This is a genomic window from Muriicola sp. Z0-33, assembly GCF_026126425.1.
GTDB lineage: Bacteria > Bacteroidota > Bacteroidia > Flavobacteriales > Flavobacteriaceae > JAFMPW01.
In genome coordinates this window covers 1-57,671 of sequence record NZ_JAFMPW010000016.1, presented here as the reverse complement: position 1 = coordinate 57,671, position 57,671 = coordinate 1, and the positions used below count along the sequence as shown (strand labels likewise).

The window sequence follows — 57,671 nt, the reverse complement described above, 5'->3', positions numbered from 1 at the left end:
TCCTTAAATCGCAAATGGCATTTTAAATTAGCAACGCCTAAAATATTATTCGCCACACTAAGCCTATCTCTAAGTCGGTTAAAGAACCACCACCAAATTGCATTTATCTCTTCGATTAGCTACTAATTTAAGTGTTTTTAAGTATTAATTGTTAGATGTATAGGTTATATCAGGATTAGCCATATTTTAGCCCAAACATAGCTCTTGGTTTATATGATAACTCGTTGAAATTTTAATTTCAAAATACTCTAATGATTTTATAACCAATAATAGTAGGGTAAGGTACCTTTGAATTGTTATAGAGTAAAACACTGAAAATTGAAAATAAATATCAGAATTACCCTATTGCTGGTAGGGATTTCTTCATTATTAATGGCCGTTTTGTGTGAGAAACAAGAACTGGGGCCAGTTTTAGAGCGAAACTCATTTAAAGTAACACTTTCAGAAGGGCCAGTTTTCTTACAGACCGACACCCTCTGGATTAATGGAAAAGTTTCTTCAATGCTGGCTAATAAAACTACCGGAGATTCTATCATGAATTCTAACGACTTCGTCAGAGACATTATTAGCGTGCTGAGATTAAAAACAGCCGATGGAAACAGTAATACCGTTGAAGCCACCAATGAATTTATATTCGTGACACGTCTGGGAAATACCGATTTTCTAGGGGTGTGCCCGGATTCAGAATTAATTGCACAAGCACCGCTTGCCCAAAACGGACAACAATACGAATATCAGATTGGACTTGTTGGAGAAAATTCGGGAGATTTTGTACTCAGTTGGTTAGAACCAGTTACCCTGCAAAACGGTAATCTCAATATCCAAATCCTGGATAAATACCCTGTTAATAATAAAAATAACTACCTGCAGCTAACAAAATGCGGAATAGGATATTCAATTGAGGATGTACGGCAAAGAAAGAGAGAGTTCTTTTTTTCGGTAGAGTAATTTTAACTGGGAAGATGGGCTTTTAATTGTCCGCACAATTTTAACAGGAGAAAATCCTGCAAACAATTATCTTTAATGCCGGGCAGAATATTTCCTCCCAGAAATCCGCACTGATTAACATAGGCAGGTATTAGTGTCTAATTGAGATCAACACATGGCATTTACGATTTTATCCATTTTATTAAGCTTGGTGTTAGTTGGACTGGGAATGATTCATTTTAATTGGGTAGTTGGAGGAAAATTTGGATTTGCAGCAGCGTTACCGACTAACGAAAATGGGGAACGTGTATTGAATCCGAGAAAAATTGATAGTGCTTTAGTTGGAATTGTTTTAACGGCATTCGGAATTTTTTATGTCATAAAATCCGGACTTTTTGAATACCATCTACCTGAATGGATAATGAAATATGGAAGTTGGATAATTCCGATTCTATTCTTATTGAGAGCGGTGGGTGATTTTAAATACATCGGTTTTTCTAAAAGCGTTAAAAAGACGAGATTCGGAATTCTCGACACAAAACTGTTTTCACCTTTGTGTTTAACTATTGGAATATTAGGGATAGTAATTGAAATAATGAAATAGAAGCTGCTTTCTCAATGGCTAAATAAATAAGCCATGGTGGGTCTAAAATCATAAGCCGAACCTTAAATACTACCTGAATGAAAATTGAGCATATTGCCATCTGGACAATGGATTTAGAAAAAATGAAGGCATTTTATCTGAAATTCTTCGAATTAAAATCCAATGAAAAATATTTTAATCCCGATAAAAAATTCAGTTCCTATTTTTTGTCATTTAAAAGTGGTGCCCGTATAGAATTAATGCATAAACCTGATCTTTCTAAATTCATGGAGCAGCCGGACGCTATACTGGGGCTGAGTCATTTTGCAATTTCAGTCGGGTCTAAGGAAAAGGTAGATGCCCTGACCAAAGAGATAGGAGAAAATGGGTATGAAGTTATTGGGGAACCAAGAACCACCGGAGACGGATATTATGAAAGTGTAATCACTGACCCGGAAGGCAACCGCATTGAAATTACAGAGTAAAAACAGTATGCCGTAAAGAATAATTGGGACCTGCAACGTTTGGCTCCATTAAACTAGTTGTAAAAAATATATTTGAAATCGAAAACTTAATACATCATATTAACACCTTTATTCCCGTTTCAAGCGAATTAAAAAACAGACTTAAAAGTATTTGTAAAATTGAGACGTTTCCAAAAGGTCATTTTCTTCACAAACCTGAAAGTACTTGCCTAAATACCTATTTTATCAACAAAGGACTTGTTAGGATTTATTACCTGAAAGACGATAAAGAAATCACCGATAATTTTGCCGCGGAGAATGAATGGATCACCTCAATATACAGCTTCCTTAAAAACATTCCCGACCACTTTCACATTCAGACTTTGGAAACAACAGAACTGGCAGGTATATCCCTAAATGATCTTGAAGAATGCTTTAAAGATTATCCGGAAATGGAACGATTTGGACGAATGTTGATTTCAGCATATTTTCTGGAACAATCTGAACGTATTATTTCTCTTCAGTTCAATTCGGCCAGGGAGCGTTATCAATTCTTTGAACGCACCTCTAAAAACAAGCTTCAAAGAGTTCTTCCTCTTGGCATGTTGGCTTCGCACCTGGGAATGACTCAGGAAACCCTAAGCAGGGTTAGGGCATCCTGATATATTTTTTGATTTATATCAATTTAATTCACGGCTACCTTTTCTACCTTTGACGAAAATCCTGATGAGCAATAAAACATATGGAACAATAGGAATAGCCATCCCAATAATCTTTGGTATTGTCTATTTTATGGTTTCCTCATTACATCCGAATTATTCTATGTTTACCAAAGCTATAAGCGAGCTTGGTGCTGTTGGCGCACCTAATAAATGGATATGGAACAGTTTTGGATACATATTACCCGGAATTTTAATTTCGATATTTGCTTTGGGGCTATATAAAAGTGTAGCTATTGGGAAATCTTACCGACTCCCCTTTTATGGCATTTTTTTCAGCGGAATCTTTATGGTGATGTCCGGGGTATTCCCCGGAGATTTTGACAACCAACAATCATCAACCATGCTCTTACATTCTATCGGGAGTTTTGGTAGTTATTTGTTCTTTTTAATTGGGGCTTTTACCTTTCCAAAACTCATGGATAAAACAAACTATTGGAAAAGCGCAAAACAACCGACACTGATCCTCACATATTTAACCATTCTATTTGGTGGCTGGGTTTTTGTTTTTCCAAATATGCCGGCATTGGGACAAAGATTTGTTTTCTTATTCTACTTCCTATGGATTGGATATACCGCATTTCGGCTTTTTAAAGCCCCGACAGAAAAACCAATAATTACGGGAATTTCAAAAAATAACGATAAATAACTATGAGGATGAAAGCCCCTGCTTTATATTTATTAAGAAATACAAAAGCGCTTCGTTCCTTACTAAATTGAACATCCAGAAATCTCAATCTAATTATGACAAAACAAAAATCCACTTTGATTATAGTAACTGCCGGAGTAATACTCACAACATACTTGATATTTTGCGGTATGATATCGCCCGAAGTTGCATCCAGGGATTTATATGAAAGCCTTAATACGACCGACTTTAAAACATTAGTATGGTCGGATGAATTTAATGGTGAAGGAACTATTGATAAGGAGAAATGGTTTCAACAAACCAAACTTCCCCCCGGTGGCAGTTGGTGGGGTGGCCTGGTACAGCACTATACCAATAGAGAAGGGAATGCTCATTTAAAGGATGGACACCTGAAGCTGGTTGCAAAAAAAGAAGAATTAAATGATCAGGGAGAAACAAAGCAATATACCTCGGCAAGGTTAAATTCTAAATTTGCTTTTACCTACGGACGAGTAGAAGTTAGGGCAAAATTACCGGCAGGGGTTGGCACCTGGCCGGCTATTTGGATGTTGAATAAAAATATTAATGAGGATGGTGCTTACTGGGAGAAGAAGGGATTTGGAGAGGTGAATTGGCCCAATTGCGGAGAGATGGATATCATGGAACATTGGGGGAAAAATCCAAATTATATTTCAAGTGCCGTGCATAACGGTTCAAGTTATGGATATAAGGTGAAAAATCTCGGAGGTCAGAATGTAGACAGTGTTTCTAGTAAGTTCCACGTATACAGCATTGATTGGTCGGCAGAGCAATTAATCTTTAGTGTGGATGGCGTACCTCACTTTAAGTATCAACCGTCTGATAAAAATAGAGATACCTGGCCGTACGACTCGGACTATTATATCCTCCTGAACATAGCTATTGAGTCTGATATTGACCCTGCTTTTGTTGAAAGCGCAATGGAAGTAGATTACATAAGGATTTATCAATAAACTGGCCTGATCGTCAATTATTTTAATAGCGTAGCTGCTAAATAGAATAAATAACCAAAATTAGATCACTTTCTCATGAAGAAGATGTTAATGATATGCTGTTTGCTAATAACAGTGTCATCTGCCGATAAGGTTAAATTAAAAGATGCATTAAATAACAGCGATATAACTTAAGATTAAATGTCCGAAATTCTTCAAACCCAAAGACTGTTGCTGCGACAATTTAACCTTCAGGATGCTGACTTTATACTTCAATTGCTCAACACCCCAAATTGGCTCAAATTCATTGGTGATAAAGGGGTAAGAACCCGGGAAGATGCCATTGAATATTTGGAAAACGGACCCATAAAAAGTTATAATGAAAATGGCTTTGGCCTTTGGATGGTGGCGCTAAAAGAGACAGATACTCCTATTGGTATGTGTGGTTTAGTAAATAGAGAATCATTGCAGGATATCGACATAGGATTTGCATTCCTGCCAGAGTTCATGCAACTGGGATATGGTTATGAAATTGCCTCAGCCACTTTGAAATATGGCAAGGAGGTCCTGGATCTCGGTAAAATTGTAGCAATAACCGATCCTAAAAATATCGCCTCCATAAAACTTTTAACCAAAATTGGCCTGTCATTTGAAAAGACTTTAGCGCTATCTGATACAGATAGTGTTCTTGTATTTACTCCTTAATACTCAGCTATAAGTATTCTAAGAAATAAAAAAGCCTGCATTGCCGCAGGCTTTCATCCTACTATTAAGGAACATCCGGGGGTTTAGCTTAGCTGTTTGAAGGTTTATTCCCTTAAATTTTTATCCTTTCTCCCATCATTATAAAGGCCCTGAAGAGCCACCACTTTCCCTGCCTCTTTAAGTAGCTGAATTCTGAAATAGGGAATCTCCTTAATCATAAATTTGTCTTTCGTCATAGGTACTAAGAGATATTCATTACCGCCATCACGCTGATAATATAGCCTTCCATCCTTAAGTTCTATTTTTCGCGGGCCATAATTTCCAACATAAGATGCTAATACCTCTTCATCCAGGTTAAACTTTGCCTTATTGGCTTTAAATCCTTCCAGGGCCCATTCTATATGAAAGTTATCCTGCCCTTTCCTTTTTTTCAGAATAGATTCCAATGCGGTCATCTTGGCCACATCAAGTGCTTTATTAGCAGCAACCTTGATATGGGGCTCCACTCCTACACCTTCCCAGTTGGTATTACTTATAGGATTAATGGCCCTTCCAGTAGGCACCCAAATGGTAAACCTATCTGTTGCTAGTCGCGTGCCTCCGGGGTGAGCTCCTCCGCCAGTAGTTTCTCCAATCAGAGTGGCTCTCTCGAGATTTCTGAGGTTATAACTGAACTCCTCAGCTGCTGAAAAAGTACTCTTACTGGTCAACACATATACATCAATATCAGGTCTTCTTTTCCCTGGAACGTAAGGTAATGTCCAGGTTTGTGTATGGGAATCACTTGGCCTGTAATAGAAATTATTTAAGTGCACCCTGTTGGGGCCATAGAGATAACTTGTAATCAGTTGTATCATTGAAGGGCTTCCTCCTCCGTTCTGGCGCAGATCAATGATGAGGGCATCCGCATTAGACAACAAGTTCATGGCTGCATGTGCAGTGGCACCTGCTTCCTCATCTACATTAAAAAACCCTGTCAGATTCAGATAACCCACGTTACCTTCCAGAATTCGCACTTCTTTAAATCCGTAATTATTGGCCCTGTTGTTGGCCAGTTGCCTTTCTGCAAAGGCTATACTGTCCTGGGCAGATTGGGAGGCATCTCTTCTGCGGGCAATTCCCACCGGATCAAAACCTACCCTTAAATGAAGGTCTTTGCTGACAGATTGAACATCTCGGGTAAGTACTTCGGCAAATTGCTGAGGACTTTTTATCTTTTTATATTCTCCTTTCTCCAATTTGGACCTTAACAGATTGTTCATTTTTGTAGCTACCTCAGGAAAAATATAATTGGCGTTTAGTATGGAAGTAACAGAATCTATTACCAGTTCTTTCTCATCACCATTAATTTTATCCGGATCAGATTGTGCACGGGATGAGATGAGTATCCCGCACAACAATACAACCAATCCTAATTGCAATCTTTTCATGTTTTATTCGCTTTTTGATGTTATACTTTAGTACAGTTTTTAGTGATTTTCTGCAATGTTTTTCTGAGGGTGCTAATTTCTTCCTTGCTTAAACCCTCCAGGGCAATTTCCCTATTTTGCCATATAACCGGCATTAATTCTTCTTTCGTCTTTTTCCCCAGCGGTGTTAATTCTAAACCAAATCTCCTACGATCCTGAGAATGTACAGACCTTTCCAAAAAACCTTTTTTTACCAGGAGGTTAATCATCCTGGTTATGGAAGCATGATCTTTAAAAACATATTCCGCAATTTCCCTTTGCGTAATGTTGGGGTTATCGTGAATTGTTTTAAGTATCAGCCACTGATCTATAGTAATGTTATTATTTACCTTATTAATATTGTGCTGTGCAAATTGCCGGTACGATTTTATAGACTTTTCTACCACATAGAAAAGCACATGCTCTAATCTTGATACCGTATTAGTCTCATTCATTGATGCAAATATAGTTGATATATCAATTATCTAAAAAAAGAGGCACCTAAAAACAGCATGTTTATCAAAACATTAACACAAATCGCGACAGACACTGTGGTAATAAGGACGCTATTAAGGAAGAGAAAACGAGGATGCTGCTTTTAAGATCTGTTAGCGTCAGGTAGAAGTACCTCAGACAATATGCTTAGTGATCTTTGAACTCATCGGTGTGGTTAAAGAATAATAGACATCTATCAATCTGCCATCCGGGCCTACCAAATATTTTTGAAAGTTCCACTTCACAGAACTTGTAAACTTTCCATTTTCATTCTTATTTGTAAGCCACGTATACAAGGGATGCTGATTTTCTCCTTTTACCTTTAACTTCTCTGTCATTAAAAAGCTTACGCCGTAGTTACGCTCACAAAAAGCACCTATTTGCTCTTGGGACCCAGGTTCCTGGCCCCCAAACTGGTTAGACGGCACTCCAATAACCATGAGCTGCTGTTTGAATTTCTGGAAAAGTTTTTCCAGATCCCTATACTGATTAGTAAAACCGCATTTGGAAGCGACATTTACAATCAGGAGATATTTGCCTTTGAAGTCCGATAAATCTATAGGAGAATTATCAAGGGCGTTGATCTTGATATTATATATTTGGGATTTTGACATTAATTCACCTGCCAGATTTGGCAATATTTCTTTTTCCCCCTTTTTGCTTAATGACTTCAGAAATTTCAAAACTGCTGTTTTAATTACTTATATAGTTATATAATTCCTGAATTTTTTCCGGATTATTAAAGGCGCCCCCATAGAACGAAGTCACTGTTGCAGAGGTGTTATCCTTAACCCCTCTGGAAGAAACACATAAATGCTTGGCATCAATTATAACGGCCACGTCCTCTGTCCCCAATATAGATTGCAACTCTAGCGCTATCTGGTTGGTTAATCTTTCTTGTACTTGTGGTCTCTTGGCAAAATACTGAACAATTCTATTAAGTTTAGAAAGTCCGATAACTTTCCCCGAAGAGATATAGGCAACATGGGCCTTGCCAATTATAGGAACAAAATGGTGCTCGCAATTAGAATAAAAGGTGATGTCTTTCTCTACCAACATTTGGTTGTACCGATACTTGTTATCAAAAAGAGCAATTTTGGGTTTATTTTTTGGGTTTAAGCCCGAAAAGATTTCGTCTATATACATTTTAGCCACTCGATTAGGGGTGCCTCTCAGAGAGTCGTCGTTTAAATCCAGCCCCATTACATCCATTATTTGAGCAAACAACAGGGAGATGCTCTCCTTTTTCTCTTCATCAGACAATTCGAAGGCATTATCCTTCATAGGGGTCTCAACTCCAGTAAAAAGGTGATCATCACCAATCTCCTCATGTGTAAAACCGTTTAATAGTTCCTTTGAATCAATAAAATTATCCAATAATATATCCTGGTCTTGCATAAAGTGTATTTTAAAGTTCTGATCTCCCTTTTTATAAAGTTGTACCACAATAGCGTATTTGCACACTGTCCGAACTCTAATGTGAGATCGTATAAAACTACTAATTTGTTTAAACTATTTTGTTAATATTTAAACAAAATTTACTTTAGGCGACATTATTTCATCTTTTTATAGCTTAGAACCAGCTTGCAAACCAATTGTATAATAAGCACTAAACCATGTTGGCACCGCTTATAATAGCACCTGACCTCTGTATGTCTCCCAAAACCAATAATCATTTATTGATATTAATTATACTAAAACTGTTTTGAGAACTGCCCCCCTCTTACTAAATAATGCTTTCAATTGTTCTCCAAATTCACTATCATTGGTAAAAAAAGTGCTGAGCATGAAATCTTTACAAAAATTTTCACTTTCCCTAATTACGCTGGTCTTATTCTTGTCCTGCTCTTCAGATGACACTCCCGCTGGAAGTAATGATAAAGATGCCATTATAGGTACGTGGAACCTTGTAGAATTAAATATATCGCCAGATCAGGATATTGATAATGATGGCACGGCCAATAGTAATATATTAACAGAATTAAACTGTGTTTCCGGGACTTTGACCTTCAGAGAAGACAATACCTGGAGTTTAGCTTTTAATGGTGTTAACATTACCGCTATTACCGGAGGTTTATTTGATATTAGATGCGCCAATTTTACGAGTACCGGAAACGGAACCTGGCAACTGCAAAACAATCAATTAACTTTATTTCAGGGCTTTACTACAATTTTTTATACCCTGAACGACAACAGATTAACGAACATCATAGGCGAAGACCTGCCCGATTTTAGCAGCGAAGTTTATGAAAAGCAATAAATACGTTTTTTGCATCTAAAATTCCTTTAATTTTGAATTAGTTCCCCTGTTTATCTAATTAAAACTAAATAAATGGATATTCTACTCCAACCCTGGCCCTGGTATGTCTCCGGACCCTTGTTTTCGGTAGTCATGCTTTTATTGGTTTATTTTGGCAAGACCTTTGGAATGTCTTCTAATCTTCGTACCCTGTGCAGTATTGCCGGCGGTGCCAAATATGCTGATTTCTTTAAATTTGATTGGAAAGCACAACGATGGAATCTCACCGTGGTACTTGGTGCAATTATAGGAGGATATATTGCTGTTACATTTTTATCCGATGGCAGCACAATGAATTTAAACGAACAAACAATTACCGATCTGGAAGCCTTTGGGTTTAGTGGCATCGGAGATAACTTACTCCCCGACGAAATTTATAGCTGGGAAGCTGTATTATCTGCTAAAGGAATGGTAATTATAATTATTGCAGGATTTCTAGTTGGCTTTGGTACGCGTTACGCCGGAGGTTGCACCTCAGGGCACGCAATTACCGGGCTTAGTAATCTGCAACTACCTTCATTACTTGCCGTATTTGGCTTTTTTATTGGAGGATTGGTTATGACCCATTTACTACTACCCTTAATATTCAGATGATGAAGTTTATTAAATTCTTATTGGTAGGGATCTTCTTCGGAATAGTTTTGGTTAAATCCGAAGCGGTTTCCTGGTATCGCATTTTTGAAATGTTTAAGTTTCAGGCCTTTCACATGTACGGTATTATCGGGTCTGCCGTATTGTTGGGAATTGGTTTTATTTGGACCCTTAAAAGGGCTAATATAAAAAGTATTGAAGGGGAACCCATTCACCTTCCACCCAAACAAAAAAGTTTCGCAAGATATATTCTGGGAGGCAGTATATTTGGGCTGGGTTGGGCCCTGGCAGGTGCATGCCCCGGACCCATGTATGTGTTACTAGGCACAGGGGTTTTCAGCATGATCATTGTAATCGCAGCCGCCGTTTTGGGGACATTCGTTTACGGACTCGTTAAAAACCGTTTACCTCATTAGGAGCTACCAAAAAGTAGTACGCATCTACTAGAACTTCAGCTTTTCATCCTTGTCCCAAAGGCCCCAATAGGCCCCCACATCTCCTTCGGCACCAACTTTCCAGGATTCATCAAACGATGAAAAGTAAAAGATGTCAATATCTTCTTCCGCAGACCATTTTTGTGTGTTGATGAAATATTTTAGTGCATTTTCGTAAGACGGGAAGGCACCGTCCAAACTTGTACCCTGACTTGGCCATCCGGTTTCTGAAATAAGTACCTTCTTGCCATTTCCTGCACGCAATGCCTTATGGTACATATCTTTCATGTACAACAGGGAATAATCCAAATCGCAGCCCTCCCAAAATGGATAGCAATTAGCCGATATAATATCGCAAGCCTCTGTAATTCTGGGCCGTTCTGTAAACTCGTAATAGGCATCTACGTAACTAACAGGAACATCCGGAATTGCCTCTTTTACCTGATAAATAAAATCTAAGAGTTCGTCTTCGGTCAAATCGCCCCTGTACATCACTTCATTACCAACAGCAGCAATATCTACAACCCCCTCTTTTGCAAGTTCTATTAGATTGGCAATTTCTCTTTTATTGATCTCTGGATCGTCTCCCAACCAGGCGCCTACCAGGGTTTTGATACCGTATTCTTTGGCAATCCTTGGGATGGCCTCATTACCATCTGTACATGAAAACGATCTGATCCACTTGGTATAAGGTTTAATGATTTCCATTCTCCTGCGAATCTGCGCTTCAGAAATCTGGCCACCTGGTTCTTGTCCTTCTTCATACGGACTAAAACACAAGCCATGCATTCCATCTTCCAGCACTTCACGGCAAAGTGCTTGCAATTCCTTTTTGGTCTTCCCTGCATAGTCCAGGGCAGAAAGTGCCAGATGTTTTTCCCTTCTATATGACATTATAAGTTCTTATTTTATTAATTTATAATTCTCCTCTTCGTTTTACCAATTCCTCTTTTATTTCCTTAGCTCGTTTTTCCGATAATGAGTACTTCCACATCACCCAAATAGCCAGGGAAGCCGTAGCAGACGGAATAATAATATCTGCTATTCTAAGCCTGTTCATGGTTTCCAAAGTTTGCTCGGTAACGTTTGGATCAAACCCGACGATCTTTAGAATTAATCCTCCTAAAACCAGTGCGATTGCCTGACCTAATTTAACCATCCACCAATATATAGCGCCAAAAGTACCTTCTTTTCTTGGCATTCCATTCTCTAATTCATCTAAATCACATACATCGGCAGTCATAGACATCATCAAAGTAAATAATCCTCCCATTCCAAAGGCAAATAGTGGAATTGGTAGAAAAATCAGCCATGGTATTTCACTTCCCGGATCTATAGAAAACCAGGACATACCAATATTGTCAAGAACAGGGTTTAAAGATTCGAAGAGCGACCCAATAGCTGAGTTCATTCCTTTACCCATACTTGTTTGGTTAAACTGGCTATTGAGTTCTTTATCAAAGCCCCACCATTTTAAAAGATATCCTATTACCGATAATGCTGTAGAAATAATAAAGGCTTTTCTTTTTCCCCATTTATCTGCCATCTTGGAAATTATCGGAATCACTAAAAATGCGGTAAGCATTGCATTGATAGTATTGAACCATGCGGGCCAGGTACCTGCCATCTCATAGCTCCCATTGTACATATAGAATACTATAATGAATACACCAAAAGCTGCTACAAGCTGAAACCCGTTAAAAACTAAAAACGTTGCCCCACATAATTTCATAAAGGGCTTGTTTTTAGATACCTGAACAATTCCCTTAAACAGTTCTTTCATATTAGAAGCAAGGGTTTTGAAATTGATTTCTTTACGGCCCTCCATAAGGGTAGCATCTATACCCTTACAAAATAATGCGGGTAGAATTCCGAACACCACACACATTGCTCCAACAATTAGTGCCATGGTACGCACCCCTTCTGTTTGTGTATTAAAGGTATTGGAGTCTGGAATAATAACGTATAACCAAGGCACAATCATCCAGGCAATTTGTCCCATACTATTTGCAAAGCTCATCAACCTTGTTCTTTCATTATAATCTGAGGTCATCTCATAACCAAGCCCAACCAATGGAGTAGCGAACATGGTATTACCTACCAGGAACAGGATTTGGATAATCATTACGTGCCATATAATATAAGTCTGTGAGGCATTGTCATCTAACTGCCACATTAGGAAAAATAGAATACCACTTATAACCGCTCCCAAGAAAATGTAGGGCCTTCTTCGACCGTATTTAGATTTTGTGTTGTCTGAAATGAAACCCATTATCGGGTCTGTAACAGCGTCAAATATTCTGGGTAAGCCTCCCAGAAGCCCTGCCCATAAAGGATCTACCCCCCAAGCGGTCAGTAAAAAGAACTGAATAAAAACACCAAGAGTTCCCGGCAAAATGTTCAGAATAAAATGGCCCGCGCCAAAGGCGGCTTTTTGCCCAATAGGGACTTTGTCTTTCGAAAGTGTTTTTACTTGACTCATAATTATTTGTTTAGTTGATCATAATAGTTTGAATGGCTTGTGCGCTTATTAGAATATTGGAACTTCTTTCGCCCAATGAGAGCTGTATGGTCTTTTCGTCTTCGTTTTGATTTAGTATAACAACGGCAATAGATCCATCGGGATTTTTGGCAGCTGTAACCCTAAGGGAATCATCGGAAAGTTCAAAACCAATCCGAACAGCACCAGGTCGAATGTATTTACTGAAATGGGCAAGTGTATGGTAAAGTGGTGTAAAATAAACCTCATCCTGATCAGGGTCCACAATTACCGGTGCCACACACCAGTTCTTAAACCAGTTAGGGCCTCCCTGGCGGTCTAAAACCATGTTCCAATCTACCCAACCATCGACATAGTTATTCAGGCAGCCTATAATATCCCTGGCATAGCGATATACCGGAACGTATTTTGGATGCAGGGGTTTATCTTTTTCAGGTGCCCAGTCCCAGCCCCAATCAGTAGCTTCCTTAGACCAGTACCACTTATCGTCTTGCCATTTTGGGATCTCTGCATCAACACAAGCCTCTGTCTGAATAAGGTGCTTACCAGGTGCTTTTTGGTGCGCGTATTGCAAGGCTTTAGGAAATACTTCAAATGTACTGGCATACCAATGAATTGCGGTGCCATCATAATATGCCGAACTGGCTTCATCTTTATACATTTGATCTACCCAATGCTCCAGGTGTTCCCTGTTCTGGTCGTATCCCAGGATTTTAATATCTCCTTTACCGTCGGCTTCCAGTCTGGGCCCTAAATGGTTTTGAACAAATTGGGTCATTTCCTCGGCAGTGAAATGCATACTTTCCCAGTTATTATCATTACCCAGCGGTTCATTTTCCACTGTAAACCCCCAAATATCAATTCCTTCCGCCTTGTACGCATCTACATACTTAGAGAAAAACAGCGCCCATGTGTCATTATACTCCGGTAATAATTTCCCTCCTCGCCAATCATTATTGTCCTTCATCCACGGAGGAGCCGTCCAAGGGGAAGCAATGATTTTAAACCCATCTTCAGATACAGCCATTGCTTCTTTAATCATTGGGATGATATCATCTCGATCTTCATCAATAGTAAAACTTGTCAGCTCCATATCTCCTGCTTCCGAAGCATAAGAATAATTGCTCAATGAAAAATCGCAAGAGTTCATATGTGTACGTGTCAGAGAATATCTTGCTCCCGCAGAACCAAAATAGGCTTCAATTACCTTTTTTCGATTTTCCTGACTCAATTGGTTCAACAAATAAGCCGAGGCTTCTGTAAACGATCCGCCAAAACCAGTAATGGTCTGAAACTGCTGCCCGGGCAATAATTTTATTTTAGCATCACCTGTTTCTGTTGGCAACTCCTCAATACTTTTTAACTTTTTACCACTAGCCGAAGTTTCAAAAACTGCTATTTCTAAAGATTTTTGCTTTTCGTTACAATTTAACATGACCAGACTTAAAATGGATAATAAGCAATACTTAATTGTTTTCATAATTCGGAATTTTTGAAACATCTTATCATTCAATAACAGCAATTTCCATTGCTGTTGGCGGTGATAAAACATCGTTCATCATTGCTTCCTGATCTCCATCATATGTTTTTATTATTGGATTTCCATTTCTGCTAAGTCCTTCAAAAATTCCCTGCTCAACCATGCGCCATAAGGCATACTTGGCCTTCCCATCTACGGTAAACAATCCGAAATGATTTTCAGAACCTTTCTGGTTATGAGCATCTTTCCACGGTTCATCAAAGGCTTCAAAATAAAAACAGGAAATACCTTCTTTGTTGGTCCATTCTCGCATTAAATCGTGATACATGGCTTCCTTATATTCATCTGTTGCTCTTGAACCATTAGGGCCATAATGCCCGTTAGATATCGTCGCCCAGCCGGTTTCACCAATATGAACAGGTTTATTTACACCAAGGCTTTTCATATAATTGGTAACACTGTCGTATTGCGCTTTTGCAAAAGCTATGGCCCTATGCATCGCAGCATCAATTTTCTCTTTCTTGGATAGCTCCTCTTCTTCCCCTGGAACGCCCCAGAACTGCGGATTATAATGAGAGTTATGGTAGGGATAGGTATGCATAGAGATATAATCAACTGCCTTAATGATACTTTCTAGTTCCTGGTTGTGATAGTCACCATCTCCCCCACCCCAGGAGGCATAATCATCTGAGCAGGTAATCCATACTTCCTTGTTGAGCTTTCCGGACTTTTTTAATTCCTGTAGATGGTTCACCCATTTTAAGATCACTTCTGGCTGCACGAAATAACTGGTGGCCCATTTTATCATGGCCTCATTACCCACTGCAATAATTTTTACAATATCCGGATACTGATTGGCCAGGGCAACTGCACGAGCTATTTCGCTTTCATTATGCTCACTTTCCACATTGTGATCGGGCTCCAGGTCTGTCCAGGCATTTTTACAATCTATCCATGCCCCCAGCATAACATACATTTCAAAATTCGGATCTTCCTCTTTTAAGTGTCTAATAGCATTTAAAATGTTGAACGCTTGTGGTAATTGTACATTATAGGTTCGTATAACTTTAATACCCATGGCAGACAGGATCTTTAAATCGTCCTTGATCTCCGCAAGGGTTGGTTGATCTTTGATTTCTCGAGTGGTTTTCCTATACCCTCCATAAGAAATCGCCAAATAGTTGGGGTTACCTAAAATTTCTTTAGCAGTCATATTTATATCTTCTTTCTCAGAATTTTCGTTACTCTCTTTTTTATTTTCGGTTGTGCACGAGAACACCAAACCTACCAAAAAGAAGTAAACAATTAGTTTTATAGGTTGGTTCATTTCTTTCATAGTTATTTTTCAATTGAAATTATGATTCGGTTAATTTCACCACTTCTTGCAAACACCTTTTTACTGGTATTTACATCAAGAATCGGATGTTCAAATTCTAATATTTCGCCTTTGTTGTAAACAACCTTCATCATTTCCGTTTCCGATTTTGAATAAACAACAGGCACCTGACAGTATGTAAAACAAAGAGAGCCAGCGTTTAGTTCCAGTTTTTGCTCAACTCCGTTCACATCTCGGTAAATAAAGGATTTGTCTGCCGTCAGCAATTCTTCGCTGCGCAACAGATCGGGCTGAAAACAGAGTCTGCCCTCTTTTACAAAAACACCCAATTCTCCAAATCTGCTAAGGATATCCTCTTTTACCTGCCCGGTCATTCCCGGTTGTTGTGCTCCTTTACCTTGTGGGGTATGAGAATAAGGATCGGTAGGAAAGGCACCGTAAAGCTCCGGAGATTTATGCACCCCAATGCCCTCATTAATTTCATAATAATGTTCCAGCAGTCTCCCAATGGTTTCTTTCTCCTCCCCATCTTCAATAGCCTTTAAACAACATTCCTGCACTGCAAGTTGTAGTTTGGATACCATATGCCAATAAATAGATCCCAGACCCTCGTACCCAAAAAATGTTCCGGACCTACCAGTAAAAGCCTTGTGATTAAAAACCGTTTCAAACAGTTGTAAGATCGATTCCTTTTCCTTTTCGGTCAGGTGCGTAAAATCATCAGGGTTAAGACCATTAAGTGCGTTTTGCAAATCGCCGGCATTTTTAAAATTTCCGTTGAAATGAAAATTTCCATTAATATCTTTCTCAATTATTCGTGTGTCAGATGTATCCGAAAATTCCTGTAATAAGTCAGATTGGCTGATACGCTCCTTGGGAATGTTATTTTTTACAGCAAATCTTGGCAGGTCTTTGTTAGGATATAAAAGATAGCTATACTGATCTTCCCTGAACAAGGCACTACTTTTAAGTGCGTCTAAAACTGTAAGGCTTTCTACCCCATTTAAGTATCCGGAACTCAGCACAGCCACTTGTCCTTCCAGCATTTCGCTTAGATAAGCAATAGAAATTTCCTCAGAATTATCAACGGTCATAAGATTATACGCATGATACAGATCATCTGCTCTCTTATTTGCACGAATAGAATGCTCGCAATATTGTATACTTAATTCAACGAACTCTGACAAATCTTCAATACTGACCGTACCTTTATCTCCGGAAAACGTATTTCCGTAAATCTTTAATCTATAATCACTTCCAGCCTGCCCTATTCCGTCCAGAATTGATTTTCTTTCCTTATCATCTATATCTCCGGCTAGGCTAGATTGATGTGCCTTGAAAGTAGATGACAGACCTTCCAAAAAGACTAATAATTCCTTAGATATTGCCACCTCTTTTAATTCAGTTGAGGAGAGCATATTCCTGAAGAAATTTAAAAACCTTCGCAGGTAGTAAAGGGTTACCATAGAAACGCCATTACCTACCAAAGCATTATTAGCGTCGTTCCACTCTGGCCGTTGTGTGTTCATCCAAATACCTCCTTCAGGTATAAAATTGGAAAGTTTAGCCAGTACTGTCGCCAGAATTTTTTCTATAAAATTAACCTGGTAGATTTCATTACCATCAAGAGAAAGCAAGGCCCCGTCGGCTCCAAATTCGGTTCTTCTTTGACGGATATCAGCATCTAATTCATCATCAAAATCAATAGTATCCTTCGGATGCTTTAACAACTGCGAATACGCTTTAATTTTATAGGGGACATTGGCATATACAAAAATGTCCTCGTTAAATAAATTTTCCAATCTACCCGGGGAATGGTTTTCTGCAATTTCCAGGAACTTTAAAAGATAGATAATCTGGTGATCTCCCCAATACCCAATATAGGACCACGGGTCATCGGGTTCAATGGTTTCCCAATCAAAGCCGCCTTTTGTTACCCTATATGGGTTATATCCATCAAAAGTGGTTGCATTCAAAAATTTATGGATCATACATTCAATAAACTCCGGATAGGAAAGGGCCAGAGCCTCCCAGTTTTGGAAGATATCGCGCCAATTTCCCTCATAATCCAGAATTTTTGATCCATCCAGTTCACTATGGGTATTAATGGAAAAAACATTCCAGGGTCTGCTGGGATCCCCATGCCTTCTACTAAATTTTAGAGGCAAATACTCCAGACATAGGCGTCTGAAATTATTATCCCCACCCTTATTGGCAGTCTCTTTCAATTTTGAAAGAGAAAAAACATCCGGAAGTTCACTAATGGTACTTTCAAAAGACTTATAGACTTGCTTATTGGCACCTCTCAGGTAGTTCTTAAAATCCCATTTTTCAATTTGGTAGTTGTTATCAAATATCCCTCCACGCATAATATTGAAAAGGGTATTGGAAAAATGTCGGGTATCTCGGAGTTGATCTTCCGTGAGTTGAAGGCCATCGGATGCGGCATTCAATTGGATTAGTTTTTCAGTTCCCAAAGCAATGTCCTGATTTACTTTTCTGGCCAAATCATTATCATACTGTATCGCTTTTGATATCTCGGCAATCGCGGTGTGATTTTGATTCACATTGGCAATGGTCATCCATTCTTTTTCAGAAGAAGCCGCCAGGGACAAATCTGTCTTGTTGAAATAGGCTCCTTTTTCTGCCTTAACATCAGTTTCTTCCTGGACCGAAATTCCGCGTCTGAAATTTTTAAGCTGCAGGGAAGACAACAAATGAGTAGTGTTATCCAGACCCAAAGACCAGGCAATATTAGCTTTCAGGGCCTCACTGGGTTCTGCCTTGTCTACAATAATGGCACTTAGTGCATAGATCCCAAGACCAGATTCTTTTAGCAGTTCGCTTCTTTTATATGCATCCACAAGATTACTCTGTGCATTCTGCAAATCGCTGCCTACCCCATAAGGCAGAATATTCTGAATACCATCCAATACAGTTAAATTAACTTCATCACTGCTATCATTAACCAATTTGGATTTCTTCACAAAGCCGTATACATTACTGGAGTTCCATTGATAGCTATAAGTAAGTTCTAAATCGTGATTAATTTCTTCAAAGAGGATCTTGTTTCCGTAAATATTCTTGTACAGGTTCCTGGTAACTTTGTACGTACCCTCCATACGATCGGAAAAGGGTTCCCACAGGTATTCTTTACCCCCCTTTTTGACGCGAAACACCGACTTACTACCAGTAATATCAGCAGATTCAGTAATCTTGTCGTCTGTATAATATGGGAAAAGAGAGTATTGCGAATTCTTGCGTCCGGCGGTAAGGCCGCCATTACTTGAAATGAACATCCAGTGATTAGAATTGCTCACAATACTCATAAAAAATGGTCGCAAGGAATCGCTATTCGAAATCTTGAAAAAGCTTTCCTGTTCAATTTGCACTTGCTCCATCACTTTGTTGTTTGGTTGGTTGGCCTCAGGCATAGGTATGCGTACTTTTTTGGTTATTATTTTTTAGTTTATGGTCTGATCAGCAATTCTTCTACTTCCTCCAGGGTTTTACCCTTAGTCTCTATAACATACTTGTAGACGAACAGGATGGCCAGAAATGATAGCAGTGCGTATAACGCAAAGGTCGTAGTTGGTCCCAGATTGGTGAGTTCCCAGGGGAATATTTGGGTAACAGAAAAACTAACCAATGAATTAAAGAAGCCCACCACCGAAATAGCAATGCCTTTTATCTTACTGGGGAACACCTCCGAAATCAAGGTCCACATAACCGGACCCAGGGAGATGGCGAATGAAGCTACATAAAGTAAAATTGCAATCAAAACCAGTGTGGCATTGATCTGAATAAAATTGGTAATCTCATTTCGTTTGAAGTTTAAAAACAGGTCCTGATTCATTTTTGCAGATACAACCTCAAACAGCGCTCCCTGACTCTCAAAAGACTGCCCTTCTAAATCTGCAAGAGCCGTTTTTATTTCTTTATTCTGAACCTTGTCAAGAGTTGTAGCATTAAAATCATAAGTCGCAGTATTAAAGGCAAATGTAGCCATCAAAAGCGCAATCGTCATACAGCTGGTTCCTATTAGAAGCAAGGGTTTCCTGCCCAATCTATCTATTAACCAAATAGCAACAAGAGTAAATACCAGATTGGTTAAACCCACAACAATAGCCTGTAGAAAAGAAGAATCTGTACTACCTCCGGCCTGTTCAAAAATCGTCGGAGCGTAATAGAAAATTGCATTTATACCTGTGATTTGCTGAAAAAATGCAATCCCCAGGGCGATGATCATAATTGTGGCGTACTTGCTTTTGAAAAGATCGGCCAGTTTTCCCTTTTCTTCTTGTTTGTCTCTTCCCCGTTGAATTTCGGCTACGGTAATTTCTGCATATTCTTCGCCCCCAATTTTTTGTAAAATTTTACGGGCCAATTTAACCTTGTTCAATTTTAATATTAACCAGCGCGGACTCTTTGGTACCGAAAACAGAGATAAGAAATAAATGATGGCCGGAATAGCTTCTACTCCAAGCATCCATCTCCAACTCTCATCGCCATAATTCACCAGAAAATAATTAGAAAAATAGGCCACGGATATCCCGATAACAATATTCAATTGGTTAAAGGATACCAGGCTTCCCCGTAATTTAGGCGGAGCAATTTCGGCAATATATATAGGCGCAATTAGAATAGCGCCACCAATACCAATTCCCCCAATAATACGCGCAATAATAAATTCTGTGTACCCGGTTGCCAGGGCAGACCAGGAAGCCGAAATAGCAAAGAGCGCAGCCACAAAAATTAATACGGTTTTCCTTCCGAATCTATCGGCCATGGGGCCCGCCAGCAAATTACCGGCCATAGCGCCAAAAATGACACAACCCACTGCAAATCCCAGCATGGCATCGGTCATCTCAAAGTACTGCGTGATCCCTTTAACTGCGCCAGATATTACAGCGCTGTCAAATCCCAGTAAGAAACCCCCCAGGGCCACAATCAGACTGATCAGGACCGTATAAGACTTATTCATTTTAACCTCCACTTCGCGCTGTTCCATATGCTGTTTTTAAAAGAATTTCTGTCTTATAAATAATGTTGATAAGATCGGGAGCCTTGCTCCCGATCTTCACCCTTTAAATAGCAGTTAATCCTGAAGGTGTTTCAATTGCTAAACCCTCCTTTAATTAACTATGTCTTAAAACAGATCATTTCCAATTATAAGGCCAGAAGGTAAAGATTCTTTCGGACCCATTATAATTATCGCTTACTTATTTCGACCAGAGTCTGGACATAGTCAATTGCACTTTTTATTCCTGGATAATATCATCTATATAATAAATAGACTCTACCGCTACATCTACCTGATTAGACTCATCATAATCAGGGAAAATAACTATCTTATCATAACCGTCTGCCAGATTTAAAGCAGTGGTTGAAAAGTCGAAGGTCAATTCTACCCAGGCACTGTCCTGAACCACAGTCTGATCTAAGTTATAGGTAACAATTGGTCCCTGGTTGCCTTCCTTCTCTAACTGAAAACGCACATTGATATTTGGATTTGGCGACCAAATCTTCATCTTAAATGTGGTCCCCCCGGCAGGGTCGATATCAGCAGCGAAAATATTGAAGGCACCTGAATACCATGCAGAACCAACCACCTTGTTAAACTGGTATACCTTAGCCGAAGTGTTGATCCCGGTTTGATCAGGATTATCTGCATTTGCCCCGTTAGCACCATTATCAAAAGCTCCTGTCATAGAAGAGCCGTCTTCAAAATCGAGGGGTAAGCCTGCAACCGGGCCTCCACCGCCGCCTGGCTTATAGAAATAAATGTTGTCTACATATACTTCACCTGCGGTCATAAGGTCTATTACCACTTGCTGGATATTGCTCTTAGCACCTAGACCATTACTCTCTAGTTCTGTAAATGGAATATCGAAATTTAACCAGCTACCCTGCGCCATTGCAGGATTAGAAGATTCACTTATATTGATCTGTCCTTCTGTTGGCCCACCTCCTGGAATATCTACAAGCTTCATTAGAAATGTTGAAGCTCCATCTACCTCATTAGGGAACCAAAGGTCGAATCTAAAATTGGTCATTCCGGCAGCTTCCGCATCAATCTGATCCCCACCTAATTCTATCACCTGGAAATTGCCTCCAGGAGTATCTACAAAAGTATATCTTAAAGCCGCATTACCGCCTAAATCTACTTGTTCAAAGGCCGCAGCTCCGTAATTGTTAAAGCCCTGATTAGGTACATCTGTATAGCTGTCGCTGAAGATTGAAATAACATCTGCAGCGTCTTCAGTTGGGGCCGCTGGCCCTGCTGTAGGGGCAATAGGACCCCCGCCTCCTGCAGGCTTATAAAAATAGATGTTATCAATATAAACTTCTCCTGCGGTCATAAGGTCTATAACCACTTGCTGGATGTTGTTTTTGCCTCCCAGGCCATTGCTCTCTAATTCTGTAATTGGAATATCGAAATTCAACCAGCTACCCTGGGCCATTGCAGGGCTGGAAGATTCACCTATAGCGATCTGTCCTTCTGTTGGGCCTCCTCCTGGGATATCTACAAGCTTCATTAGGAATGTTGAAGCGGCATCCACTTCATTTGGGAACCAAAGGTCGAAACGGAAATTGGTCATCCCGGCAGCTTCGGCATCAATCTGATCACCTCCTAATTCTATTACCTGGAAGTTGCCTCCGGGGACATCAGCAAAGGTATATTTCAATACAGCATTACCTCCTAAATCTACTTGCTCAAAGGCAGCAGCTCCATAATTATTAAAGCCCTGATTTGGAACGTCAGTAAACGAATCACTAAAGATTGAAATAACATCTGCAGCATCTTCGGTTGGGGCCATCGGCCCTGCAGTTGGAGGAACAGGCCCCCCGCCTACTGGTGGTGTTGCAATTTGCTCAATATCATCTAAATAAAAAGTCCCTGCAGTTGTTCCAGGACCGTCTACAAATAAAGTCAGTCTTGAATATTGATCTGAAGAAACAAAATCGAAAGTTATAGCTTCCCATCCTGTACCGCCATGACTTGCAGTTGCCTCAACAGCAGCCGCTGTTCCTTCTTCCAACTTCACCAATACATCTATCGGAGCATCCGCCCAGAAATTCATGCTAATGGTTTTATCGGTAGTCAGATCGATATCGGCTCCAAGATCAAAGAAAATACCTTCAAATGCACTTCCACTATTGGTTATTGCACCAACATTGGAAGCGGTATCATTGCTCCCCGAAACATCCGGGTTGTCCAATATTTCAAATGCCGTTCCACCAAAGGCAGTTACCTCATAATCTACGGCACTGTTATCAAAAGTAATAGGAAGTGCAACATCTTCTTTAATCAGGATAGCGACATCGTCTTCTGAGGTAGCCGATGCTCCAGACGCATTAGTTGCCTTTAATATTACCTTATAGGTACCTGTTGCGGTATAGGTTTTTATAGGATTAATTTCTGTGGACGAGGATCCATCTCCAAAATCCCACTCATAAGTACGAGCTTCTTCCGAAATATTGATAAAGGACACTGTACCCGTATCAGCATTTATGGTAAAGGTAAATCCTGCAATAACATCCGGAAAGATGTTCTCCACTTCTTCACATCCGAAAAATGCAATCGCTAAGATAAATATTGAAATTTTCTTTGCTTGTTTTAGTAATTGTTTCATAGTATTTTTTTAGTTAAAAGTTTAGTCCGATTTATTTGTAGGCCCTCACATAATCTACCAGCATGGTTTGAGGGAATCTTGTATCTGCATTTGGAGGTCCCGGGAAAGTACCTCCAACAGCCACATTGAGTATGATATAAAATGGCTGATCATCAAAGATCCATTCGCCGGTTACGTCTTCCGGAGTAATCTGACTGTACAATACATCATCTACATAGTAATTGACATACTTAGGACCCCATTCGATTCCGAAAACATGAAATCCCGTATCAAATCTGTCATTCACCAAATCGTAATCCTTTGATATTGCTTCCCCCGCAGAATATCCCGGGCCATGGACACTTCCAACTAATATGGAAGGGTTTTGTCCGCGTATTTCCATTATATCAATTTCGCCACATGCCGGCCAAACGACCTCATCAGAATTGGCTCCCAACATCCAGAAAGCGGGCCAAAGCCCTGGGCCAAATGGCGCTCTTATCCGGGCTTCAAAACGCCCGTATTGCTGTTCAAAGATGTCTTTGGTGGTGATCCTGGCAGAAGTATATCCAGCTCCATTAAAGTCTTCCTGATTGGCCGTAATAATGAGTACGCCATTATTTACAGTAATATTTTCCGGACGGTCTGTATAATACTGTAATTCCTGATTTCCCCATCCGTCTAAACCTGTACCAATATCATAGTTCCATGTTGCAGTACTAGGGGTTCCGTCGGTATCAAACTCCTCCTGAAAGGTAAGTTCTGTAAACGTCACAACCGTTTGGGTATCATCTGTGTCACAACCATAGCCGATTAGTAATACTATTGTTAATAGCACCATTTTATATGACAATAGCTGTACTTTTAGTTTCAATTGTTTTCCTTTTTTCATTTTAATTTTTTTTAAGCTTACCTATAGAAATACATATTATCTACCAAAATGGTCGAGATGGTAGCATCTGAGATAAAGAATATCTGCGCCAGATTGCTCCTGCTGGTTAGACCACTGAAATCGTCAAGCGGGATATCCAGACTCACCCACTGATTATTCAGTAAAGCAGTTCCGTCTATTGTCACCGAACCGCTAGAGTCGTCACCTCCTCCAAAAGCCGAATTTGGACCGAAATCTCCCAATTCTATGCGAATAAAATCTCCCGAATCAATGGCTTCCTGAACTTGTATATCTACGTGCAAATGCGTCATTGGTGTAGCATCAACAGTAGGGTTTTTAAATTCTGATGCTACAAAGTTCAATTCTGTATACTTAATGATATTATCCCCATTTATATTAAGGTCTGCACCCCCAAGAGTAGTTTGAAAAGGAGCAAAAAAGCCGTTATAGAAATCTACCGGTACATTGGTATAGGCATCACTGAATATTGAAATCACATCCCCTGCATCCCTCGCCGGTGGTGTTGGTGCAGCTAAGAAAGTTCCTAAAGATTCGATAGTAAGGGATCCTTTGGCGCTAACCCCGCCCAAAGTAGCAGTAATTTTAGCAGTTCCTGTTCCCACTACAGCGATCTCGCCCAATTCGTTTACTCTGGCCACATCGACATCTGTGGAGCTAAAAGTAAAATATGAAGGAGCTGCTGTAACCGTTTGGTCTATCCCTGTTGCCAAATTAAATGTCTGGGTAAGTCCGATAACCGTGCTGGTAATTCCAATAAAAGTTTGCGATGTTTCATCAACCCCATTAAATATAGCTGGTTGCGGCTGGGCAACAGTCCCCAGATTTTCGAATTGCAATTCATCTATCCAAAAGGTGTACCCATCGCCATCTTCAGGACCTTCAGAATACCAGAATAACCCTTTTTCGACCGTCAATTTAAACGGGTCCGGAATCGGGATAATGTATTTGGTCCAGGTAGTACTAATTCTCAAATTCTGTTTAGTCACCAAAAATTTATTAGCACCAAAATCATTGCCAAAACCAATCTCATTAATGGTCGCCGCTTTGGTGGCCTTGGCCCAAAATGTCAGGGCATCATAGCCAGTTAAATCCCTTCCACCGTTATCCGGGAAAATAGCCCCTGCGAAACTTCCAGAGGGGTCACCTTCATTAGGTACATCAAAACGCATAGATGAATCTCCCTGATAACTTTCATCACTATCTACCGTAAAGGCATCAAGTTTTGAACCTGCAAATGGGAGGTATTCCAATCCCCCGCTAAAACCATCAATAAAGACGTCCGGATTATTTCCAAACGCAGCAAATTCCACATCATCAGATACTTCTCTTTCACAGCCCACTGAAAGGGCAAGAATGAATCCTAAAAGAAGTGCAATTTTTGAATATATATTTCTCTCTTTTTTCATTTTTCTAATTTTTTATTTCCCAATATTGATATGAACATAGGTTCTGATCTCCCACTCATAGCCGTTATCAAAGCCAACCGGACTAATGGTAGGTTCCGTAGCGAACTCAACAGCCGCATTTGGAGCATATCTGGGAGAGAATTCATTCATTGATCGCCAGGTTCCACGAATTCCGATTTGTGTATTGGGTAAAATAAACCAATCCGGCTTTCCAAGAGTTGTGGAGATATCCAACATAAGTTGTACGGGATAAGTGAGGTTAAAATCGCGGTGATAATCAAAAGGTCCCCAATCGTTGATTTTTACGATATTCTGGACTTTGATATTCTTATAGAGCATTCGGATATCGCCTCCGAAGCGCTCAATAAGTCTGTCATCACTACCGTTGGCCTGAGCATTGCCAAAATATAGGTTTGCAATCAGCCCTAAATCAGGGTTCATTTTTGAAACTATCCGTGCGTGCGTTTCCCATAGATCCTGGGCAGGCACAGAATTCGGAAAAGCAAAAGAGGTACGATTGCTTAAAAATCCAATGGCCGCGTCCATTGCTGTCGGATGATGCCTGTAAACAAAGCCGGCACTCATCGCAAACTTGGCGTCTTCAGCCCTGTCATTGTCCCACTCGTACATCCAGGTACCAGGGGTTGGATCCCAGGTTAATAACAATTCTCCTGCAACCGTCTCTCTATTGGCTCTTACAGCAAAAGGATCGTCCTGAATATTCCTAAGTCTTCCCGGACCTTGCACATCATTAGGCATAGGGCCAACGATGGGCTTTTGCCATAAAAAGTTAGGTGCTACTTGCAGTTTTCCAAAATTATAGGTGAAGCCCGAAAGAAAGTTTGTCTGGTTTCCACTACCGCTGTCCTTCAGTTTCCAGCCAGTGAAGGTTCTTGTATAATCTCCTCCACCGTTTGCTACAAGACCCATAGCGGCGCCTTGAGCATACCAATTGAATTTTCCTTTACTGAAGCTAATTTTTGCCTTACCTCCCCAATTATCCTTGTTCTGGATTCTGTCGGTAAAAACGGTATAATTTCCGGACTCCCCTTCTGTTATTTGAAATTCTCTTCCATTAAGGGGTTCTCCTCCCCAAATTCCTCCCAGTTCAACTTCCAGGGGGCCGAATTCTCTTTTAACATGAAGTGTTAGTCTCCTGGTTTGAGGAAGCGGTACCGCGAAAGTACTGATCGCCTCTCCGGCATCATCAATATCTTCATGATAAATACCGGTGACATCATACTTACCAAGTTTCTTATGGTACTTGACAAATATTGCCGGGTTAGCCCCCCACCAAAGTTGAGGACCAAAAGCAAGTTTTAATCCATTAATCGCCCTTTTACCATCTATCTCTACCCCAAGAATCTCACCATTATAGATATCCAGGTTGGGACCGTAGTTGGCCTCCGGGTACAATCCAAAGAAATCTCCTTCATATCCCCAATGGTAATGGCCTGTTCTGTAGAATCCTCGCAGATCAAAATCTTTGGCATTCCACTCGAATGAAGCATTATAGACCTGCACTCCATTTAAATTAGTGAGATCAAGATTGCCTTCATCTGTATTTACCGAAACCGTGCGCCCCCTATTTTCATAAAAAATTTCATCTATTGGGTTATCGGCTACGTTACCTAGTATGTTAACATTAACCTCTGCACGCATGTTGGCTGCCGGATTTCCTTCTACCCCAACAAAATAAGACTGCATATGGTCAAAGCCAAGTTCATCAGGAAACTGCCTTTCATCCGGATCTGGTGAATCTGGAGTTGTTATTAAGCTGCCCCCGGTGTTGAAAGTAGTAAACTCCGCTCTCATTGTACTCAACCGTATCTTACCGCTCTGCTCTCCTATTAATGCCGCTTTATCTCCCCTTGCTTTCAAGGCGGCATCCATAAGGTTTATGTTTTTAAAATGATTTTGAACAAATTCCGGGCTAACACCCTCCTCATAAGGATTTAGCTGATGTGCTTCTTTTAGGGCATAATATGCTGCTCGCGGATATAGTTGGTAAAGCCCTCTGCCATCGGTCTGGCCTTTGGCACAAATCCCAAACCACTCCTCGTTCATATTGTTTTCACCTTCCGCTAAATCTATGGCATATCCGCCATTGGCCCAGGAGGCATTGTTGTCATGAACATCTGCATTTTCCCGATCGTCAAAACCAAACTTCCACCATCCGTCACTAAATTGAAAAGTAAAACCTCCAATAGAGTTTCCCACTTTTCCAAGACCGGCGGCATTTTCATAAATCTCTTTCCAGTTCCCGACCATATAATAGGCCTGGGCCTTCTGGTCTTCTGCATTCTTTATGGCATTAAAAGCATCGGCACCAAACTCGGTAAACATGAGTGGCTTATTTAATTTTTCTTTTACCACCTGGAACATATCTCCAAAAGAGACCCCACGATAGGTATTAGTTCCATAGATGTCTACATCTTTACATTCTTCCGCAACAATATCTATAAACAACACATCCCCGTTACAGATAGCTACCGGGTGAGAGCCGTCCATCCCTTTCATCAATTTAGCAGCTTCATTCATAAGCCGGTACATAGGTCTTCCTCGTTTTTCTCCAATAAATTGCTTTTCCTCTTCATCATCCGGAAAATCCTCTGTTTCTGCACCTGCCCAGAAAAGCCCATAGTTGTTTTCATTACCCAACAAATACAATAGTAAGCCAGGAGTGTCTTTATAATCACGAACCAGGTTTTCTACCTCAGACATCAGGAACTGCTGCGTCTTGGCATCCGAATAATCAGTAACCGGGGTCCATACACCATCGAGCGTTAACCCATAACGGCCAAATGAGTGATTAAGCATGGTATAAATACCATAGTTCTCATAGATGTATTTGATCCATCTTGCCGGGACACCAGTGTACTGACGGATTACATTTACATTCATGTTTCTCAATAGCGACATTTCGGTATCCAGGCCAGCTTTGATAACATCATCCGACTTTTTCCAGAATTCTGCATCCACTGTATTTCTTCCGATCGGGATATAATCCCAGTTCATACCATTCATCATGAATTCCTTGCCATTGACAATCAATCTATCTCCCTGCTCATCAGAGAGTACAGAAACCTGATCGGCCTGAGCAAACATTCCAGTGGTAATTAAGATTAATACTAACCTCAGTAATGTGTTTTTCATAGTTTTTTTAGTTTAGTTTGAATGTGCATACCTACAGCAATTCCTTTCAATAGCGGACGGCCAGATAACCTAATTATATAAGACTCAAGGCCGCGGGGTAAATTAAAAAGGAATAGTCATAGGCATTATGACTTTCTTTAATAGCAACCGCTAAATTTATCTTAAAGAATTGTCAAATTCACAATTTTAGACCCCTACAAAAACTATACAGTCAGCATTGTGGCTGTGATTTTGTTAATTTGATAATAGATATAGCAGGCGCTGGGCAGAATTCGCAATAGAACTACCCCATTTGTTCCGATTTTATTTTTGTATAGGTAATGTTGAGGTATTAAAATGGGAGTTGTATAGTTATTTACAACTTTAAGATGTAATTGACCAGGTTTTCATCACGTACCAAATTCATCTTCTTACGCAATCTGTACCTTTTTATTTCCACACTTCGGGCCGAAATACTGAATAATTCTGCGATTTCTTTTGAAGATAAATTCAATCGCAGATAGGCACATAGCCTAATGTCATTTGGAGTAAGATTCGGATGAACAGATTCCAATTTTTTCAGGAACTCTCTGTCTGCATTATTGAAAGCTTCTTTAAATAGTTCCCAATCATCATTCTGCTTTAAATTTCGGTCAATAATAGTAATCAACGGTTTTGTAGCATCAATATTTTTATCTGAAGCCATTAGCTGTTCTTTTACCTGCACCAAGAGTTGATTCTTCTTTAAAATACTCATGGTTGCTGCCGCTAGCTCATTGCTTTTGTTCCTGAAATCTTCTTTTAGCTGTTTATTTTTAAGATTGATTATTGACCGTTCATTTTGCATTCGGACCAACTCCAGTTGACGCCTGTTGCTGGCCATTAACTCTTTTTGCCTTTTTTGGTAGTATAATTTGTATGAATTGTGAATAATCAATGATAGTAGTAACGCAATAAAGAAATAGATTGCCAGCATCACATTAGACCAATACCATGGCCTGGAAATCTTAAAAGAATAGGAAGCTACATTTGTTGATATTAAATCACCCACCTTAGCCCGTACATTAAAAACATAATCTCCTTGCGGAAGGTTTTCAAATATAGCTTTTGACTGTTCGGACCAATCGCTCCATTGTGGATACAAGCCCTGAAGTTGATACTGGTACTTTGGATTTAAGAACTTATTATATTCCGGGGTATTAAATGAAATTTCGAGGTAGTTTTCATCGTTGGCCAATTCACCTTCCTGATCAGGCATCAAAATACGCTCTTCGGCCTTAGTGAGATTTTTCCCTGCTTGCCTTACATCAGCAATATGAACCACAAATTCTTTCTCGTAGGTATCTTCAATATTGGTCACGATGTATCCGGAACTATTACCGATAAGATATGCTCCATCTTCTGGCAGACCTGTAATGCTTTCATAACCTGCGATGCTGTTGAGCATACTTTCTGATAATGGTATACTTCTTACCGTGGGGATATTTGCCAAATTTCCAGAGGAGATATAGTAAATTTTTTCCTCCGTGTGTGCCCAGAGGTACTCGTCTTTATTATCAACCAATAACTTCCCAGACACATAATTATCCTCTTCATAAACCACACTTAGTACACTATCCTTAGCAAAACTATCGGAATTCCAATCATATTTGAATATCCCATTGTGATAGGAGTACAATAAGTCGTCCTTGTACCTGACTATTCCGGAATTGGCTCCAATCATGGTGGTATCAACGCTCACGGTTTGGGCCGTGGTATAAGTGCTGTCAACAGTTACCTTAAAGATCCCTTTATATTCGTGATTTACGAAAATATCATTGCCAAATACCTCAAAGTATCTGGCAGAATGGTCAAATCTGGCAATTTTATTTTTTAATTGCCAATACCCATTGTCGCGTTCCAATATATGCAGCCCACTATAATTTCCTTGCATCAAAAGCTCCGTACCTGGTATAGCTCCTATTTTCCAGGTACCTGGAATGTCGGCAATTTTGATAGCCCGTTCTCCATCAATAATAAAAGTTCCACTGTGGTGACCAACAAATAATGTTTCACCGATGCTATTTAAAGACCAAACTTGTCCCTGAGTACCGCGGATAAGCTTAAAATCTTTATCCTCCTTAACCTTTTTATAAAAAAGCCCCTGATTAGACCCCAAATAAAGTATATCATCTTTAATTATTGCAGCATAAACACTTCCGACAATTCCGCTATTATCATGAAATACTTTAAAAGGCGATTTGAGATTCACAAAACTGATTCCGTTATCGAGCCCAAGCCAGGCATTCTGATCCATATCCTCAAATAGGGATAATACCGTGTTATTTTGTAAGCCTTTGATTTCATCTATCCAATAGGCTAAACTCCCGTCCGGACCAAGAATAAGCAGTCCATGCGAAATGGTCCCCAGGGCGTAATTCCCATCCCTTAATTGAAGACCACTATATACGCTCACTGTGGAAAGTAAATTCTCGGAGGGGATATTCCATTTTTGCAGTACATTCTCACTTGCTTTGTAAAATCCCTGATGTCGTGTTAGGACCAATAAATCATCACCTTTCTCCAATATATTTACCACCTCATCATTTCTTACCACGTCATCGTCATATACTAAAAGTGCTTCTCCTTCTACTATTTTAAAAATCCCAACATTAATTTCCTGAAAATAAATGTTTTGACCCAGATTGAATATTCCGGGAATTTCTGTTTCAGAATCAATAATTTTTATAGTGTCGTTTGTAAGACTATAAATGTAAATGCGGTTTCTGGATTGAAAAATCATAAAATCATCGATGTCTAGAATCTTCCAGAATTCCTCATCAAGTGCAAGATCAGCGGAAAATTTTTGAGACAGCGAAGTATATTGAAGCATGCCAAAATCATCTTTTTCCCAATATCCAAATTCCATGTAACATCCGGTATAGATACGTTCTCCTACTACCTTAACAGAACGCATAATAGTCTCATTAGGAGAAGGATACAGGACCCATGTAGCGCCATTGAAGTTTAATAGCCCCTTATTGTTAGCTATATATATAGCTTTATCATCTGATTGAGAAATTGCCCAATTCTGGTTCTCACTATGATAATCTTTGGGATAGAAATTCTGAATAGGAGGTAACTCCTGAGAAAAGACACCTACGGACATCAACGAAAAAAGAAGCAAAGCAACTGATCTCCAACGAACTATTATATAATACAATGCCACCCTTCCAAAATTAGTAAAGAAATTGCCGTTAATATTTACCGGAGAAGAATCTGATACTAAACAATCTCGGCATTTAAGCCTGCAAGAAGTAATCTGCTGCATCGGGGTTCAAGATCTGTATACTCCCCTGTCTTAACTGTACATTTGCCATTGTGATGTACAATCAGCGAACATTGCTCTGCTTGTTCCGCAGTATGTTCGCAAACATCTATGAGGGTTTCAATTACATGCTCAAAAGTATTAACATCGTCATTAAACAGGACAATTTCATTTTGTTTTACTGTTTCCTCTGCCAACAGAAGTTCCTCTAAATGCTTTTCTCTAGTGCCCATATCTCTAGATTTTTTACTAATATACTAATTTTTCATTCTCAGTGCTTTAGTCCCTATCCTAAAAATTGATAAACTGCTGCTGCCCAGCTCTTACGCTCCCGATATTCAACAAAACTAAGCCCGGATCTTTCACAGGATTCAGTGATTAGTGGCAGGTCTTCAAGATAAAACCCACTTAGAATAAGCTTTCCCTTTTTACTAAGTTGTTTGGCATAGGCAGGGATATCAGCTAGTAAAATATTTCGATTGATATTTGCTAATATGAGGTTGTACTTCTTTGCTCCTAATAAACTTACATCCCCTTCAAATACATTAATATGCTGCTGTCCGTTACGCTCTGCATTTTCAATTGCATTGAGAAAACTCCAGTGGTCTATATCTATAGCATCAATGGTAGCGGCACCCTTCATCGCTGCCAGAATAGCAAGAACCGCTGTGCCGCTGCCCATATCCAAAACAGACTGGCCTCCCACCTCCTGCTCCAGAACAAATTGGAGCATCATATGTGTAGTTTCATGATGCCCGGTACCAAAGCTCATCTTGGGCATAATCTCAATATCAAATTCAACATCAGGATTCACCTTATGAAAAGGCGCTCTGACTATGCATTTGTTGTCAATGGTGATGGCCTTAAAATCCTTTTCCCACTGGGCATTCCAATTCTGCTGTGCTATTTCTTTAGTGCTGAACTCAATTTTAATATCGGGCTGTGACAGAATGTAAACTTCATTTAGCATTCCTTCTCTAAAATCGGTCTTTTTGATATAAGCCTTTATACCATCGGCTGTCTCCACAAAACTATCAAAAGGGAGTTCTCCCAATTCGGCCATCAAAATATCTGATCCGGGTTGTAGCGGTGATACGCTAAAAGAGAACTCTAAAAAAATTGCAGACACAACTAGATGGCCTTTATAATAGCAACAAAGTCATCGCATACCAAAGAGGCTCCACCTATCAATCCCCCGTCTACATCTGGTTTGGAAAAGATTTCATTGGCATTATTGGGTTTTACACTTCCTCCATAGAGAATTGAAACGCCATCAGCAATAGTAGCATCAAAAGCTTCGGTAATTGTCTTTCTGATAAATGCATGCATTTCCTGTGCCTGTTCGGGCGAGGCAGTTTCACCAGTTCCAATGGCCCAGACTGGTTCATAAGCAAGGACAATTTTACTCCATGCTTCGGGCTTTAAATGAAATAAGGCATTGGTTAGCTGTCGTTTTACCACTTCAAAATGGCTGCCAGACTTCCTTTCTTCCAGCTCTTCTCCAAAGCAGAAAATAATCCTCATATTCGCCGCAAGGGCTGCATCAACTTTTTTAGCCAATAACTCATCGGTCTCCCCAAAATAGGCCCTTCTTTCGGAATGTCCAAGAATAACGGTTTTAACTCCAATATTCAATAGCATATCTGCGGAAATTTCACCTGTATAGGCCCCGTTTTCTGCAAAATGCATATTCTGAGCAACAACTTCAATTAAAGAAGATTCCAAATGGTTAACTGCTTTGCTTAAATTCACAAAAGTAGGTGCCACCATAACTTCCGCAGTAGTATCTGGCAATTTAGCAGAAAGTGTTGCCAACAATTTTTTTGTTTCGTCCTGATTGTTATTCATTTTCCAGTTTCCTGCAACAATTTTAGATCTCATATTTCTTATTATTTAGTTCTTTTTTTGTGTTTATGTCCGATATGCAAAAATGCTATTCGACCTTACCTCCAAAATGCAGCTCGTCCACATCATTAAAATGCACCTTCTCCTGAATGGTCCCATTAGTTAAAACCAACACCCCTGGATTGGAACGCACTATAGTTTTTAAGGCGGTTTCATCAGTAAAGTAAAACTGGAAATTCAGCTTGAACTGATCGATAAAATTCCGGGCAAACTCTGAATCTGATGCCGACAATCCAATAACTTTGTAGCCCTGGTTCAATGCCTTTTCGGACATGGATTTAATTGCTTCGAAAGCTTCTGCATTGGTCTTTCTAAGGTCATAGGCAACTACCATCACCAATTTTGGCTCCCTGAGCAGACTAGCCGCTAAATCCTCACCTTCCTGTTCAATAGTGAAATCGTGTATTGGTGCCTCGTACCCTTTCTGAATTTCAGTAGTTTCTACACCAATAAACTCTCCATCAACAGTGGGATAATCACCATTGGTAACTATCACTTTTTGCTCCCCATCAACATTAAACTCCCAGGCATACTCAAATATAGCCTTTGGAGCATCATCTGGAACGGTCATCCCCTCTTCTATATTAGCACCTATCTTGTACGGCCTGAAATCTAACTGTGGTAAATGATTAAGCACATAATATGCATAAGACATACATAGTAACACCGATAGCAGTACAGATACTTTTCTTATACGATGGTTAAATAAAGGTTTAATAAAATTCTGGCCTAGAAAAAGTATAATAATAAGCCCAAGCAGAATAATATCTTTTGTAAAAGACTCCCAGGGGGTCAACTTAATGGCATCCCCAAAACACCCGCAATCTGTTACCTTATTAAAATACGCTGAATAAAAGGTAAGGAAGGTGAAAAAGACAATCATCAGCAGAAGGCTCCAGAGCGTAAATTTCTTTTTAAAACCCAACAACAGTAATACTCCCAACACCACCTCCAGAATAACTACAAAAATAGATATTGCCAGAGCATAGGGAACAAAAAAAGGCAGATCTAATACCCCCGGGCTAAAGTATTCCTCCAACTTAAACGAAAAGCCTACCGGATCGTTCAGTTTTATAAAACCACTTATAATAAAAAGTGCCCCAACTATTATACGCGATAAGGATACTACATATTTCATATAAAAATTCGGATTTGATTATTTGGTATTTTCCCCCAGGTGTATTAATGCAAAGACGGCGTAGTTAATCATGTCCTGGTAGTTTGCATCTATTCCTTCACTAACCAGCGTCTTTCCTTTATTATCCTCTATCTGTTTTACCCGAAGTAATTTCTGAATTATTAAATCTGTAAGTGAACTTACCCTCATATCTCGCCATGCTTCTCCATAGTCGTGGTTTTTATCCTCCATTAACGATCTGGCAATATTAACTTGCTTATCATAGCATTCCAAAGATTGTTCAAGATCTAAATCTGGTTCTTCGGCAACTCCTTTTTCCAATTGGATCAGGGCCATAATAGAGTAGTTAATTATTCCTATAAACTCAGACCGCTCCCCTTCCGCTACTTTTTGAACTTCATTTTCCTGTAACCCTCTGATGCGCTGAGCCTTTATATAAATCTGATCTGTTAGTGAAGGAAGCCTTAAAATGCGCCAGGCGCTTCCATAATCCTTCATTTTCTTAAGAAATAAATCCCGACAGCCAGTTATGACTGTATTGTATTGTTCTGAGGTTTGCTGCATGAATTTCCTGGTAAATTGCGTAAATTTCGCTTAAAATTCCGTAACCATCAAAGAATGCGGTTTAAACTTAAAGGGCAGTGCAAAATCCTATTTCAATAAAGCCAATAAAGTAAAATGACCATCAATTGCAAGGGAAATTTGATTGACCTCACTGTTCCAAGGGTAATGGGCATCTTAAACCTTACCCCTGATTCTTTTTACGATGGTGGCAAATACAGGCTAAAAGACCCCATTCTCCACCAAACCGAAAAAATGCTTTCTGAAGGAGCCACTTTTATTGATTTAGGGGGATACAGCTCCCGTCCTGGCGCTAAACATATTACCGTAAAGGAGGAACTGAACAGGGTACAACCTGCAGCAGACCTTTTATTAGAAACTTTTCCCGATATTTTATTGTCTATCGATACTTTCAGAAGTGAAGTGGCCAGGGCTTGCCTGGAACAGGGAGCGGCTATGATTAACGATATTTCGGCTGGCTTATTAGATAAAAAAATGTTGAGGGTGATCGCCGAATTTGGTGTTCCTTATATTATGATGCATATGAAAGGAACCCCCCAGGATATGAATTCTAATAGTAAATATAAAGATCTTATGGGGGAACTTCTCTATTACTTCTCGGAAAGAGTTGCCAGCGCAAGAGCTTTGGGTATTGGAGATATTATTATTGATCCGGGGCTGGGATTTGCCAAGAATATAAAACAGAATTTTAAAGTTTTACGACAGCTCGAGCTGTTTCATGCATTAGATTTACCTCTCTTAGTTGGATTGAGCAGAAAATCTATGATCTATAAAACACTCAACACAGGTCCGGAGCAGGCACTTAACGGTACCTCAGCCCTTCATATGTATGCCCTTACCAAGGGAGTACATATACTTAGAACGCATGATGTAAAAGAAGCAATTGAATGCGTAACATTGATGAAGGAATTGAAAGCAGTAAAAGACTGACATATACTTCAACGATTTTTCATAATTTTACAAAAACAGCAAGGATTGGATTTTTTAGACTTTCTGGAGTTCAGGATCACGGATATTATAGACATCATCCTTGTTGCCATACTACTCTACTACATTTATAAACTCGTCAGGGGAACCGTAGCCATAAATATATTTATTGGTATTGTCATTGTTTGGGGGTTTTGGAAACTCACCCAACTACTAGAGATGAAAATGATCAGTAGTATGGTAGGGGGGTTTATGTCTGTTGGTCTTATTGCATTAATAATTGTTTTTCAACAAGAGATCAGAAAATTTTTATTGATGATAGGCTCCACTAATTTTGCCAATAAGCGGAACTTTCTCAAGCATTTTAAATTTTTGAAACAAGGAGGAATTGTATCTCAATTAGAAGTTGAGGCACTACTCTCTGCCTGTGAGAATATGAGTAAAACCAGAACTGGTGCCATCCTTGTACTTAAAAGGAACAATTCGCTAGATTTTGTTAAGTCGTCCGGAGACGTTATGAACATTGAGGTTAACCAGCCGATTGTTGAAAGTATCTTTTATAAAAACAGCCCCTTGCACGATGGGGCCGCCATCATTGAAGACAATCATATTGTGGCTACCCGTGTAATCTTACCGGTGACCAAAGAAAGGAACATGCCCCAGCGTTTTGGGCTTCGCCACAGGGCAGCCGCTGGTATTACCGAGCGTACAGATGCAGTTGCCCTGGTGGTAAGTGAAGAAAGTGGGAAGATTACCTATGTCAAAAACGGAGAATTTGTCCTCTTTAACGACCTTGGAGAATTGGCCGTATTAATAAAAGAAGACCTGCTATAGTTATGGAGTGTAAAAACTGTAATACCCCTCAACGAACAGATTTTAACTACTGCCCGGCCTGTGGGGCCAGAGTAATTCAAAATCGTATTACCTTTAAAAATCTTATCTATGACATTACGGAGCGTTACCTTAACCTGGACAGCTCTCTGGTAAGGACTTTTTTACATTTGTTGACAAAACCCGCAGTTGTTATAGAGAGTTATCTTGGAGGTGTCAGAAGAAAATACCTGAATCCTATAAGCTATCTTGGAATTGCCATGACGCTATCGGGATTATTGCTATTTATGATGAGTCATGGTCTGGCGAGTGATCTGAATTGGGATCTTTTTGATCAGGGGACCAATCCGGAGTTGATGAAAAAAATAATGCCGATAATTTATGATTTTTCATCCTTTATCTTTCTCCTCTATATTCCGATTTTTGCAATTTCCGCCTGGCTGACATTCAACAATAAATCGCTATACTTTTCAGAATTTATTGTGGCCTTCGTTTACATTTTAGCACACTGGAGTATTCTAACTTTTCCAATTGTTCTTGGGATACTGATAATATATCCGGAAATGTATGTAGGCACAAGTTTTTTTCTTTTAATAGCGATGTTCCTCTACTCTATTTATGTGCTGCAAAGCATAAACAGTTACAGTAAAGGCAATTTCTTTCTTAGGGCTTTTCTGTTTAGCGCCCTCGGTTTTATGGGCTACATTGGTCTGGTAATTGTCTTTTATATCATTCTTTTTGCAACCGGGACGATCACCATTGAAGATATGATGCCAGTGAAATGAGGGAAGTTAAGCAAATTCTTCTGCCAGGAATTGCGCCTCGTACAAGCTGTTGTAGTACCCACCTTTTTTAAGAAGTTCCTTATGACTTCCCATTTCTACAATATGGCCAGCATCCATAACCAAAATCTTATCGGCTTTTTTTACCGTAGCCAATCTGTGGGCAATAATAATAGAAGTTCTGCCTTCAGTGATTTTATCGGTGGCTTTCTGAATGAGTTGCTCAGAATAGGTATCTACAGAAGAAGTAGCCTCATCTAAAACCAGGACACTCGGATTGCTGACATAGGCCCTTAAAAAGGCTATTAACTGCCGTTGTCCACTAGATAACATGGTTCCACGTTCTTTTACATTGTACTGATAGCCACCCGGCAAGCTGGAGATAAAATCGTGCACCCCAATTTCTTTTGCCGCATTCTTGATATCTTCTATACCTACCGAGTCATCTTTTAATGATATATTGTTTGCAATGGTGTCGGCAAATAGAAATACATCTTGCAATACCACAGCGATGTTCTTGCGCAGGGATGTTAATTTGTACTCGTTGATGTTTCTATTGTCTATGTATATGCTTCCGGCATTAATTTCATAAAACCTGTTGAGTAAATTAATAATGGTAGATTTCCCTGCTCCGGTGGCACCCACTATGGCTATGGTCTCCCCGGCTTTTACATCAAAAGAAATACCATGAAGCACCTCTTCATCTTCCAGATAACCAAAGTGTACATTTTTAAAGGAAATGGTTCCTTTCATATGGTCTACCTCCTCCTGGCCGGTATCGGGTATATTACTTTCAGTATCAAGAATCTTGAAGACCCTGTTTGCGGCAACCATCCCCATTTGTAGCGTATTGAATTTATCCGCAATCTGACGAAGCGGCTGAAACAACATCCCGGACAATAGTATAAAAGCGAAGATTGTACCGTATTCATCTACTGCGATATTGGTTACGTTTTGAAGCCCCCCATACCAGACAATTAAACCTACTGTTATGGATGAGACAATATCCGCAATTGGAAAAAAGAAAGAATTGTACCAGACTGTTTTTAACCAGGCATTCTGATGTTTTTCATTGATTTCCCTGAATTTATCACTCTCAATTTGTTCTCGGGTAAAGAGCTGCACTATCTTCATCCCGGTAATGCGCTCCTGTACAAAGGAATTAAGGTTAGAAACCTGGGCCCTTACGTCTATAAATGCCTTTTTCATGGCTTTTTGAAACTGCCTGGTGGCATATAGGATCAGCGGTAGTATTGCAAATACAATAAGTGCCAGTTTCCAATTGATTATAAGCATTACCACTGCAACAACAAGCATTTTGAGAAGGTCTGCCACAATTACGAAAAATCCCTGACTAAAAATCTCCCCAATACGCTGCATATCGGCCACGGCCCTGGTAACGAGGACGCCAATAGATGAAGTATCGTAATACTGCATCTTAAAGTTGATCATTTTTTCAAATAGAATGATGCGGATATCCCGGATCACTGATTCGCCCAGCCAGTTGGCGAAGTAATTAAACCCAAGCTGGCTTCCTACCTGGCCAAATAAAACGGCTGCCATAGCCGTGGTCAGGAAGAGTAGTTTATCAAGGTCGCTCTTTTTGATGGCTTCATCTACTATTTCACCAACTATCAGAGGTGAAATAACGGCAAAGGTTGAGAGTAAAATAGCGGCAAGGGCCACTCCGTAGAAAGTAGTTTTATAGGGACTGGTATGTGCCATTACCCTTTTAAACAACTTATAATCAAATGCTTTTCCTGTCTCCTTACTCATTAATTTTTAAGATGTTCTTGGGGTATTCTACCTGGGTCAAATATAATCCTTTTGCAGGTACTGAAGCCCCGGCCTGCCCTCGATCTTTACTTTTTATAATAGTCTTAACATCCTGCAGCCCTATTTTTCCCTGCCCTACATCAAGTAAGGTACCAACAATGGCCCTCACCATATTCCGTAAAAAGCGGTCTGCAGTAATTTTAAAAACCAGCTTCTCCTTATCGACTACCCAATTGGCCTCGCTTATGTCACAACGATAGGTTTTAACATCCGTCCTGGATTTAGAGAAACATTCAAAATCTTCATATTTCAAAAGCAATTCAGCTGCGGCATTCATTGCTGCTATGTCTAGCGGATGTCTTAGATAATAGGCAGTATCTTTATAGAACGGATTCTTTTGTTGTACTATCCAGTACTCATAAGTACGGGAAACAGCACTAAATCTGGCATGGGCTTCCTCTGTTACTTCAAAAATCTGCTCTATTGCAATGTCATCCGGAAGAAAGGAATTGAGTTTCATTACAGCGTCAGCGGTATCTATTGGCGTTGCAATATCGAAATGGGCAATCATTTTTTTGGCATGCACCCCGGCATCTGTTCTCCCGGCAGCAACCAAAGAAATATTTTGTCGCAACAATGTAGCAAAGACCTCTTCCATCAGCTGTTGTACAGTTTGGGCATTGGGCTGACTTTGCCATCCGTGATAGACTGTCCCGAAGTAAGAAAATGTGACGAAATATCTCAAGATAAGATGTGCATTTAAGGAAGGACAAAGATAGGGAAAATACGCAGTTAGAAGTGGTAGACATGAAGGCAGAAGCGCATGGTTTTAAGGCCCCTTCATTGAGAGGATTTACAAAGACGAAGCAATCCCGTGTATCTGCCTGCATAGTTCCCGGGATTGCGTTATCTGGCCTTTGGCAAGATTTGCAATTACAGACAAAATTGCAGCATTATACATCTTATCCTTAAATTCGTTGCGTGACAAAAATCCTTTTACTTTCTGACACCCATGGCTACATAGATGAAGTCATTCTAAAATATGCCAAACAAGCCGATGAAATATGGCATGCAGGAGACATCGGCAAGCTATCGGTAACGGATAAATTGTCTGCTATAAAACCCGTCCGTGGCGTATTTGGGAATATTGATGATCATATCATTCAGAAAGAATTTCCACTGGATAATCGGTTTTATTGTGAAGGTGTTGATGTTTGGATCACACATATAGGTGGCTACCCGCATAAATACAATGTCCGAATCAGAGAAGAAATTAAAACCAAGCCTCCCAAACTCTTTATTTCTGGCCATTCACATATTCTGAAAGTGATGTGGGACAAAAAACTAGATTTATTGCATATGAATCCGGGGGCATGCGGAAAACACGGATTTCATGCGGTGCGTACCATGCTCCGCTTTACGATAGACGGTGAGGAAATTAAAGATCTGGAAATTATCGAATTGGGAAAGCGTTAGGGATTGAGGCAACCCCCGCGCATACTTCACTAGATTGCCTCGTAGTTGTCACCCCACGCAATGACGGGCCGAAGGAACGCACAAATAAACAAAGGTCCTGAATGCAAAACCCCGTAGTAGAGCAAGCTCACTACGGGGACGCACTAATACTACTAAGATGTTAGGTTCAACGCAAACGATCCACAGATTTTACAAGATCCTCATCCTTCTTGATAGCCCTGTTGGCCAGGACCAAAAAAACGATAGAAAATACAGGAATCAGCATCCCAATACCCTTCTCCAAGACTTCAGTCTCTCCGGATAGATTTAGTGATCGGTAAACGAAAAATCCTAGTAAACAAAGATTCAATATCATGTTCAATCTGTTGGTAACAAATTGATTTTGTCTTTTTCTGTATAGCACAATAGCCATTGCCGCAAGTACTGTAGAACCGTAAAATGCAAGGGAAACAAAAATCTCATTTTTCGCAAATATGGCATTGCCTTTAATATCTGACCAAAGTTGTAACCAAAAAGGGAGTACTCCCGCCATGAGGGCTACAATTAGAAGATATACCGTCTGTATTCTTTGGATCATAAATTAAATGCTATTATTTTCCTGCTGTGCAGGGAGCTGCAAAAATACGCGACTTTTTAAAATTTATAATGCAAATTTTCAAAAAATATTTACTCCAGGTACTAATCCTATTGCTATCTACTGTTACAATGTCACAAAATAATTAAATAAGAAAAGCCGTATTGTAGAAAATAATTTGTAATATTGCGACGTTATTAGTTATAGCACTTACCAATGAGGGATGTCATTCCCGCTTAGTACCCAGATAACAATACACTTCATTTTTTGATATACGTATAATTTATTCAATACTCAATGTTTGAGATTTCAGATTTAAAAGCTAAAAAGCTTCCTGAACTTCAGGAAATAGCAAAAGACTTAAACGTACCCAAGTACAAAACCTTAAAAAAACTGGATTTGGTCTATCAAATCCTGGACCTGCAGGCTAGCAACCCCCAAGCGGTAAAGCAATCTGTACCCAAGACAGAGGTTAAGCAAAAACCTAACCCCAGAAGGGAAAGGGCTCCAAGAGAAAAAAAACCTGCTAGATCCGGCGCGGATAATACCGGCCAGGAGAAAACTGCAGTTGCCACAAAAGCTCCAGAAGCCAAAGAAGCCAAAGAAGAACAGGGGCAGTCACAACATAAGAGCCAGGGAGGCAGAGATCACCAAAAAGGTCAGGGCCAGCACAAAGGTCAGAATCCCAAAAAAGGCCATCATCATAAGAATGGTCAGGATAAAAAGAACAGCAATTTTGATAAGGATTTGCGGAACAAATACAAACAGCCCGAGTTTGAATTTGACAGTATAATTGAAAGTGAAGGCGTATTAGATATAATGCAGGATGGTTATGGTTTTCTGCGTTCTTCAGACTACAACTACCTTTCTTCTCCGGATGATATCTATGTATCCCAATCACAAATCAGGCTTTTTGGTCTGAAAACAGGAGATACTGTACTTGGAAATGTGCGTCCTCCTAAAGAAGGTGAAAAGTATTTTCCCCTAATTAAGGTAAATAAAATTAATGGCCTGGATCCTCAGGTAGTAAGAGACCGGGTGGCCTTTGAGCATTTAACCCCTCTATTCCCAAAAGAAAAATTTAAACTTGCAGACAGGCAGAGCAATATCTCCACAAGGATTATGGACTTGTTTTCGCCTATTGGTAAAGGACAACGGGGGATGATCGTTTCTCAGCCCAAGACAGGTAAAACGATGCTCCTGAAAGACATTGCCAATGCAATTGCAGCCAACCATCCGGAAGTTTATCAGATCATTTTACTTATAGATGAGCGGCCAGAAGAAGTTACAGATATGCAACGCAATGTCAGAGGTGAAGTTGTGGCCTCTACATTTGATAAGGAAGCCACGGAACATGTACGTGTTGCCAATATAGTTTTGGAAAAAGCAAAAAGATTGGTAGAATGCGGCCATGATGTAGTTATACTGCTAGATTCTATCACCCGTTTAGCAAGAGCTTATAACACTGTTCAACCTGCTTCAGGTAAAGTCCTGAGTGGTGGAGTGGATGCAAATGCCCTGCATAAACCAAAACGTTTCTTTGGTGCCGCCCGTAATATTGAAAATGGTGGTTCACTTTCAATCATTGCTACCGCCCTAACCGAAACCGGCTCTAAGATGGATGAGGTCATCTTTGAAGAATTTAAAGGAACCGGTAATATGGAATTGCAATTAGACAGAAGGATAAGTAACCGAAGAATCTTCCCGGCCATAGACCTAATTTCGTCATCTACAAGAAGAGATGATCTTTTATTAGATGAAAATACCATTCAACGTATGTGGATCATGCGAAAATATCTGGCAGATATGAATCCGGTTGAGGCGATGGAATTTATGGAACAACGGATTAAGCAAACCAAAAATAACGAAGAGTTCCTTCTTACGATGAATAATTAGGACTACTTCAAAATCCAATATAAATCCCAAAAGCACTTTGTTTTTGGGATTTTTTATTTGTTACATTAGAACGAATAGATGCAATAAGTAGTACAATTAAAAATAATAAGTGCTATTTTTAGTCATAGAATTGCAGTTCCCCTCGTACATTCTAAATCCTTAATTACATCAAAATCTAAAACATTTCGGAACATGAAAAACACTCAAAGATCATTTGTAACCGTATTTTTTACACTGCTATTTGTCTTCGTATTCATTAATTGCCAGGAAAAAAAGAGCGAAGAACGCAAGGAAGAACCAATAGAGGAACAAGTGGAAGTGGCCCCACCAAAACAAATAGTAGACTTAGAACAGGCCAAAGAGACCTATGACAATTATACCAGGAGAAGAGTAGGAATCATTGAAAAAAGTGAAGGCCCAAAACCCGATGGTTCAAAGTTTGATGCTACGAGATATACCTATTATGACTATGCCACCATTAAGCAATATATGGCCTATATAGAACAGGAAGCCAAACGCGCCAATGTAGAGATCTCTTCCCTGCGCTTTTATTTGTCGAATTATCCCGATGCCGCTACCTTTAAAAATGGCAACGAAGTTATACATCCAAGGCAAAACTCAGTTTTTCTTGTCCCCACAACCAAAGCAGACGGTTTGGAATATCCTTTTATGACCACAGAAAAGGATGGTAAATGGGAGCCAGTACTACTTACTGGACAGCTAGACCCATTTGGAGAAAAAGGCATGGGAGCCCTTAAAGAAGTTAGGTCTAAGGAATATGCAGGGTTTATACCAAATACGGCAAATTTAAATCTTGATCATCACGAAAGAAGTCTTTTCCTTAACGAAGGTGGTTCTGCACCACCACCTTATCATTGAGAACTTTAAAAAGGAAATAAATTCAGATGGTATCCGATATCCTCCATATCTTTCGGGAATATTATATTCTATGGATATATAGCATAACGCTATTTGTGGCATTGTGGCGGTATCCGAGGTATTATGATTCCCCTCTGAAATTTTTTCCTCTTTTGTTGATGTACACCTTACTCAACGAAACTTTTGGAGCCCTGATTTATCGCAATGAGCAAATACGCCTGATTTTCAGCGATTATTACTCTTTCTACAATTGGGCAATTTATAATGTTTACGGCATTATATTCTATTTGTTTTTTTTCTATGTCTACTGGTGTTATATCAGCAATTCTTCTCATAGAAAACTTATTGTTTACGGTAGTATATTATACGGAGTTGCGAGCATAATAAATCCCTTTTTTCAGAATTTTCTTCTGGAGTCCCAACTTTATTCATATATCCTTGGAGCATTAATCCTGATTTGTCTTGGAGCATTATACTTTCTTGATCTTAAATCTAAATATGATAAATGGTTTCTCAGGAAAGATCTGCTATCCTGGTTAAGTCTGGGCGTAATTATTTTTTACCTGGGCTATATCCCCATCAAAATTTTAAGGCATTACGAAGTTTTTCTAGCGCCTGGTGAGGCTATTGTTATCCGTAACATTCACTGGGGCCTTATTTTATTAATGTATGGTAGTTTTGTTCTGGGATTTGTATTGATGCGTAGAAGAAGAACTACTATAACTGTGTAATACTATGAAAATATTGATCATTGGTGGAAAAGGAACAATTGGGAGCAAAGTAAGTAGTTATTTTTCGAAAAATAATGAGGTAGTTATTGCCGGAAGATCTGGAGGCGATACCCAGGTAGATATTGCAGACAGCGAGTCTGTAGCTGCTTTATTTGAGCATATCGGAGTTTTAGATGCTATAATATGTACCGCCGGAGAAGCCAAATGGGCCCCTTTTGACCAACTTAGTGAATCTGACTTCTACATTGGCCTGAAGAGTAAACTCATGGGGCAGGTTAATCTTGTGCGTTACGGCAGCAAGGTATTGGGTCCCGGTGGCTCTATCACCCTGACCACAGGTATCCTTGCGGATGATCCTGTTCCTATGACCAGCAGCGCTGCTATGGTCAACGGAGCTATTCATAGTTTTGTAAAAGCAGTGGCGCTGGAGTTGGGAAATGGAATAAGGGTAAATGCCGTTTCATCTGGCCTGGTTGAGGATGCTGTAGAAAAGTACAAAGACTATTTTCCAGGGCACCATCCTATTCCTATGGATAAAATGCTAAGAGGATATATTAGAAGTGTGGAAGGCAAAGGCAACGGGGAGATCATCAGAATCTATGATTAAATGGCAAAAGGAGCTAATGGCTGGCAATAGTAGTGACAAAACCAAACTCCTGGAATAATAAAACGTTGGCAGAACAGCTTGTTGACCATCTTCACTTTAAGTATAAAAACATTGCGGCAATGGCTCCACAAGAAGTTATAAATAGTAACTGTAAGCAATAAACATAAAAAGCCCGGATATCGCTATCCGGGCTTTTAATTTTCCCCAAGGGCTAAATATTATTTTAAAGTAGCAACCTGTTTGGTTAATTTACTTTTAAGGTTGGCCGCCTTATTATCATGAATGATGTTTCTTTTAGCCAGTTTATCTATCATGCTCACCACTGCAGGTAACAAAGCTTCAGCTTTTTTCTTACTTGTCTCTCCTCGTAATTTCTTGATTGCATTACGAGTGGTTTTATGCTGATACCTGTTGCGAAGACGAACAGCTTCGTTTCTTCTAATTCTTTTTAATGCCGACTTGTGATTTGCCATTTTCTTTTCTTATTATATTTTAAATTGCCCTAAGGACCAATTTTAGTAGCCCGTAGGGGAATCGAACCCCTGTTACCAGGATGAAAACCTGGCGTCCTAACCCCTAGACGAACGGGCCGATTAATTGATATTTGAAAATGGAGGATTATAAATTGTTCCTGTCCGGAATACCTACTATTCCATACAACATTTTCAATTCTCAATTTTTCATAGAACTTTGTAGCCCGTAGGGGAATCGAACCCCTGTTACCAGGATGAAAACCTGGCGTCCTAACCCCTAGACGAACGGGCCGTTTTAAAAGTCAGAGTCTGGAAATAGGAGGAACTATATATTTACTTCCTATTAGGTACCTCCATTCTCTTACTTCCAATAAATGCGGTTGCAAAAATACAATTATTTTTAACTACCACAACCCCTTATTATTATTTTTTGGAGTGTATCAATACGCTTTTGCAAAGAGTACCCTTTGAGGGGATGGTTTTCCGGTAACCATACAGCTACCTTCCTCAACCTCAACATTTATGGGGATACAGCGAATAGTCGCCTTGGTTTCATCTTTCACCCGCTCTTCAGTATCCGCGCTGCCATCCCAATGTGCAGAGATAAACCCGCCTTTTTCTTCCAGCACTTTCTTAAATTCATCATAGGAATCAACCTCCGTAATATGGGCTTCACGGTAGTCTAAAGCCCTTGAATATATATTTTCTTGAATACTGATCAGTAATTCCTCTATTCTTGTGGTTACCTGATCAGCACTAACAGTTTCTTTTTCTAAGGTATCTCTTCTGGCCAGTTCGTAGGTGTTGTTTTCCAGATCGCGCTGCCCAATGGCTATTCTAACCGGCACCCCTTTAAGTTCATATTCATTGAATTTAAAGCCTGGTTTATGAGTATCCCGTTTATCAAATTTTACTGAAATCCCTTTTGATCGCAATTCTTTTACCAGGGGATCTACTCTTTCAGCAATAGCATCGAGCTGTTCTATCCCCTTATAAATTGGAACTATAACCACCTGAATTGGTGCCAGTTTGGGCGGTAGTACCAAACCATTATCATCACTATGGGTCATTACTAATGCCCCCATTAATCTTGTTGATACTCCCCAGGAGGTGGCCCAAACCAATTCCTGCTTACCTTCCTTATTGGCAAATTTAACATCAAAGGCTTTGGCAAAATTTTGTCCCAAAAAGTGAGATGTACCCGCCTGAAGCGATTTTCCGTCTTGCATTAAAGCTTCAATACAATAGGTCTCCACTGCTCCTGCAAAACGCTCACTTTCGGTTTTAGTTCCCTGAATAACAGGGACAGCCATATGATTTTCAACAAAATCTGCATACACCTTTAATATCAATTCTGCTTCCTCAATTGCTTCTTTCTCAGTAGCATGGGCTGTATGCCCCTCTTGCCAAAGAAACTCAGCAGTCCGCAGAAACAATCTTGTTCGCATTTCCCAACGCACAACATTCGCCCATTGGTTAATGAGTAACGGCAGATCACGGTACGACTGAATCCATTTTTTAAAGGTATCCCAGATGATGGTCTCAGATGTGGGTCGTACTATTAATTCCTCCTCAAGTTTGGCGTTTTCATCTACAATAATTCCACTGCCGTCCTCTGCATTCTTTAAGCGATAATGTGTTACCACGGCACATTCCTTGGCAAAACCCTCTACATGGCTGGCTTCCTTGCTTAAAAACGATTTGGGAATAAATATGGGGAAATAGGCATTTTCATGCCCAGTTTCTTTAAACTTTTTATCTAGTGCGGCCTGCATCTTCTCCCAAATAGCGTATCCATAGGGTTTTATTACCATACAACCTCTAACGGCCGAATTTTCGGCGAGATCTGCTTTAATCACGAGTTCATTATACCACTTGGAATAGTCCTCGCTTCGTTTTGTTAAATTTTTACCCATCAATAGTAGTTTGGCACAAAACTTGTGTCATCATTAACACAAATAGTTCGGCAAAACTAACTATTTTTAGAATGTTCAACAATATAAATTTACACCGATGATACAATCTCTACCCCGACCTAAAGCATTCATGGTAACGGCAATTGTCCTGATGGGCGTTTTGCTGGTATCCTGTGGTTCTTATCAACAGGCCTCATATTATGACAATGACGGAATTTATTCTAGCGGAACCGAAAAGGTAGTTGTAAACAGAAATACACAGGCCAGGCAACAAGCCCAGGTAAAAGACAATGACGGAGTTTATGGGGATTATTTTGGAAATAAAGCCCAGGAGATTGATGAGATCATGGAAGATGAGATATTCACCGACGTGGACGACTACTACAGCGGTGTGCAGGGAGACAGTTTAGAACTGGATAATAAAGGCAACTATTTTGACAATAATAATGATTATACAGGATACGCCGGATGGGGAGACAGCGGGTCCAATGTTTCTGTAACCATATACGATAGCCCAAGTTTTGGATTCCTTAATCCAGGATGGGGCTTTGGATGGGGATGGAACAATTGGGGCTGGGGAGGCTGGTACAACCCCTGGAATAACTGGGGCTGGTATGGCTATGGCTGGAATGGTGGCTGGGGCTACGCCGGATGGGGATGGAACAATTGGGGATGGAATAATTGGGGCTGGGGAGGCTACTATGGCTACCCTTACAATTATGGAAGGTATGGATATGGCAGATATGGGTACCCCTATTATCACGGAAGATACGGTTATGGAAGTAACTATGCCTATAACCGAAGCAGAAGAGGTTATTACAATAGAAATTCTCTGGCTTCTAATTCGTTAAGAGGCCGATCCAATCTTAATTCGAATACCTCAAGGAATTCGTCCAGATACAGAACCAATAGTGGCAGGTCTAATATTAGCAACAGAAGTGCAACTTCTGGCAGAAATTCCAGAAACTACAGATCTGGCACCTCGGCCAGAAGCTACAGATCAGGGGCAACAACAAGAAGCAGAGTAAGTGCCGATGCAATTGCTCGGAACCAGTCTTACAGATCTAGCAGAACAACAAGGGCCACTCCAAGATATAATAGTAGCTCCAGAACTAATCAGTCTTACAGAAGCACTACTCCTAGGAGCAGTAATTACAGAAGTGGCACCACTTCCAGAGGCATCAGTTCTAACAGAGGGACTTATAGAACATCTTCTCCCAGAAAATCAGGGTACTCCAGGTCTTCCTCTTCCTCAAGAAATTCTGGCTACAGAAGTTCAGGAAGAAGTGGCGGGTCCAGAAGTTCTGGTTATAGAAGTTCAGGAAGCAGAAGTTCAAGAAGTTCAGGCAGTTTCAGAAGTTCTGGTGGCAGTTCCAGAAGTTCGGGCAGTGTCCGAAGTTCAGGAGGCGGCTCCAGATCTTCAGCGGGCAGATCTTCCGGCGGTGGCAGAAGCAGTGGAAGACGAAACTAAAATCATCAATTAATATTTCATTAAAAATTAGGACTATGAAAAGATATTATATTTTCATAATGGTATTGGTATGTTCCGCGGCAAGTGCCCAGAACATCAGTGACATACTCAGATACAGTCAGGAAAACATTCAGGGTACAGCTCGTTTTCAAGGCCTTAGTGGTGCTTTCGGTGCCTTGGGAGGAGATCTTTCCGCCTTAAATGTAAACCCTGCTGGTTCAGCTGTTTTCAATAATAGTCTGTTAACGGTTTCCGGATCAAATTATAATACGGAGAATTCAGCGAATTACTTCAACAGCACCCGTAATACGGAATTAAATTCTCTGGAACTCAATCAGGTTGGTGGCGTGTTTGTATTTAAAAGCACCAACGAGAACTCCGATTGGAAGAAAGTAGCACTTGCACTCAATTATGACGTTGTGCAGAATTATGACAATGAATTTTTTGCTTCAGGGAACAGTAATCAGGGAATAGACAATTATTTCCTCAGCTTTGCCCAGGGTGTTCCTTTTGGACAACTTTTATTACAAGATGGAGAGTTTATAGAGGAAGCCTATCTCGATATTGGATCGAGCCTTGGCTTTACTGAACAACAGGCTTTTTTGGGCTACTTCGGTGGGGTGATAGACCCCGTAGATGTCAATGACGATAACAATACGGCCTATGTTTCAAATGCGCAATACAGCAGTGTTAATCAGAATTTCTTTAAGAGTACCGCAGGTTACAACAGCAAGTTTACACTAAACGTTGCGTCTCAATATCAGGATAATCTGTACCTGGGGGCATCTTTAAACTTTCATACGGTAATGTATGATGAGCTCACCGAATTTAGTGAAACCGGTTACGATGGCGCTTCGGAAATTCAATTTGTAAATTTTGACAATTATCTGCATACCGAAGGTACAGGCTTCTCCTTTAGCGTAGGGGCTATTGCCAAACTCAATAATAACCTCAGGATTGGTGGTAGCTATCAATCTCCCACCTGGTATGATCTGGCAGATGATACTTCACAACGAATCAATTCCGATTTGGCAGATGACGATATCGGTTTTATAGATTTCAATATTATAAACTTGTTTGAATCCTATACCGTTAAGACCCCCGGTAAGCTTACAGGGAGCGTTGCTATCATATTTGGCAAGGAAGGGTTGTTAAGTTTTGATTATGGCTATCAGGACATGTCACAAGCAGAATTAAGGCCATCTGGTGACCCGTTTTTTAATTCGGTCAACCAAACCGTTGCCAGTGAATTAGGAGCAGTTTCCACATTCAGATTGGGCGGAGAATACAGGATAGACGAAGTTAGTTTAAGAGGAGGTTATCGTTTTGAACAAAGCCCTTATAACAATGGGATTACCATTGGAGATTTAACCGGATTTTCCGGAGGTATCGGATATAATTTTGGAGGAAGCAGAATTGACCTGGCCTACAGCAGATCGGAACAGGATGTTAGCGAACAACTATTCGATGTTGGAGTAACTACCCCCGCAATGGTAAACAGGATAACCAACAATATCACTCTCGGATATACACTTAATTTTTAGGAATTACAGAAGATATACTCATTAAAAAAGCCGGATTCTTCCGGCTTTTTTAATTTATCTTTTTAAGGTAAAATGTGTCCTTATGGTATTGGCCACCAAGGTGCCCTGATCATCCCTTTCATACTCTAAACGAAACCAGTAGTCAGATGAAGGCATTGGTTGCCCATTAAAGGTACCGTCCCAACCTATGGTAGTTTCATCTATCTGTTTAAGAAGTTTCCCATATCGATCAAATATAAAAACCACCGGATTAGTCAGAGTTTCTATGCCCAGTATGTTCCAGGCATCGTGAATACCATCTCCATTGGGTGTAAAGAACTTGGGATATCCCACAACAAGAAAGGGAATAGGTTCTGAGGTACCACATCCATTCTTATCGTTTATTACTACAGAGTTCATTCCAGGAGGCACATCCATAAATACTGAAGAATCCTGAAATTCTCCTCCATTGATTGCGTATTCATAACTGCCGTTACCATCTACAAAAAACTCCACATTATTACTATCGGATAAATCGTCTAAAATGACAATACCATTAGGATCTGGCAATAATACCGGAATGCCATAAAAGGTGATTAAAATATCGTCTGTTATTACCGTTGCCAAACTGGTATCTATCGATACGAAATAACGTCCACTGTTTGGACTGGTTACTGTAAGCATAGTTTCTGCTGCTCCTGATGCCAGAACGGCATCAACAACCCCATCATCCTCATAATCAACAGACCATGTAACATTAACGATATCCGGGCCCGCTGGCGAATTTAAAGCGCTTAAAACAATGTCCGGGTCCCCTTCACAGGCAACAATATCCAATCCTAAAAATTCATCTCTCAGGGTACAATCCAATGCCGTATTCTGATCTGCATCTACAGATGAGCCGGTAAAGGTGAGCATAAAGGGCTCTGGATCACCATCAAAATTGGTATTGAAGTTATTTATTAAAAGATAATATATTTCGCCGGCCGTAACATCGAGCCATTCATCATAAGTGTTCTGACTTCCCTTTATAAATGGCGCCCCTTCCTGGCCACTGATAGGATTAACTCCAATTCCTGTAAAATTTGTCGTATTTACCTCGTAATTGCATCTGATTGGTTGTGCAGTTCCATTACTAATGCTTGCGCAATCTGTATCCGGACCATAAAGGGCAAAATCCCATTCGGCTGTTATCGGGCCACTTCCAATAGGTAAGGCTTCGATATCAAATCCAATCTGACCATCTGTACCCGCTCTAAATACATACCAGGAAGTATTATGCTCTATATTAGCAGAGCTGACACTTCCTTTTTCCAAACATCCGGACTGCCTGATTACATCAGGATCAAAATCATCGATATCTCCTGAACCGTCGTTCAATCCTAAAATAGGTGCATCGGCACAAACGGGAATGGCGCTTCTACAATCGGGTGAGTTTTGTGCTTTACCACCAAACAGGCAAAAAAGCATACAACACATAGAGCAAAGTAGTGTTCGCATATGATAGTGGGGCTAACAATATGTTAATAATCATTACTATAACTCGATGAGGGCGATTTTAGTATATTTTGACTAATTTTTTATACGCTTAATCGATAAAATACTTTGGGAGGTAAAATGCTGCAATCTATCGCCTTAAGGAGAAATGATTATTAATAAATTTCGCCTGAACAGTCTGCCCGGAGGCGTCTGTATAGCTCAGTTTAAACCAATAGTCTGACGAAGGTAGTGCCGTGCCGTTGAAAGTACCATCCCAACCAAGACTACTTTGGTTAAGCTGCTTAATTAGCTTTCCGTAACGGTCAAACACATGTACCACAGGATTGGAAAGGGTAGAAATACCTATTATTTGCCAAAGATCATTGGCTCCATCACCATTGGGAGTAAAGAATTTCGGAAATCCTACCACTACAATGTTCTCGGTATCCATACCACATCCACCCAGGTCATTTACAGTGACAATATGGGCGCCAGGGGCTACATTGTTAAATATATTCGAGGTCTGGAAGGCTCCTCCGTCCAGCTGAAATTCAAGGTTACCTGAGATATTGGTTATTACCTCTACACGGTTGTTCTGTTGCAGACCGTCTACCAACACCTCTGTAATTTCAGGTGTTTCCGACACAATAACAGTCACCGTTCTTATACTAATACAATCTATTTGTCCGGTTTGGCTGTTTGTAGCAGTCAGGGTGTAGTCACCTGCCTGGGTAACCATAATACTTGGGTTGTTTTCTCCAGTATCCCATGAATATGCAAATTGAGCATCCGGGCTGGTTTCACCTATTAAAATTCCACTGCTGGCTTCGCAAATAAAGACCTCATCAGGAAAGCTGAGCACCGCAGTAGCCACAATATTAAGGTTAAACTGCTCAGAGGCATCAAAACAGTCTGGATTTTGTACTGAACTTGTTCTTACAAATATCGTTTCAGATCCAATATTAACAGGATACTGGGTCTGCAAAGGATTACTCCCTGCCGTGGCATCAGCCATGGTACTGTGATAAGTAACCACCACCTCATTGGGATCCTGAGTTCCAAGTGCTTCTGCATCTTTTAATGAAAGATCAAAAACACCAATATCTGAACAACCTATTTCATCTGCTACCGGCGATGTCGTAGGCGCACTGCTAAAACCTACCTGTACATCACTGATAACATTATTCATACTTATTGTTATTACTTCTACCCTATACAAAGCAGATACCAGGGCCTGAAGGGTGGGGCCAGTTTCACCAACAATGGTTTGAAATCCGGATCCCGTATCCATATACCAGGTATAACTAACCACATCGGGCATGGTAGCATCCAGAATTACATTTTGATTGTCACATGCTGCTATTGGCGAACCCAATAGGTTATTGACGATGGCACAGTCCAGTGCATCAAATGGGTTGGTAACAAATATATTCCCTGAAAATTGAATGGAAAATCCGGAATTGCTATTGCTGAAATTATTGATAAGTAAATAATAGTCTTCCCCGGGCTGCACCTGCAACCAATCCTCGTATAAAAAAGTGTTTGGACTTCCTGTAGGGTCCTCTCCTACTCCCATATACGCCTCCTGATCCTGGTTATCGAAAAAATTACACCTCACCGGATCTCCCAGGCTACCGCAGTCGCTTGCCCTGTATAAAGCAAAATCCCAGTCTTCAGAAGTATCAAATCCGATATTAAAGCCCAATTCTCCTGCCGCACCCGTTCTAAACCTGTACCAGGCCGAGTTAGATTCTATAAAGCCGGTAACGGTTTGTTCCAGGCAACCACTCATAGCTGCACCATTGAAATCATCTATTCCATAACCCACTGTCCCAGAATTTACAGGAGTATTGCTACAAATAGGAATAGCATTGGTACAATCTGCTGCAATTTGAGCCATAAGACAATGGCTTGCAAGCATGGTGAAAGTTAATATGGCATATCTGGTCCATCTCATTAGTAGCCGTAAAACTTGGAATCTATAAAAATAACGTGCTACTTACCTTAACACTAATTTATGTTGTGTATCGGCCTAAATGGGCTATAAAGTGCCATATTATGTATATCTTTGCTGCTGGTTAAAGCGCTAATAAATACAAGCAGCTTTAAACTTTTTGATGAGATCTTAATATACTTCTCATTGAATTTGTATCAAAGAATGCGGCCTTTTGTAGGACTTAATGCATTCATTTTTTTTAATCGATTTTTTGATAATTAAAAATTATCAACGTATGAAATTTGACAGCACATTAGAAGAACGGTTTGAAGCCATGGGAAACGATCATGTCTCCTCTTCTGAATCTACTCCAATGCGAAAAGATGCATTTGTATTGACCGATGAAGAGAAAACAAGGAGAATAGAAGAAAATGTTAGAGAGATAATGCTAACTCTTGGTCTGGACCTTGACGACGATAGCCTGAATGGGACTCCGCTCAGAGTTGCAAAAATGTATGTAAACGAAATATTTTCCGGATTACATCCCGAACGTAAACCAAAATCTTCAACATTCAAGAATAAATATAAGTATGGCGAGATGTTGGTAGAAAAGAACATCACGCTGTATTCTACATGCGAACACCACTTACTACCTATAGTGGGGAAGGCACATATAGCATATATTTCCGGAGGCACTGTGGTGGGGCTGTCCAAAATGAACCGTATAGTGGATTATTTTGCGAAACGACCACAGGTACAGGAACGTTTAAATATCCAGATCGTTAGAGAATTACAAAAGGTTTTGGGCACGGAAGATGTAGCTTGTGTAATAGATGCCAAGCACTTATGCGTTAATTCCAGAGGAATCCGCGATATAGAAAGCAGTACGGTTACGGCCGAATATGGAGGTAAATTTAAAGAAGAAGCCGTGCGAAGAGAATTTTTGGATTACATCAATCTTGATACTAATTTTTAACGGGTCATAGCACCAATGCAATTGTACAAAAATCAGCAGCTCAAAGTATACAATTCCCTATCCAGTTCCAAAGAAAATTTTGAACCTTTAAATGAAGGGCATGTAGGAATGTATGTATGCGGACCTACGGTTTACAGTAATGTACATTTAGGAAATTGCCGGACATTCATGTCTTTCGACATGATCTTCAGGTACCTGAAACACCTTGGGTACAAAGTGCGTTATGTTCGAAATATTACGGATGCGGGGCATCTTGAGGATGATGCTGATACCGGCGAAGATAAGATTGCCAAAAAAGCACGCCTGGAACAAATAGAACCCATGGAAGTTGTACAACGATATACGGTAGACTTTCATAATATACTTCAGCAATTTAATTTTCTACCCCCCAGTATTGAACCCACGGCTACTGGTCATATTATTGAACAAATGGAGATCATTAAGGACATCCTGGAAAAAGGATTTGCTTATGAAATCAACGGTTCTGTTTATTTTGATGTAAAGAAATTTAATGATGCCTATGACTACGGCAAGCTGAGTGGCAGGAAACTGGAAGATATGATCGCCAATACCCGCGAACTGATCGCCCAGGATGAAAAAAAGAATCCACAAGATTTTGCATTATGGAAAAAGGCCGAACCTCAGCATATCATGAGATGGCCATCCCCATGGGGTGATGGTTTTCCAGGATGGCATTTGGAATGTACGGCAATGAGTACCAAGTACCTCGGTGAACATTTTGATATCCACGGGGGCGGAATGGACCTGAAATTTCCTCATCACGAATGTGAAATAGCTCAGGCAGAAGCCAGTAACGGGCATTCTCCGGTTAAATATTGGTTACACGCCAATATGTTGACAATGAATGGGAAAAAAATGGCCAAATCTACAGGGAACAATATTCTTCCCGGAGAAATTTTTAGCGGGGATAATAAAATTCTAAGTAAAGCCTTTTCCCCATCCGTGGTGCGTTTCTTTATGATGCAGGCGCATTATACGAGTATTCTCGATTTAAGTGATGCAGCCTTGCTTGCATCTGAAAAAGGATACCACAGATTAATAGATGCCTTAGACACTTTAGAAAGTCTGGATACAGGCAATTCCTCAGATTTTGATGTGAGCGCATGGAAACAGAAGTGTTACGATGCCATGAACGATGACTTTAATACCCCCATTTTGATTGCGAATCTGTTTGACGCTGTTAAGCGTATCAATTTAATAAAGGAAGGCAAGGAAGCCATCACTGCCGCAGATAAGGCCGCGCTTACTGAGACGGTCAACAGTTTTGTTTATGATGTACTTGGCCTGGAAAACATAAAGGATACCGATTCGGATTCGGACAAATTAACCGGGGTAGTAAACCTTTTAATTCAATTGCGCAATGAAGCCCGCGCCAATAAAGATTTTGGTACTTCTGATAAGATTCGGAACGAACTTTCAGAAATGGGTATTCAGCTGAAAGATGGAAAAGAAGGAACCACTTTTAGTGTTTCATAATTAATACCATAGATTGCTTAAGAAAATCCTCATAGCTCCATTTATATTCCTTGTCCGGGCATACCAGCTTTTAATTTCATCCTGGACCCCAAGTTCTTGCCGCTATTCTCCCACCTGTTCGCAGTATACCCTGGAAGCTTTAAAAAAGCACGGGCTCTTTAAAGGAGGCTGGCTGGCCATAAAAAGGATTGGGAGTTGTCATCCCTGGGGAGGTAAAGGCTATGATCCTGTTCCTTAAAGGGAAGACAACTCGCCACCGCGCCATCTCGCCTGTTCACTAAAAATGTACCCCGTACATTTTCTTTACGCTCCAGCGCCCTGGGGAGGTAAAGGCTATGA

Annotated in this window: 52 protein-coding genes and 2 tRNA genes; 24 read left to right on the top strand and 30 right to left on the bottom strand. The window is 40.1% G+C overall.

Features of this window, described 5'->3' with window-relative positions:
* The first annotated feature begins 318 nt into the window (after positions 1 to 318).
* From J1G40_RS16680 to J1G40_RS16650, 7 genes are all read left to right on the top strand, one after another.
* Complete coding sequence (locus tag J1G40_RS16680) at positions 319 to 948, top strand: hypothetical protein (protein ID WP_265243796.1); 630 nt, start codon at positions 319 to 321, stop codon at positions 946 to 948.
* A 154-nt stretch (positions 949 to 1,102) separates the two neighbouring features.
* Positions 1,103 to 1,531 (top strand): DUF3995 domain-containing protein, encoded by a 429-nt coding sequence (locus tag J1G40_RS16675; protein ID WP_265243795.1) that lies wholly within the window; start codon positions 1,103 to 1,105, stop codon positions 1,529 to 1,531.
* A gap of 77 nt (positions 1,532 to 1,608) precedes the next feature.
* A complete protein-coding gene (locus J1G40_RS16670) occupies positions 1,609 to 1,995 on the top strand; it encodes a VOC family protein (RefSeq protein WP_265243794.1) in 387 nt (128 codons plus the stop codon).
* Between the two features lie 23 nt (positions 1,996 to 2,018).
* Positions 2,019 to 2,636, top strand: a complete 618-nt coding sequence (locus tag J1G40_RS16665) for a Crp/Fnr family transcriptional regulator (RefSeq protein ID WP_265243793.1) — start codon at positions 2,019 to 2,021, stop codon at positions 2,634 to 2,636.
* Between the two features lie 64 nt (positions 2,637 to 2,700).
* Positions 2,701 to 3,342 carry a DUF998 domain-containing protein gene (locus J1G40_RS16660; RefSeq protein WP_265243792.1) on the top strand — a complete coding sequence of 214 codons (642 nt, stop codon included), beginning with the start codon at positions 2,701 to 2,703 and terminating at the stop codon, positions 3,340 to 3,342.
* Between the two features lie 95 nt (positions 3,343 to 3,437).
* Positions 3,438 to 4,313 (top strand): glycoside hydrolase family 16 protein, encoded by an 876-nt coding sequence (locus J1G40_RS16655; protein WP_265243791.1) that lies wholly within the window; start codon positions 3,438 to 3,440, stop codon positions 4,311 to 4,313.
* Between the two features lie 180 nt (positions 4,314 to 4,493).
* A complete protein-coding gene (locus tag J1G40_RS16650) occupies positions 4,494 to 4,997 on the top strand; it encodes a GNAT family N-acetyltransferase (RefSeq protein WP_265243790.1) in 504 nt (167 codons plus the stop codon).
* Positions 4,998 to 5,101: 104 nt separating this feature from the next.
* Here the strand turns inward: J1G40_RS16650 and J1G40_RS16645 are convergent, their stop codons facing one another.
* From J1G40_RS16645 to folE (J1G40_RS16630), 4 genes are all read right to left on the bottom strand, one after another.
* Entirely contained in the window at positions 5,102 to 6,427 is a 1,326-nt protein-coding gene (locus tag J1G40_RS16645) for a S41 family peptidase (RefSeq protein ID WP_265243789.1), read from the bottom strand.
* Positions 6,428 to 6,447: 20 nt separating this feature from the next.
* Positions 6,448 to 6,900, bottom strand: a complete 453-nt coding sequence (locus J1G40_RS16640) for a MarR family winged helix-turn-helix transcriptional regulator (RefSeq protein WP_265243788.1) — start codon at positions 6,898 to 6,900, stop codon at positions 6,448 to 6,450.
* A gap of 174 nt (positions 6,901 to 7,074) precedes the next feature.
* The gene (locus J1G40_RS16635) at positions 7,075 to 7,554 is read right to left on the bottom strand and encodes a glutathione peroxidase (protein WP_265243805.1); all 480 of its coding nucleotides are present in this window, start codon (positions 7,552 to 7,554) and stop codon (positions 7,075 to 7,077) included.
* 79 nt (positions 7,555 to 7,633) lie between these two features.
* Entirely contained in the window at positions 7,634 to 8,338 is a 705-nt protein-coding gene (folE, locus tag J1G40_RS16630; protein WP_265243804.1) for a GTP cyclohydrolase I FolE, read from the bottom strand.
* A gap of 388 nt (positions 8,339 to 8,726) precedes the next feature.
* Here folE (J1G40_RS16630) and J1G40_RS16625 point away from each other — a divergent pair, with 388 nt between their 5' ends.
* The 3 genes from J1G40_RS16625 (at position 8,727) to J1G40_RS16615 (ending at position 10,246) form a co-directional block, all read left to right on the top strand.
* The gene (locus J1G40_RS16625; protein WP_265243787.1) at positions 8,727 to 9,200 is read left to right on the top strand and encodes a DUF5004 domain-containing protein; all 474 of its coding nucleotides are present in this window, start codon (positions 8,727 to 8,729) and stop codon (positions 9,198 to 9,200) included.
* Between the two features lie 72 nt (positions 9,201 to 9,272).
* Positions 9,273 to 9,833: a YeeE/YedE family protein gene (locus J1G40_RS16620; RefSeq protein WP_265243786.1), complete on the top strand. Its 561-nt coding sequence runs from the start codon at positions 9,273 to 9,275 to the stop codon at positions 9,831 to 9,833.
* On the top strand, positions 9,833 to 10,246 hold the full coding sequence (locus tag J1G40_RS16615) for a YeeE/YedE family protein (RefSeq protein WP_265243803.1): 414 nt from the start codon (positions 9,833 to 9,835) through the stop codon (positions 10,244 to 10,246). The genes J1G40_RS16620 and J1G40_RS16615 overlap by 1 nt, the downstream gene beginning before the upstream one ends.
* A gap of 27 nt (positions 10,247 to 10,273) precedes the next feature.
* Here the strand turns inward: J1G40_RS16615 and J1G40_RS16610 are convergent, their stop codons facing one another.
* The 16 genes from J1G40_RS16610 to J1G40_RS16535 all read right to left on the bottom strand — a co-directional run bounded on the left by J1G40_RS16610 (position 10,274) and on the right by J1G40_RS16535 (position 35,564).
* Complete coding sequence (locus tag J1G40_RS16610; protein WP_265243785.1) at positions 10,274 to 11,158, bottom strand: glycosyl hydrolase family 17 protein; 885 nt, start codon at positions 11,156 to 11,158, stop codon at positions 10,274 to 10,276.
* 22 nt (positions 11,159 to 11,180) lie between these two features.
* Positions 11,181 to 12,746, bottom strand: a complete 1,566-nt coding sequence (locus tag J1G40_RS16605; RefSeq protein WP_265243784.1) for an MFS transporter — start codon at positions 12,744 to 12,746, stop codon at positions 11,181 to 11,183.
* A gap of 10 nt (positions 12,747 to 12,756) precedes the next feature.
* Positions 12,757 to 14,244 (bottom strand): glycoside hydrolase family 30 protein, encoded by a 1,488-nt coding sequence (locus J1G40_RS16600; RefSeq protein ID WP_265243783.1) that lies wholly within the window; start codon positions 14,242 to 14,244, stop codon positions 12,757 to 12,759.
* Between the two features lie 25 nt (positions 14,245 to 14,269).
* The gene (locus J1G40_RS16595; protein ID WP_414855671.1) at positions 14,270 to 15,571 is read right to left on the bottom strand and encodes a glycosyl hydrolase family 17 protein; all 1,302 of its coding nucleotides are present in this window, start codon (positions 15,569 to 15,571) and stop codon (positions 14,270 to 14,272) included.
* 11 nt (positions 15,572 to 15,582) lie between these two features.
* Entirely contained in the window at positions 15,583 to 18,981 is a 3,399-nt protein-coding gene (locus J1G40_RS16590; RefSeq protein ID WP_265243781.1) for a hypothetical protein, read from the bottom strand.
* A 68-nt stretch (positions 18,982 to 19,049) separates the two neighbouring features.
* Positions 19,050 to 20,591 carry a sugar porter family MFS transporter gene (locus J1G40_RS16585; RefSeq protein ID WP_265243780.1) on the bottom strand — a complete coding sequence of 514 codons (1,542 nt, stop codon included), beginning with the start codon at positions 20,589 to 20,591 and terminating at the stop codon, positions 19,050 to 19,052.
* Positions 20,592 to 20,841: 250 nt separating this feature from the next.
* Positions 20,842 to 23,217, bottom strand: coding sequence for a PKD domain-containing protein (locus tag J1G40_RS16580; RefSeq protein ID WP_265243779.1), 2,376 nt, complete (start codon positions 23,215 to 23,217; stop codon positions 20,842 to 20,844).
* Positions 23,218 to 23,248: 31 nt separating this feature from the next.
* Positions 23,249 to 24,088: a glycoside hydrolase family 16 protein gene (locus J1G40_RS16575; protein ID WP_265243778.1), complete on the bottom strand. Its 840-nt coding sequence runs from the start codon at positions 24,086 to 24,088 to the stop codon at positions 23,249 to 23,251.
* Between the two features lie 17 nt (positions 24,089 to 24,105).
* Entirely contained in the window at positions 24,106 to 25,515 is a 1,410-nt protein-coding gene (locus J1G40_RS16570) for an Ig-like domain-containing protein (protein WP_265243777.1), read from the bottom strand.
* Positions 25,516 to 25,527: 12 nt separating this feature from the next.
* Positions 25,528 to 28,671: a glycoside hydrolase family 2 TIM barrel-domain containing protein gene (locus J1G40_RS16565; RefSeq protein ID WP_265243776.1), complete on the bottom strand. Its 3,144-nt coding sequence runs from the start codon at positions 28,669 to 28,671 to the stop codon at positions 25,528 to 25,530.
* Positions 28,672 to 29,026: 355 nt separating this feature from the next.
* Complete coding sequence (locus tag J1G40_RS16560) at positions 29,027 to 31,858, bottom strand: triple tyrosine motif-containing protein (RefSeq protein WP_265243775.1); 2,832 nt, start codon at positions 31,856 to 31,858, stop codon at positions 29,027 to 29,029.
* A gap of 56 nt (positions 31,859 to 31,914) precedes the next feature.
* The gene (locus J1G40_RS16555; protein ID WP_265243774.1) at positions 31,915 to 32,190 is read right to left on the bottom strand and encodes an ATP-dependent Clp protease adaptor ClpS; all 276 of its coding nucleotides are present in this window, start codon (positions 32,188 to 32,190) and stop codon (positions 31,915 to 31,917) included.
* 53 nt (positions 32,191 to 32,243) lie between these two features.
* A complete protein-coding gene (gene prmA / locus J1G40_RS16550) occupies positions 32,244 to 33,086 on the bottom strand; it encodes a 50S ribosomal protein L11 methyltransferase (RefSeq protein WP_265243773.1) in 843 nt (280 codons plus the stop codon).
* A 2-nt stretch (positions 33,087 to 33,088) separates the two neighbouring features.
* Positions 33,089 to 33,838 (bottom strand): triose-phosphate isomerase, encoded by a 750-nt coding sequence (tpiA, locus tag J1G40_RS16545; protein ID WP_265243772.1) that lies wholly within the window; start codon positions 33,836 to 33,838, stop codon positions 33,089 to 33,091.
* Between the two features lie 52 nt (positions 33,839 to 33,890).
* The gene (locus tag J1G40_RS16540) at positions 33,891 to 35,000 is read right to left on the bottom strand and encodes a BT_3928 family protein (RefSeq protein WP_265243771.1); all 1,110 of its coding nucleotides are present in this window, start codon (positions 34,998 to 35,000) and stop codon (positions 33,891 to 33,893) included.
* 18 nt (positions 35,001 to 35,018) lie between these two features.
* A complete protein-coding gene (locus tag J1G40_RS16535; protein WP_265243770.1) occupies positions 35,019 to 35,564 on the bottom strand; it encodes a DUF1599 domain-containing protein in 546 nt (181 codons plus the stop codon).
* A gap of 114 nt (positions 35,565 to 35,678) precedes the next feature.
* On the opposite strand from J1G40_RS16535, the gene folP reads away from it, so the two are divergent.
* Genes folP through J1G40_RS16520 form a run of 3 tightly spaced genes read left to right on the top strand, consistent with a single transcriptional unit; the run spans position 35,679 to position 38,125 of the window.
* A complete protein-coding gene (folP, locus tag J1G40_RS16530) occupies positions 35,679 to 36,512 on the top strand; it encodes a dihydropteroate synthase (protein WP_265243769.1) in 834 nt (277 codons plus the stop codon).
* 45 nt (positions 36,513 to 36,557) lie between these two features.
* Complete coding sequence (locus J1G40_RS16525) at positions 36,558 to 37,343, top strand: diadenylate cyclase (RefSeq protein ID WP_265243768.1); 786 nt, start codon at positions 36,558 to 36,560, stop codon at positions 37,341 to 37,343.
* A gap of 2 nt (positions 37,344 to 37,345) precedes the next feature.
* Positions 37,346 to 38,125: a DUF3667 domain-containing protein gene (locus J1G40_RS16520; protein WP_265243767.1), complete on the top strand. Its 780-nt coding sequence runs from the start codon at positions 37,346 to 37,348 to the stop codon at positions 38,123 to 38,125.
* 6 nt (positions 38,126 to 38,131) lie between these two features.
* Here J1G40_RS16520 and J1G40_RS16515 read toward each other — a convergent pair whose 3' ends face one another.
* Together J1G40_RS16515 and truA are read right to left on the bottom strand one after the other, a co-directional pair.
* Positions 38,132 to 39,898, bottom strand: a complete 1,767-nt coding sequence (locus J1G40_RS16515) for an ABC transporter ATP-binding protein (RefSeq protein WP_265243766.1) — start codon at positions 39,896 to 39,898, stop codon at positions 38,132 to 38,134.
* On the bottom strand, positions 39,891 to 40,643 hold the full coding sequence (gene truA, locus J1G40_RS16510; protein ID WP_265243765.1) for a tRNA pseudouridine(38-40) synthase TruA: 753 nt from the start codon (positions 40,641 to 40,643) through the stop codon (positions 39,891 to 39,893). Before truA ends, J1G40_RS16515 begins: the two co-directional genes overlap by 8 nt.
* A gap of 8 nt (positions 40,644 to 40,651) precedes the next feature.
* On the opposite strand from truA, the gene J1G40_RS16505 reads away from it, so the two are divergent.
* Positions 40,652 to 40,870 carry a hypothetical protein gene (locus tag J1G40_RS16505; protein WP_265243764.1) on the top strand — a complete coding sequence of 73 codons (219 nt, stop codon included), beginning with the start codon at positions 40,652 to 40,654 and terminating at the stop codon, positions 40,868 to 40,870.
* Positions 40,871 to 40,879: 9 nt separating this feature from the next.
* A complete protein-coding gene (locus tag J1G40_RS16500; RefSeq protein ID WP_265243763.1) occupies positions 40,880 to 41,374 on the top strand; it encodes a metallophosphoesterase family protein in 495 nt (164 codons plus the stop codon).
* 166 nt (positions 41,375 to 41,540) lie between these two features.
* Here the strand turns inward: J1G40_RS16500 and J1G40_RS16495 are convergent, their stop codons facing one another.
* On the bottom strand, positions 41,541 to 41,951 hold the full coding sequence (locus J1G40_RS16495) for a DUF4293 domain-containing protein (protein WP_265243762.1): 411 nt from the start codon (positions 41,949 to 41,951) through the stop codon (positions 41,541 to 41,543).
* Between the two features lie 294 nt (positions 41,952 to 42,245).
* Here J1G40_RS16495 and rho point away from each other — a divergent pair, with 294 nt between their 5' ends.
* The 4 genes from rho to J1G40_RS16475 all read left to right on the top strand — a co-directional run bounded on the left by rho (position 42,246) and on the right by J1G40_RS16475 (position 46,061).
* Positions 42,246 to 43,844 carry a transcription termination factor Rho gene (gene rho, locus J1G40_RS16490; protein ID WP_265243761.1) on the top strand — a complete coding sequence of 533 codons (1,599 nt, stop codon included), beginning with the start codon at positions 42,246 to 42,248 and terminating at the stop codon, positions 43,842 to 43,844.
* A gap of 192 nt (positions 43,845 to 44,036) precedes the next feature.
* The gene (locus J1G40_RS16485; RefSeq protein WP_265243760.1) at positions 44,037 to 44,723 is read left to right on the top strand and encodes a hypothetical protein; all 687 of its coding nucleotides are present in this window, start codon (positions 44,037 to 44,039) and stop codon (positions 44,721 to 44,723) included.
* 26 nt (positions 44,724 to 44,749) lie between these two features.
* Positions 44,750 to 45,454, top strand: a complete 705-nt coding sequence (locus J1G40_RS16480) for a hypothetical protein (protein WP_265243759.1) — start codon at positions 44,750 to 44,752, stop codon at positions 45,452 to 45,454.
* 4 nt (positions 45,455 to 45,458) lie between these two features.
* On the top strand, positions 45,459 to 46,061 hold the full coding sequence (locus tag J1G40_RS16475; protein ID WP_265243758.1) for a short chain dehydrogenase: 603 nt from the start codon (positions 45,459 to 45,461) through the stop codon (positions 46,059 to 46,061).
* A 218-nt stretch (positions 46,062 to 46,279) separates the two neighbouring features.
* On the opposite strand, the gene rpsT is transcribed toward J1G40_RS16475, so the two are convergent.
* The 4 genes from rpsT to proS all read right to left on the bottom strand — a co-directional run bounded on the left by rpsT (position 46,280) and on the right by proS (position 48,450).
* Positions 46,280 to 46,534, bottom strand: a complete 255-nt coding sequence (gene rpsT, locus J1G40_RS16470) for a 30S ribosomal protein S20 (RefSeq protein ID WP_265243757.1) — start codon at positions 46,532 to 46,534, stop codon at positions 46,280 to 46,282.
* Between the two features lie 46 nt (positions 46,535 to 46,580).
* Positions 46,581 to 46,652 (bottom strand) — tRNA-Glu (locus J1G40_RS16465).
* 102 nt (positions 46,653 to 46,754) lie between these two features.
* Positions 46,755 to 46,826, bottom strand: a tRNA-Glu gene (locus tag J1G40_RS16460).
* A 148-nt stretch (positions 46,827 to 46,974) separates the two neighbouring features.
* Positions 46,975 to 48,450 carry a proline--tRNA ligase gene (gene proS, locus J1G40_RS16455; RefSeq protein WP_265243756.1) on the bottom strand — a complete coding sequence of 492 codons (1,476 nt, stop codon included), beginning with the start codon at positions 48,448 to 48,450 and terminating at the stop codon, positions 46,975 to 46,977.
* A 97-nt stretch (positions 48,451 to 48,547) separates the two neighbouring features.
* On the opposite strand from proS, the gene J1G40_RS16450 reads away from it, so the two are divergent.
* Positions 48,548 to 49,921: a hypothetical protein gene (locus tag J1G40_RS16450; RefSeq protein WP_265243755.1), complete on the top strand. Its 1,374-nt coding sequence runs from the start codon at positions 48,548 to 48,550 to the stop codon at positions 49,919 to 49,921.
* A 35-nt stretch (positions 49,922 to 49,956) separates the two neighbouring features.
* On the top strand, positions 49,957 to 51,465 hold the full coding sequence (locus tag J1G40_RS16445; protein ID WP_265243754.1) for an OmpP1/FadL family transporter: 1,509 nt from the start codon (positions 49,957 to 49,959) through the stop codon (positions 51,463 to 51,465).
* Positions 51,466 to 51,519: 54 nt separating this feature from the next.
* Here J1G40_RS16445 and J1G40_RS16440 read toward each other — a convergent pair whose 3' ends face one another.
* The gene (locus J1G40_RS16440) at positions 51,520 to 52,944 is read right to left on the bottom strand and encodes a T9SS type B sorting domain-containing protein (protein ID WP_265243753.1); all 1,425 of its coding nucleotides are present in this window, start codon (positions 52,942 to 52,944) and stop codon (positions 51,520 to 51,522) included.
* 127 nt (positions 52,945 to 53,071) lie between these two features.
* Positions 53,072 to 54,823, bottom strand: a complete 1,752-nt coding sequence (locus J1G40_RS16435) for a T9SS type B sorting domain-containing protein (protein WP_265243752.1) — start codon at positions 54,821 to 54,823, stop codon at positions 53,072 to 53,074.
* Between the two features lie 331 nt (positions 54,824 to 55,154).
* Here J1G40_RS16435 and folE (J1G40_RS16430) point away from each other — a divergent pair, with 331 nt between their 5' ends.
* Genes folE (J1G40_RS16430) through yidD form a run of 3 tightly spaced genes read left to right on the top strand, consistent with a single transcriptional unit; the run spans position 55,155 to position 57,570 of the window.
* Positions 55,155 to 55,835, top strand: a complete 681-nt coding sequence (gene folE, locus J1G40_RS16430; protein ID WP_265243751.1) for a GTP cyclohydrolase I FolE — start codon at positions 55,155 to 55,157, stop codon at positions 55,833 to 55,835.
* Between the two features lie 15 nt (positions 55,836 to 55,850).
* Positions 55,851 to 57,332: a cysteine--tRNA ligase gene (cysS, locus tag J1G40_RS16425; RefSeq protein ID WP_265243750.1), complete on the top strand. Its 1,482-nt coding sequence runs from the start codon at positions 55,851 to 55,853 to the stop codon at positions 57,330 to 57,332.
* Positions 57,333 to 57,345: 13 nt separating this feature from the next.
* Positions 57,346 to 57,570: a membrane protein insertion efficiency factor YidD gene (gene yidD, locus J1G40_RS16420; protein ID WP_265243749.1), complete on the top strand. Its 225-nt coding sequence runs from the start codon at positions 57,346 to 57,348 to the stop codon at positions 57,568 to 57,570.
* Here the strand turns inward: yidD and J1G40_RS16415 are convergent.
* The coding region (locus J1G40_RS16415) for a hypothetical protein (protein WP_265243806.1) at positions 57,491 to 57,671 on the bottom strand (181 nt) is incomplete at its 5' end. The two genes, yidD and J1G40_RS16415, sit on opposite strands and share 80 nt — an antisense overlap.

What these genes read in the sequence shown, in the direction of transcription:
- J1G40_RS16675 (WP_265243795.1), top strand. Translation starts at nt 1,103, where the DNA reads ATGGCATTTACGATTTTATCCATTTTATTAAGCTTGGTGTTAGTTGGA.
- J1G40_RS16670 (WP_265243794.1), top strand. Translation starts at nt 1,609, where the DNA reads ATGAAAATTGAGCATATTGCCATCTGGACAATGGATTTAGAAAAAATG.
- J1G40_RS16660 (WP_265243792.1), top strand. Translation starts at nt 2,701, where the DNA reads ATGAGCAATAAAACATATGGAACAATAGGAATAGCCATCCCAATAATC.
- J1G40_RS16655 (WP_265243791.1), top strand. Translation starts at nt 3,438, where the DNA reads ATGACAAAACAAAAATCCACTTTGATTATAGTAACTGCCGGAGTAATA.
- J1G40_RS16650 (WP_265243790.1), top strand. Translation starts at nt 4,494, where the DNA reads ATGTCCGAAATTCTTCAAACCCAAAGACTGTTGCTGCGACAATTTAAC.
- J1G40_RS16645 (WP_265243789.1), bottom strand. Translation starts at nt 6,427, where the DNA reads ATGAAAAGATTGCAATTAGGATTGGTTGTATTGTTGTGCGGGATACTC.
- J1G40_RS16640 (WP_265243788.1), bottom strand. Translation starts at nt 6,900, where the DNA reads ATGAATGAGACTAATACGGTATCAAGATTAGAGCATGTGCTTTTCTAT.
- J1G40_RS16635 (WP_265243805.1), bottom strand. Translation starts at nt 7,554, where the DNA reads ATGTCAAAATCCCAAATATATAATATCAAGATCAACGCCCTTGATAAT.
- folE (WP_265243804.1), bottom strand. Translation starts at nt 8,338, where the DNA reads ATGCAAGACCAGGATATATTATTGGATAATTTTATTGATTCAAAGGAA.
- J1G40_RS16625 (WP_265243787.1), top strand. Translation starts at nt 8,727, where the DNA reads ATGAAATCTTTACAAAAATTTTCACTTTCCCTAATTACGCTGGTCTTA.
- J1G40_RS16620 (WP_265243786.1), top strand. Translation starts at nt 9,273, where the DNA reads ATGGATATTCTACTCCAACCCTGGCCCTGGTATGTCTCCGGACCCTTG.
- J1G40_RS16615 (WP_265243803.1), top strand. Translation starts at nt 9,833, where the DNA reads ATGAAGTTTATTAAATTCTTATTGGTAGGGATCTTCTTCGGAATAGTT.
- J1G40_RS16610 (WP_265243785.1), bottom strand. Translation starts at nt 11,158, where the DNA reads ATGTCATATAGAAGGGAAAAACATCTGGCACTTTCTGCCCTGGACTAT.
- J1G40_RS16605 (WP_265243784.1), bottom strand. Translation starts at nt 12,746, where the DNA reads ATGAGTCAAGTAAAAACACTTTCGAAAGACAAAGTCCCTATTGGGCAA.
- J1G40_RS16600 (WP_265243783.1), bottom strand. Translation starts at nt 14,244, where the DNA reads ATGAAAACAATTAAGTATTGCTTATTATCCATTTTAAGTCTGGTCATG.
- J1G40_RS16595 (WP_414855671.1), bottom strand. Translation starts at nt 15,571, where the DNA reads ATGAACCAACCTATAAAACTAATTGTTTACTTCTTTTTGGTAGGTTTG.
- J1G40_RS16590 (WP_265243781.1), bottom strand. Translation starts at nt 18,981, where the DNA reads ATGGAGCAAGTGCAAATTGAACAGGAAAGCTTTTTCAAGATTTCGAAT.
- J1G40_RS16585 (WP_265243780.1), bottom strand. Translation starts at nt 20,591, where the DNA reads ATGGAACAGCGCGAAGTGGAGGTTAAAATGAATAAGTCTTATACGGTC.
- J1G40_RS16580 (WP_265243779.1), bottom strand. Translation starts at nt 23,217, where the DNA reads ATGAAACAATTACTAAAACAAGCAAAGAAAATTTCAATATTTATCTTA.
- J1G40_RS16575 (WP_265243778.1), bottom strand. Translation starts at nt 24,088, where the DNA reads ATGAAAAAAGGAAAACAATTGAAACTAAAAGTACAGCTATTGTCATAT.
- J1G40_RS16570 (WP_265243777.1), bottom strand. Translation starts at nt 25,515, where the DNA reads ATGAAAAAAGAGAGAAATATATATTCAAAAATTGCACTTCTTTTAGGA.
- J1G40_RS16565 (WP_265243776.1), bottom strand. Translation starts at nt 28,671, where the DNA reads ATGAAAAACACATTACTGAGGTTAGTATTAATCTTAATTACCACTGGA.
- J1G40_RS16555 (WP_265243774.1), bottom strand. Translation starts at nt 32,190, where the DNA reads ATGGGCACTAGAGAAAAGCATTTAGAGGAACTTCTGTTGGCAGAGGAA.
- tpiA (WP_265243772.1), bottom strand. Translation starts at nt 33,838, where the DNA reads ATGAGATCTAAAATTGTTGCAGGAAACTGGAAAATGAATAACAATCAG.
- J1G40_RS16540 (WP_265243771.1), bottom strand. Translation starts at nt 35,000, where the DNA reads ATGAAATATGTAGTATCCTTATCGCGTATAATAGTTGGGGCACTTTTT.
- J1G40_RS16535 (WP_265243770.1), bottom strand. Translation starts at nt 35,564, where the DNA reads ATGCAGCAAACCTCAGAACAATACAATACAGTCATAACTGGCTGTCGG.
- folP (WP_265243769.1), top strand. Translation starts at nt 35,679, where the DNA reads ATGACCATCAATTGCAAGGGAAATTTGATTGACCTCACTGTTCCAAGG.
- J1G40_RS16520 (WP_265243767.1), top strand. Translation starts at nt 37,346, where the DNA reads ATGGAGTGTAAAAACTGTAATACCCCTCAACGAACAGATTTTAACTAC.
- J1G40_RS16515 (WP_265243766.1), bottom strand. Translation starts at nt 39,898, where the DNA reads ATGAGTAAGGAGACAGGAAAAGCATTTGATTATAAGTTGTTTAAAAGG.
- J1G40_RS16495 (WP_265243762.1), bottom strand. Translation starts at nt 41,951, where the DNA reads ATGATCCAAAGAATACAGACGGTATATCTTCTAATTGTAGCCCTCATG.
- rho (WP_265243761.1), top strand. Translation starts at nt 42,246, where the DNA reads ATGTTTGAGATTTCAGATTTAAAAGCTAAAAAGCTTCCTGAACTTCAG.
- J1G40_RS16485 (WP_265243760.1), top strand. Translation starts at nt 44,037, where the DNA reads ATGAAAAACACTCAAAGATCATTTGTAACCGTATTTTTTACACTGCTA.
- J1G40_RS16480 (WP_265243759.1), top strand. Translation starts at nt 44,750, where the DNA reads ATGGTATCCGATATCCTCCATATCTTTCGGGAATATTATATTCTATGG.
- J1G40_RS16475 (WP_265243758.1), top strand. Translation starts at nt 45,459, where the DNA reads ATGAAAATATTGATCATTGGTGGAAAAGGAACAATTGGGAGCAAAGTA.
- rpsT (WP_265243757.1), bottom strand. Translation starts at nt 46,534, where the DNA reads ATGGCAAATCACAAGTCGGCATTAAAAAGAATTAGAAGAAACGAAGCT.
- proS (WP_265243756.1), bottom strand. Translation starts at nt 48,450, where the DNA reads ATGGGTAAAAATTTAACAAAACGAAGCGAGGACTATTCCAAGTGGTAT.
- J1G40_RS16450 (WP_265243755.1), top strand. Translation starts at nt 48,548, where the DNA reads ATGATACAATCTCTACCCCGACCTAAAGCATTCATGGTAACGGCAATT.
- J1G40_RS16445 (WP_265243754.1), top strand. Translation starts at nt 49,957, where the DNA reads ATGAAAAGATATTATATTTTCATAATGGTATTGGTATGTTCCGCGGCA.
- J1G40_RS16440 (WP_265243753.1), bottom strand. Translation starts at nt 52,944, where the DNA reads ATGCGAACACTACTTTGCTCTATGTGTTGTATGCTTTTTTGCCTGTTT.
- J1G40_RS16435 (WP_265243752.1), bottom strand. Translation starts at nt 54,823, where the DNA reads ATGGCTCAAATTGCAGCAGATTGTACCAATGCTATTCCTATTTGTAGC.
- folE (WP_265243751.1), top strand. Translation starts at nt 55,155, where the DNA reads ATGAAATTTGACAGCACATTAGAAGAACGGTTTGAAGCCATGGGAAAC.
- cysS (WP_265243750.1), top strand. Translation starts at nt 55,851, where the DNA reads ATGCAATTGTACAAAAATCAGCAGCTCAAAGTATACAATTCCCTATCC.